Source organism: Paraglaciecola sp. T6c, from assembly GCF_000014225.1.
Classification (GTDB): Bacteria; Pseudomonadota; Gammaproteobacteria; order Enterobacterales; family Alteromonadaceae; genus Paraglaciecola; species Paraglaciecola atlantica_A.
Genome location: NC_008228.1, coordinates 2,422,200 through 2,479,870, shown reverse-complemented (window position 1 = coordinate 2,479,870; position 57,671 = coordinate 2,422,200). Strand labels below are relative to the sequence as shown.

Annotated in this window: 44 protein-coding genes and 2 pseudogenes (2 of these 46 cut by a window edge); 18 read left to right on the top strand and 28 right to left on the bottom strand. The window is 41.8% G+C overall.

The features are described from left to right. Together PATL_RS10395 and PATL_RS10390 are read right to left on the bottom strand one after the other, a co-directional pair. Positions 1–88, bottom strand: partial view of a thiamine pyrophosphate-dependent dehydrogenase E1 component subunit alpha gene (locus tag PATL_RS10395; protein ID WP_198136286.1) — the start only. It extends 1,106 nt beyond the left edge of the window; only the first 88 of its 1,194 coding nucleotides appear in the window; its start codon is at positions 86–88; the stop codon falls past the left edge of the window. Positions 89–551: 463 nt separating this feature from the next. Next, positions 552–1,346, bottom strand: a complete 795-nt coding sequence (locus PATL_RS10390) for a DUF2189 domain-containing protein (protein WP_011574844.1) — start codon at positions 1,344–1,346, stop codon at positions 552–554. Between the two features lie 325 nt (positions 1,347–1,671). On the opposite strand from PATL_RS10390, the gene PATL_RS10385 reads away from it, so the two are divergent. From PATL_RS10385 to yfbR (PATL_RS10375), 3 genes and pseudogenes are all read left to right on the top strand, one after another. Beyond that, on the top strand, positions 1,672–2,901 hold the full coding sequence (locus tag PATL_RS10385; protein ID WP_011574843.1) for a pyridoxal phosphate-dependent aminotransferase: 1,230 nt from the start codon (positions 1,672–1,674) through the stop codon (positions 2,899–2,901). Further along, positions 2,898–3,197, top strand: a pseudogene (gene yfbR / locus PATL_RS10380) (5'-deoxynucleotidase); the annotation flags it as partial. The gene PATL_RS10385 and the pseudogene yfbR (PATL_RS10380), both read left to right, overlap by 4 nt. Before the next feature lie 29 nt (positions 3,198–3,226). After that, the gene (yfbR, locus tag PATL_RS10375) at positions 3,227–3,820 is read left to right on the top strand and encodes a 5'-deoxynucleotidase (protein WP_011574841.1); all 594 of its coding nucleotides are present in this window, start codon (positions 3,227–3,229) and stop codon (positions 3,818–3,820) included. Positions 3,821–4,352: 532 nt separating this feature from the next. Here the strand turns inward: yfbR (PATL_RS10375) and PATL_RS10370 are convergent. From PATL_RS10370 to PATL_RS10340, 7 genes are all read right to left on the bottom strand, one after another. Beyond that, positions 4,353–7,466, bottom strand: coding sequence for an efflux RND transporter permease subunit (locus PATL_RS10370; protein ID WP_011574840.1), 3,114 nt, complete (start codon positions 7,464–7,466; stop codon positions 4,353–4,355). A 53-nt stretch (positions 7,467–7,519) separates the two neighbouring features. Further along, positions 7,520–8,458, bottom strand: a complete 939-nt coding sequence (locus PATL_RS10365; protein ID WP_011574839.1) for an efflux RND transporter periplasmic adaptor subunit — start codon at positions 8,456–8,458, stop codon at positions 7,520–7,522. Continuing rightward, a complete protein-coding gene (locus PATL_RS10360; protein ID WP_232283315.1) occupies positions 8,455–9,777 on the bottom strand; it encodes a TolC family protein in 1,323 nt (440 codons plus the stop codon). Before PATL_RS10360 ends, PATL_RS10365 begins: the two co-directional genes overlap by 4 nt. A 71-nt stretch (positions 9,778–9,848) precedes the next feature. Beyond that, complete coding sequence (locus tag PATL_RS22455; RefSeq protein ID WP_011574837.1) at positions 9,849–10,244, bottom strand: hypothetical protein; 396 nt, start codon at positions 10,242–10,244, stop codon at positions 9,849–9,851. Between the two features lie 87 nt (positions 10,245–10,331). Beyond that, entirely contained in the window at positions 10,332–11,216 is an 885-nt protein-coding gene (locus PATL_RS10350; RefSeq protein WP_006992258.1) for a cation diffusion facilitator family transporter, read from the bottom strand. Then, a complete protein-coding gene (locus PATL_RS10345) occupies positions 11,209–11,568 on the bottom strand; it encodes a DUF3703 domain-containing protein (RefSeq protein ID WP_011574836.1) in 360 nt (119 codons plus the stop codon). The genes PATL_RS10350 and PATL_RS10345 overlap by 8 nt, the downstream gene beginning before the upstream one ends. Further along, positions 11,565–12,200, bottom strand: coding sequence for a cation transporter (locus PATL_RS10340; protein WP_011574835.1), 636 nt, complete (start codon positions 12,198–12,200; stop codon positions 11,565–11,567). The genes PATL_RS10345 and PATL_RS10340 overlap by 4 nt, the downstream gene beginning before the upstream one ends. A gap of 81 nt (positions 12,201–12,281) precedes the next feature. Between PATL_RS10340 and PATL_RS10335 the strand changes: the two genes are divergently transcribed. From PATL_RS10335 to PATL_RS10310, 6 genes are all read left to right on the top strand, one after another. Further along, a complete protein-coding gene (locus PATL_RS10335) occupies positions 12,282–12,671 on the top strand; it encodes a Cd(II)/Pb(II)-responsive transcriptional regulator (protein ID WP_011574834.1) in 390 nt (129 codons plus the stop codon). Between the two features lie 864 nt (positions 12,672–13,535). Next, positions 13,536–15,365: a hypothetical protein gene (locus tag PATL_RS10330; protein WP_011574833.1), complete on the top strand. Its 1,830-nt coding sequence runs from the start codon at positions 13,536–13,538 to the stop codon at positions 15,363–15,365. Further along, entirely contained in the window at positions 15,365–17,317 is a 1,953-nt protein-coding gene (locus PATL_RS10325) for a site-specific integrase (RefSeq protein WP_011574832.1), read from the top strand. Before PATL_RS10330 ends, PATL_RS10325 begins: the two co-directional genes overlap by 1 nt. Beyond that, entirely contained in the window at positions 17,310–18,428 is a 1,119-nt protein-coding gene (locus tag PATL_RS10320; RefSeq protein WP_011574831.1) for a hypothetical protein, read from the top strand. Before PATL_RS10325 ends, PATL_RS10320 begins: the two co-directional genes overlap by 8 nt. A 2-nt stretch (positions 18,429–18,430) precedes the next feature. Beyond that, a complete protein-coding gene (locus PATL_RS10315; protein WP_011574830.1) occupies positions 18,431–19,684 on the top strand; it encodes a site-specific integrase in 1,254 nt (417 codons plus the stop codon). Positions 19,685–20,070: 386 nt separating this feature from the next. Further along, positions 20,071–20,904, top strand: coding sequence for an HD domain-containing protein (locus PATL_RS10310; protein ID WP_011574829.1), 834 nt, complete (start codon positions 20,071–20,073; stop codon positions 20,902–20,904). Between the two features lie 320 nt (positions 20,905–21,224). Here PATL_RS10310 and PATL_RS10305 read toward each other — a convergent pair whose 3' ends face one another. Further along, positions 21,225–21,461, bottom strand: a complete 237-nt coding sequence (locus tag PATL_RS10305) for a hypothetical protein (protein WP_041713677.1) — start codon at positions 21,459–21,461, stop codon at positions 21,225–21,227. A gap of 322 nt (positions 21,462–21,783) precedes the next feature. Here PATL_RS10305 and PATL_RS10300 point away from each other — a divergent pair, with 322 nt between their 5' ends. The 8 genes and pseudogenes from PATL_RS10300 to PATL_RS10265 all read left to right on the top strand — a co-directional run bounded on the left by PATL_RS10300 (position 21,784) and on the right by PATL_RS10265 (position 27,951). Beyond that, the gene (locus PATL_RS10300) at positions 21,784–22,035 is read left to right on the top strand and encodes a helix-turn-helix domain-containing protein (RefSeq protein WP_011574828.1); all 252 of its coding nucleotides are present in this window, start codon (positions 21,784–21,786) and stop codon (positions 22,033–22,035) included. 291 nt (positions 22,036–22,326) lie between these two features. After that, positions 22,327–22,701 (top strand): annotated as a pseudogene (gene yfbR, locus PATL_RS10295) (5'-deoxynucleotidase); the annotation flags it as partial. Positions 22,702–22,863: 162 nt separating this feature from the next. Continuing rightward, positions 22,864–23,658 (top strand): ThuA domain-containing protein, encoded by a 795-nt coding sequence (locus tag PATL_RS10290; RefSeq protein WP_041713675.1) that lies wholly within the window; start codon positions 22,864–22,866, stop codon positions 23,656–23,658. An 83-nt stretch (positions 23,659–23,741) separates the two neighbouring features. Beyond that, a complete protein-coding gene (locus tag PATL_RS10285; RefSeq protein WP_041714388.1) occupies positions 23,742–25,082 on the top strand; it encodes an anti-phage deoxyguanosine triphosphatase in 1,341 nt (446 codons plus the stop codon). Positions 25,083–25,169: 87 nt separating this feature from the next. Continuing rightward, a complete protein-coding gene (gene msrP / locus PATL_RS10280) occupies positions 25,170–26,168 on the top strand; it encodes a protein-methionine-sulfoxide reductase catalytic subunit MsrP (protein ID WP_011574824.1) in 999 nt (332 codons plus the stop codon). Continuing rightward, positions 26,168–26,815, top strand: coding sequence for a protein-methionine-sulfoxide reductase heme-binding subunit MsrQ (gene msrQ / locus PATL_RS10275; RefSeq protein WP_011574823.1), 648 nt, complete (start codon positions 26,168–26,170; stop codon positions 26,813–26,815). Before msrP ends, msrQ begins: the two co-directional genes overlap by 1 nt. A 67-nt stretch (positions 26,816–26,882) precedes the next feature. Continuing rightward, the gene (locus PATL_RS10270; protein WP_011574822.1) at positions 26,883–27,266 is read left to right on the top strand and encodes a hypothetical protein; all 384 of its coding nucleotides are present in this window, start codon (positions 26,883–26,885) and stop codon (positions 27,264–27,266) included. 208 nt (positions 27,267–27,474) lie between these two features. Continuing rightward, positions 27,475–27,951, top strand: a complete 477-nt coding sequence (locus PATL_RS10265) for a YchJ family protein (RefSeq protein WP_011574821.1) — start codon at positions 27,475–27,477, stop codon at positions 27,949–27,951. 297 nt (positions 27,952–28,248) lie between these two features. On the opposite strand, the gene PATL_RS10260 is transcribed toward PATL_RS10265, so the two are convergent. Continuing rightward, on the bottom strand, positions 28,249–28,500 hold the full coding sequence (locus tag PATL_RS10260; RefSeq protein WP_033187345.1) for a hypothetical protein: 252 nt from the start codon (positions 28,498–28,500) through the stop codon (positions 28,249–28,251). Positions 28,501–28,652: 152 nt separating this feature from the next. On the opposite strand from PATL_RS10260, the gene fabA reads away from it, so the two are divergent. Next, entirely contained in the window at positions 28,653–29,171 is a 519-nt protein-coding gene (fabA, locus tag PATL_RS10255; protein WP_006993975.1) for a 3-hydroxyacyl-[acyl-carrier-protein] dehydratase FabA, read from the top strand. Between the two features lie 106 nt (positions 29,172–29,277). Here fabA and rmf read toward each other — a convergent pair whose 3' ends face one another. The 17 genes from rmf to prc all read right to left on the bottom strand — a co-directional run. After that, positions 29,278–29,451, bottom strand: a complete 174-nt coding sequence (rmf, locus tag PATL_RS10250) for a ribosome modulation factor (RefSeq protein WP_011574819.1) — start codon at positions 29,449–29,451, stop codon at positions 29,278–29,280. 264 nt (positions 29,452–29,715) lie between these two features. Next, positions 29,716–31,413, bottom strand: a complete 1,698-nt coding sequence (locus PATL_RS10245; protein ID WP_011574818.1) for a DUF3466 family protein — start codon at positions 31,411–31,413, stop codon at positions 29,716–29,718. 30 nt (positions 31,414–31,443) lie between these two features. Continuing rightward, positions 31,444–33,348, bottom strand: a complete 1,905-nt coding sequence (locus PATL_RS10240; RefSeq protein WP_041713673.1) for an ATP-binding cassette ATPase Uup — start codon at positions 33,346–33,348, stop codon at positions 31,444–31,446. Then, positions 33,345–33,581, bottom strand: coding sequence for a glutaredoxin family protein (locus tag PATL_RS10235; protein WP_041713671.1), 237 nt, complete (start codon positions 33,579–33,581; stop codon positions 33,345–33,347). Before PATL_RS10235 ends, PATL_RS10240 begins: the two co-directional genes overlap by 4 nt. Beyond that, positions 33,574–35,679 (bottom strand): bifunctional 23S rRNA (guanine(2069)-N(7))-methyltransferase RlmK/23S rRNA (guanine(2445)-N(2))-methyltransferase RlmL, encoded by a 2,106-nt coding sequence (rlmKL, locus tag PATL_RS10230; RefSeq protein ID WP_011574816.1) that lies wholly within the window; start codon positions 35,677–35,679, stop codon positions 33,574–33,576. Before rlmKL ends, PATL_RS10235 begins: the two co-directional genes overlap by 8 nt. Before the next feature lie 135 nt (positions 35,680–35,814). Next, positions 35,815–36,351 (bottom strand): cell division protein ZapC domain-containing protein, encoded by a 537-nt coding sequence (locus PATL_RS10225; RefSeq protein WP_011574815.1) that lies wholly within the window; start codon positions 36,349–36,351, stop codon positions 35,815–35,817. Between the two features lie 115 nt (positions 36,352–36,466). Then, positions 36,467–37,474: a quinone-dependent dihydroorotate dehydrogenase gene (gene pyrD, locus PATL_RS10220; RefSeq protein WP_011574814.1), complete on the bottom strand. Its 1,008-nt coding sequence runs from the start codon at positions 37,472–37,474 to the stop codon at positions 36,467–36,469. A gap of 70 nt (positions 37,475–37,544) precedes the next feature. Beyond that, the gene (locus PATL_RS10215; protein ID WP_011574813.1) at positions 37,545–42,383 is read right to left on the bottom strand and encodes an NAD-glutamate dehydrogenase; all 4,839 of its coding nucleotides are present in this window, start codon (positions 42,381–42,383) and stop codon (positions 37,545–37,547) included. Positions 42,384–42,667: 284 nt separating this feature from the next. Next, positions 42,668–44,983 carry an efflux RND transporter permease subunit gene (locus PATL_RS10210; protein WP_011574812.1) on the bottom strand — a complete coding sequence of 772 codons (2,316 nt, stop codon included), beginning with the start codon at positions 44,981–44,983 and terminating at the stop codon, positions 42,668–42,670. Between the two features lie 6 nt (positions 44,984–44,989). Beyond that, positions 44,990–45,988: a YCF48-related protein gene (locus tag PATL_RS10205; protein ID WP_011574811.1), complete on the bottom strand. Its 999-nt coding sequence runs from the start codon at positions 45,986–45,988 to the stop codon at positions 44,990–44,992. A 58-nt stretch (positions 45,989–46,046) separates the two neighbouring features. Continuing rightward, positions 46,047–47,414: a DUF1329 domain-containing protein gene (locus PATL_RS10200; protein ID WP_011574810.1), complete on the bottom strand. Its 1,368-nt coding sequence runs from the start codon at positions 47,412–47,414 to the stop codon at positions 46,047–46,049. A gap of 10 nt (positions 47,415–47,424) precedes the next feature. Beyond that, positions 47,425–49,491: a DUF1302 domain-containing protein gene (locus PATL_RS10195; protein WP_011574809.1), complete on the bottom strand. Its 2,067-nt coding sequence runs from the start codon at positions 49,489–49,491 to the stop codon at positions 47,425–47,427. Positions 49,492–49,671: 180 nt separating this feature from the next. Then, entirely contained in the window at positions 49,672–49,893 is a 222-nt protein-coding gene (locus PATL_RS10190) for a DUF2835 family protein (protein WP_006993987.1), read from the bottom strand. Beyond that, entirely contained in the window at positions 49,893–52,517 is a 2,625-nt protein-coding gene (pepN, locus tag PATL_RS10185) for an aminopeptidase N (protein ID WP_011574808.1), read from the bottom strand. Before pepN ends, PATL_RS10190 begins: the two co-directional genes overlap by 1 nt. Positions 52,518–52,616: 99 nt before the next feature. Next, the gene (gene nhaC / locus PATL_RS10180; RefSeq protein WP_041713668.1) at positions 52,617–54,134 is read right to left on the bottom strand and encodes a Na+/H+ antiporter NhaC; all 1,518 of its coding nucleotides are present in this window, start codon (positions 54,132–54,134) and stop codon (positions 52,617–52,619) included. A gap of 2 nt (positions 54,135–54,136) precedes the next feature. Further along, a complete protein-coding gene (locus PATL_RS10175) occupies positions 54,137–55,483 on the bottom strand; it encodes a sodium-dependent transporter (protein WP_011574806.1) in 1,347 nt (448 codons plus the stop codon). Positions 55,484–55,684: 201 nt separating this feature from the next. Next, positions 55,685–57,671: the 3' portion of a carboxy terminal-processing peptidase gene (prc, locus tag PATL_RS10170; RefSeq protein ID WP_011574805.1), read on the bottom strand. The gene runs 53 nt beyond the window's last position; 1,987 of the gene's 2,040 nt are visible here — the last part of the coding sequence; its start codon lies beyond the right edge, outside the window; the stop codon is at positions 55,685–55,687.

Below are 57,671 nucleotides of genomic sequence, written 5' to 3'. Positions count from 1 at the left end.
GCAGCATAGGGATATCAACCGTGCCTTTATCAATAACATTAACCTTGTGACTGATCCCCACATCCGAGAGATGATTTCTTTCGTCCACCATAAACCCTCTTATATAACCAACACCGCCAAAATTGATGATGTTTATAAATTGTTATTTGAGTGTTAATGCTAGTGCAATTGCTAGGATGATTCGTTTCCAAATTCCAAGGGAAATTAACAAAAGAAGGAATAAGCATTCTAATTAATACGCCGAAACATGATGTTTATCCGCTTTTTAAATAGCAACACTACTATGGCCGTCAAAGTTGATTGGCGGTTAAGAAATAAGACGTCGAGATGAATAAAGGTTCCAATACACAATTAGCCGCTCAGGGAAAATTATGTATTGGAATTGGCTCAAGGAAATAGAAGGCACACAAAAACGTGTAAGACGTAGATAAACATCCTATGCAAAGAGCGATGCCTCTTTCTACCCTTACTAAATAGATAGAGGCGACGCATTCTGCTAAAACTGGATTAGTCACCTTTTGCAGCTCTTATTGCATTTGCCTGTAAGCCATTTAGGCATAAAGGCGTTTGCGTTTAACTTCAATGCAGTCGATATAGCCGTGCCACGTGGCATAGCCAATCAAGGGCATAAGAATGATAAAACCAAAGAACTGTGTGGCGAAACCAATCAAAACGCTTACAAAAATAATACTGGCCCAAAATAACATGGGAATTTTATTGCTCCACACTGCGTTCATACTTGTTAGTACCGCAGTGGCCAAATCGACTTTGCGCTCCATTAAAATAGGCTGAGTAAAAGCGCTTAAAAAGAACACCAGCAAGGTAAAGCCCGCTCCGATCACTCCTCCTAATGCAAGAAATGGAAATAGATTCGCGTAGTTTTCATCCAAATAAGGCGGGTAAAGTGCATGGATCAACGATGCAACACGTAACCAGAAGATCATTAACACCATTAATAAAATGCCCAATCCCCATTCGTTCACGGCGTTGCGTTTAACTGCTTTAATACTGTGCCACAACGAAGGCTTATGCCCCTTCTCAAGCTCCCAGGAAATGTCATAAAGACCGGCGGCCAGAAAGGGACCAATCAACATAAAACACACGATTGCCGGCATAATCACTAAATGCCAACCCGTTAGTTTGACTAAATATGTGATAAACCATGGAATTGCGGCAAAGAAAACACCAAAAATTAACGTTAATATGGGTGCTCGCATGGCATCTTGAAATGCGAGCTTAAGCCACGTGATGGGATCAGATATCGACAATTGGCGGCATGGTATAACGCGGGCAATACGACTATCTGTAATCGCATTTTGCGGGGCGTCTTTAAAAGACTGTGACATAGTGAGGTACTCCAAACAAAATAAAGAAATTTATCGTCTGTTTTGTTTTACAGCTCTTTTAGACTAATCCTATATACGGGACTTGTCAGGTAAAAAGATCTAACTCATAACATTTGTCGATTAATTGCAACATATTGATTGTATATTGGTTGTGTTGTATCGCCTGTTACAGGTTTAGTCGCAAAATTAACCTCCTCTTCCATTAGCTTTAAAATTTCATGTATCTCCTATGACGAAATAAACGCACAGAACATACATTTATGCTTAACATCCCCTAGTGCGCTGTATTACTCTTGGAGCCACCTACCGTTAGCTAACGTAATTCATGCGCACTTTCAATAAATCTAAAAAGCTCGATAATGTTTGTTATGACATTCGTGGTCCCATTCTAGAGCAAGCACAAAAAATGGAAGACGAAGGTCACCGTATTTTGAAGTTAAATATTGGCAATCCGGCACCTTTTGGCTTTGAAGCTCCCGATGACATTTTAAAAGACGTTATCCATCATTTACCTAAATCCCAAGGTTACTCTGATTCAAAGGGGATTTACCCTGCTAGGGTTGCGGTGATGCAGTACTACCAGCAACAACGCATTAAAAACATCTCAGTTAACGATATCTACATTGGTAACGGTGTGAGCGAGCTTATTGTCATGGCGATGCAGGCGTTATTAGATAATGGCGACGAAGTACTTCTCCCTAGTCCTGACTATCCGTTGTGGACGGCATCGGTCAGCCTGTCATCAGGTAAGCCTGTTCACTATCGCTGTGACGAAAATGCTGATTGGCAGCCTGATATAGAAGATATCAAGAGTAAGATCACCGAGAACACCAAAGCGATTGTATTGATCAATCCCAATAACCCGACAGGGGCGGTTTACAGTAAAGCATTGCTTTTACAGGTGATCGAAGTGGCGCGTGAGCACGGCTTAATGGTCTTCAGTGATGAAATTTACGACAAAATTTTGTACGACCAAGCTAAGCACCAGTGTATAGCTGCGCTGGCAGACGATATTTTCTTTATCACCTTAGGTGGCCTGTCCAAAAACTACAGAGTAGCCGGTTTTCGCGCTGGTTGGTTAGTAGTAAGCGGGCATAAAGCGTTAGCCAGCAATTATATTGATGGCTTAAATATGTTGTCTTCAATGCGCATGTGCGCCAATGTTCCAAGTCAACATGCGATACAAACGGCACTGGGTGGGTATCAAAGCATCAATGATTTAATTGTTGATGGCGGGCGCTTAAAGCAGCAGCGAGACCTTGCTACTTCGATGCTTAACCAAGTAGACGGCCTCGAATGCGTGGCACCTATGGGGGCTATGTACTGCTTTGTTAAGGTGGATGCTCAGAAGTTTAATATCACCAGTGATGAACAAATGATCATGGACTTACTGCGCAGCGAAAAAGTACTGCTTGTGCACGGCAACGCCTTTAATTTGACCCATGGCTGTTATTTCCGTTTAGTCTTCTTACCCCACGTTGATGTGCTGCGCCCTGCCATAGAGCGTATCGCCAATTTCTTTAAACACTATCGTCAGGCAGACCCGTTATTATGAGTACCCCACAAAAAAGCCATTTTTTCGCCCATTTAGCCCGCATGAAACTCATTAACCGCTGGCCGTTGATGCGTAACGTACGTACTGAAAATGTGCAAGAACACAGTTTACAAGTGGCCATGGTGGCGCATTCGTTAGCGTTAATCCGCAACAAGTATTTTAATGGCAGTGTTAACCCATACAAAATTGCCACTCAAGCAATGTTTCACGATGTATCGGAGGTTCTTACGGGCGATTATTTCGAATTCTTAAAAAGTGTAAACTTTGAGGTTATTTCGAATTTTTACACTCGTTTACACTCTCCCTCAAAGTTAGCAGGTTAATTATGGATCAAAGTAAATTTATGGCATGGATAACGCGAATGCCATTGTTAGAACGTTGGGCGTTAATGCACTGCTTTCAATCAGAAAATGTTTCTGAACATTGTCATCAAGTAGCGGTTATTGCTCATTTATTGACTGTCATCAAGAATAAACGTTTTGGTGGTAATTTGAACCCAGACAAAGCGGCTACTTTAGCTTTATACCACGAGGTATCGGAAACAAAGCTACAGGACATGAACTCTAATACAAAATACCATAATCCAGAATTTACGAAAGCATATAAGAAACTTGAAGAATTAGCAGAAAAGGAATGTTTAGCCTCACTCCCAGAAGATTTACAAAGTGAAATGGAGCCTTTAATTGTTCAATCAAAAGTAGATCCTGAATACAAAAGTATAGTTAAAGCAGCAGATATCATCCAAGCTTATGTGAAAACTCAAAATGAACTCCGTTTCAATAATGACGAATTCCAGCACGTAAAAGTTAAATTGGATAAGAAGCTTTTAGAACTTCAAGAAGACATGCCCGAAGTCAAATGTTTCATTGAAATATTTTTGGATAGTTGCACTTTGACTTTAGATAAGCTTTCTACATAAAGTTATTAGCACTTTAAAATTTAATAGTCATTTTTAATAATTCATCAAAAGAATGAACATTAGGTGTTAACAACATTAAGTGCAGTAGTGTGATTACCGAGGGAGACTATCAGTCTGACTACCGAGCGGCTTTGTAGCAACGACCTTAGCAGTTGGAGTTTATTTTGAGAGTCTGACAGTCTCAAATGAGCGAAAAGCGGTCATTGGCGAAACTTCGATAGTAGTCCGCTCAAGACAAGCAGGAGACGGTCAGGCTTGTGGCAATGGATTTTTTCCATGTGCCAATTGCAGCCGTTGAGAAGAAGTTCTCTGGAAGGCAGATGTGGACCTAAGCGGACAGGCGAGCGTTAAACCTGCCGAAGATGTTTTGTCATTCGCTGATCTTTATTCGACCTTGATTGAATTAGTGGCAATTGTAGCAGCCCGAACAATCAGTTCCTTAATGGTGAATACACTATCCAGTAATCATTTTCAATTATTTTGAATTTCCAGACGAAGAGCACCGTATCTTCTTAAATACGGTGCTTAACAATCACACTTTGTGTGATTTCGAATGCATTACCCGATACAAAATAGGCAAAACGACCAATGTTAGAATGGTCGATGAGATGATCCCGCCAATCACTACCGTTGCCAACGGTCTTTGCACTTCAGCTCCCGTTCCGACATTAAGTGCCATGGGAATAAAGCCTAAACTTGCTACCAGTGCCGTCATCAAAACCGGACGCAATCTTGTGGTAGCACCGTCAACGATTGAGTTAATTAAGTCACCTGTTTCTAGTACTCGCTGCTTAATAAATGACAACATCACTAAGCCGTTTAGTACCGCAATACCAGAAAGCGCAATAAACCCGACTCCGGCAGATATAGACAGTGGCATGTCACGCATCCAGAGCGCGAAAACACCTCCCGTTAAGGCTAAAGGCACGCCAGTGAATATTATCAAAGCATCACGAAATGAGCCAAACACGACTACCAGTAACACCAGTATCAGAATAAGCGTGGCAGGCACTACAATAGACAGCCGCTGACTAGCGCTTTCAAGCTGCTCAAACGTGCCGCCATAATCCAGCCAGTAGCCTGCGGGCAGTGCAACCTGTTCGGTTATTTTGATTTTTGCTTCGTCAACAAAACTCCCTAAGTCGCGTTCTCTGACATTGGCGGTAACCACGACTCTGCGCTTACCGTTTTCTCGACTGATTTGATTGGGAACAGACGAGTAACTCAGTGTAGCGACTTCTGATAACGGTACAAATTCCCCATCGGATGTAATAATAGGAGTGCTGCCAATGGCATCTAAATCGGTGCGAATACCTTCATCAAATCGCACAAGCAACTCGAATCGTCTATCTCCTTCAAAAATTAAGCCAGCGGTATTACCCCCGATGGCCGACGCCAACCACTCCTGCAAGTCGGCGACGTCCAACCCATAACGTGCCAAATCGACTGGCTTAGGATTGATAGTGAAGATAGGGATATCATCGACCTGCTCAAGTCGTGCATCCGCCACGCCGTCTATTGATTGCAAAACCGTTAAGATGTCGTTTGCAGAGGCAACAAGCGTGGTTAAATCATCTCCAAAGACTTTAATGCCAAGATCAGCTCTCACCCCACTGATCAATTCGTTAAAACGCATTTGGATCGGTTGAGTGAACTCATAGTTGTTGCCAGTTACCGCTTGCAGATCCTGCTCAAGGGTTTCAACAAAATCCGCTTTTGACAATGTTTGATCTGGCCACTGCGCACGTGGCTTAAGCATCACAAAAGTATCGGTCACATTGGGAGGCATTGCATCAGTAGCAACTTCCGCGGTGCCGGTTTTAGCAAATACGGTCAACACTTGTTCATATTCCATCAAGGTAGATTCAAGCGTCTTTTGCAGGGCGACGGCTTGTTCAATACCTGTGCCCGGTATTCGCATGGCGTGCAGTGCGATGTCTCCTTCGTCAAGTTGGGGAACAAACTCAGAGCCTAATCGCGTTGCCAACCATAAGCTGCCTACTACTAGCACTACTGAGCCGACAAGCACTATCCAGCGTAATTTCAGTGCAAGGTGAATGATGGGGCGATAGGCGAATTTGGCTGCAACAATAATGAAGCTTTCTTTTTCACTGACTTTTCCGCCCATAAACATCGCAACTGCCGCTGGTACAATGGTAATGGAGAACAGCATCGCTGCTATCAGCGCCATGATGACAGTTGCCGCCATTGGCTGAAACATCTTGCCCTCAACGCCTGTCAATGAGAACAGCGGGATATACACCACAGTAATAATCAATACACCGAACAAGCTAGGACGAATGACTTCGTTGGTCGCTTGAAAAACCAGTTCTAGCCGCTCTTTTAGTGGCAAGACTCCACCTGTGCGCTTCTGAGACTCGGATAACCGCCTGATACAGTTCTCTACGATGATCACCGCACCATCGACAATTAATCCAAAGTCCAAAGCCCCAAGGCTCATCAGATTGGCAGACACACCGGTATTAACCATCCCTGTGATGGTCGCCAACATCGCTAGCGGAATAACTGCCGCAGTGATGAGCGCGGCGCGAATATTGCCAAGCAATATGAACAATATCACTATGACTAATAACGCCCCTTCTACTAAATTCTTCTGAACCGTGTCGATAGCTTTATCGACTAGTAGGGTGCGGTCGTAGACTGGCTCAATGACAATACCATCAGGTAAGCTGGATTGAATGCCCTTCACCTTTTTGGCAACGGATTGGGCAACGGCTCGTGAGTTTTCGCCGACTAGCATCATTGCTGTACCTAAAACGGTCTCTACACCCTCCTGCGTTGCCGCACCCGTTCTCAGCTCCTTACCAATAGCTACACTGCCAATGTCTTTCACCGCAACGGGGACAGTATTAATGCGTTTAATCACCACACTTTCTATATCGTTAAGTGTCTGGAGTTGACCTTGTGAGCGCACTAGAATTTGTTGCCCATTTCGCTCAACAAACCCCGCTCCCTGATTCGCGTTATTGCGTGTCAGTGCGCTATGGACGTCACTCAAACTGACATCGAAATTAAGCATTTTTTGTGGATCAGGATTGACGTGGTATTGCTTCACATAACCACCAATGGCGTTGACTTCTGTGATCCCTTTAACGAGTGCAAGCTGAGGTTTTACTATCCAGTCATGAATTTCCCTAAGAGCCATTGCGTCATATGGCTCACCATTTTTTTGCACGGCACTTTGATCAGCTCGCAAGGTATACATATAGATTTCTCCCAATCCCGTAGCGATAGGACCCATTTCTGGCTCTAAACCTTCAGGTAGCTGACTTTTGATTGCTCCCAGTCGCGTATTGATGAGATTGCGCGCAAAATATAGATCAGTGCCTTCATCAAATACCGCTGTTACCTGAGATAGCCCGTAGCGGGATAAAGAGCGGGTGTAGGATAGTTCAGGCAATCCCGCCAATGCTGTTTCTACTACAAACGTGATCCGTTGCTCGGTTTCCAAGGGCGAATAACCCGGTGCTTGTGTATTGATTTGCACTTGCACGTTGGTGATATCAGGTACCGCATCAATAGGTAATTTTTGGTAACTGAATAGCCCCATTCCCAGCACAAGAAAAATCAGCATCAACATTAAACCTCGACGCTCAATAGACAAACGCAGTATTGACTCAATCATGTGTTTGCCTCCCAATATTTAGGGCGATAGACCAGACAGATAGTCTTGCGTGATTAATGATCATGACCAGCCTCCGACTTTTCTAAATCGGCTTTAAATAGATAACTATTCTGGCTGACAATGACATCTGCAATATGCAGGCCTGATAACACTTCGATATTGTTACTATCTTGTTGACCAAGCATAACGGGAACGGGATGGTATTCCTCACCTTCTTTAACAAATACTACAGATGTCCCTTCAAATTCTTGAATAGCAGCCTTAGGTACCATCATGGCCACATCTAAAGTATTTGTAACGACCAGACCTTTGATAGCCGCACCAACAGGCCACCTACCTGACGTGTTGGCAATTTTTGCGTAAGCCAAGACGTAAGGCTTTTCATCGGGTGATGGTAAAATATGCTGAATAGTTGTGTTTAACTTTGCCTCTGACAAACTAAGCTGAACGCTTTGTTGGTCAGCTATCTCTGAGAGTTGTTGTGGGAAAATCTTAAGCTGCGCCCACACATCCTCGTAGTTGGCAATTGAAAATAACACTTGTCCATTAGATAACTCCCCCTCATTCGCATGCCTAGCAATCACGCTACCTGAAAACGGAGCTGTAACGGGGTAGCTTTTCAAGCTTTCGTTGGATTCAACGATTGCCAGTGTCTGGCCTTTTTCAACTTTGTTACCTAAATTTACGTTAACCTTAGTCACCATGCCGTCGAACCGAGCACGGATATGACTCAGTGAAGCCGGGTCGGTCACCACATTTCCGTAAACGGTTGTGGTGATATTGAGTTGTCCCGCGATGACACTGTGAGTCATTACTCCCATTTTTTTCGCCATACTGTCAGAGATGAGTACAAATTCAGCACCATGGTAATCTTCCCCCCCATGTTCGCCTTCTGATGCGTATATTGGACGACTTATAAGCAATATGAACACACTGCATGTTATGAAAGTTCGCAGGGTGTTTTGTGTCTTGATTAATGTTTTGTTATTCATTGATTTTTACTCGAAGAAGATGTGACATTTGCATCAGCAAGCGGTTGCGCAGTGAGTGATTCAATATCCGCCCCCCGCTGATGTGCTTGTTTGGCAGACTGAATTAAGGCTTGCTTGGCATTAAGTAGTTCTTGACGGGTACTGACCCACTCAAAATAACTAAAACGCCCATTGATATAGGCTTGCTCTACCAATTCCAGCGCTTGAACTAACGGCGGGATAATCGAGTCTTGTAGTGTCTGTACATTGAGCAGCGCATTATTTCTCGCTACTAGCGCCATATTTAGTTGATGGTAAAGGTTTTGGGTTGCAGACTGTTTTTGTTGTTCCAATTGCCCTTGAACAGCCCGTTGCTTTTCATACTCACCAATATTTCGATTTCCCGCAAACAACGGCATGCTGACACCTGCTACGAAAGCGGTATCATCAATCCCATTAATACGTCTTATTCCTGCTGTCCAGCTTAAATCTGATTGATTAGCTGCTTGAGTAAGGCGGACTTGAGATGCCTGCAATCTCGATTCTTTCGTATAGACCTCAAGATTGGGACTGTCCAATAGTGTGTTGAAAAGCGAGGTTAATGAAGGAGATGATTGCAGTGTAAATAAGTCACCCTCAACACCAGTAAAAGTAGGATTTTTTTCCCCCCACATAATAGCCAGACTTTTTATCATAGCTTGCTTAGTCTGCTGTGCCGTCACCACATCCAGTCTAGCTCTTGCCAGTGCAGCTTCAGCACGTTGCTGTTCAAATACTGGAGATGCTCCCGCATCCACACGCTTTGTGACCGCTTGGTAGGTATATCGGGCAAGAGTTTCTGTCTCTTGTTGCGCGTCAATTAGCGCTTGTTGCGCTAAGACATCGATGTAGCGACGTGTCACTTCAGCTAAAACATCCAAGGTTTGCACTTGTTTTTGTGCTTCGACTAAGGTGGATTGCGCCTTAGTAAACTCCTTACGTGAGTTGAGTTTATTGCCCAATTCAATGACCGACGACAATGTGAGAGTCATCTCGGTGTCCTTAGTTCCTGAGACATCTCCTGTACCTAAGAAGTTTTCTAGTTCAATACCGGCTGTAACCTCAGGTTTGAGAGACGCCGTTTTAATTTCCCCCTCAACTGCTTGTTGCCTATATGTGAACTCATGCAATTCTGGCGAATTAGTTAATGTACGCTGTATGGCGCTTTGCAACGTCATTTCTCGATTGGTGGTACTGTTTGTTTGTGCTACTACCACGGTGTGTGTTGTCAAAAGGACAATCATCATGGAAACCACCCAAGCGTGCACACGCACAGGACTACTCAATGAAAATTTCATCATTGTTTTATTCCTAAATTATCAAAAATATATATCGCCAAGTTGTTGGCGAACGGTGTTTGATTAGTTCAGGGTTATGCTTTAGGTGGGCGTAACAATTGTGTGACGGGTCCTTCTATTATTTTCGTTAAGTAATAGAAACCGTGATGGGTGGTAACAGATTCGAGTTCGATGCCATTGCTGTTTCCAAGCCAGTGAGCATGGGTTCCGTGACAATGACCACAGTGGTGGCAATCAGCGGGATTATGAGAAATATCTACGGTGATTTTATCAGCATTGGATTGTTCGTTAGATTGCTGTTGAACAAGCGTTTTCGCAGAAACAGTGTTATCTCCCGCCTGATGTTCGTGTATTTCGCTTAGATGTTGCGAGTCGATAGAATGAAAATCCAAGGAATTGGCGACAGCCGAAAACGACTGAAACAAAATCAGCGAAATCAACAGGTAACTCGCCACCCTTACACTAAACATATCTATCTTCTCTCATCATGTTTATGTTAACAGCTTATCGAACTAAGACCAATCGACCAACCAAAACAAAGTATTTCAACCATTACATTATTTATCACGGCAATCTTCATTGGCAAATTCAATTTCAATGGTAGTGTGCACAAAGTCAAACTCACCAAGGTCGTGACGAAATTCGTCTTTGAGTGTTCTCAATTGAGAAATCGAAACATCTTGTTTCAACACCACATGTGCCGTCATGACGCTATGTTCACCGTCCAAAGACCAGATATGAAAATGATGTATATCCGCCACATCAGCGTTTGACATGAGCACTTTACGCACTTTTACCATCTGCGTCGTATCTGGCGTGCCTTGCAAAAATAACAATAAGGTTTCTTTTAGATTTCTGACGACATTGAATAAAATGAATAATGTAAAGCCAATAGATAAAATGGGATCCAAAATTGCCCATGGCTTGAACATCAGCACAATCGATACGATCAGTACTGCCACCCAACCCAATACATCTTCAAGTAAGTGCCAGTTTAAGATACGCTCGTTTAAGGAGTTCCCTTCGCTAAGTTTATACGCGGCAAAACCATTTACCGCGATACCAAATATCGAAAGCAATAGCATACCTTCCACTTGCGGCATTTCAGGTGCTGAAAGCCTAGGTATGGCCTCGAATAAAATCCATATTGAGCCTATAGTTAAAACAACTCCGTTGATCAAAGCGCCTAACAGCGAGAATCGTTTATAACCATATGAAAATGTGGTATTCGCGTCTTTATCGCTTAGCTTGTTCAAACCCCATGCAGTGCCAATAGATAAACTATCGCCCAAATCATGTACTGCGTCAGCCATTATGGCCGTGCTGTTTGTCAGCCATCCGCCTATAAATTCAATGATAGTGAATACGACATTCAAGAAAAATGCCCAGCCAATGCGTTTTGAAGCGCTGTTATTACTGTGACTGTGGTTATGATTATGCATGATTGATTTTTTCCAATATCGCTTGATTTTTAGTACTTACCGGTAGTCGTTTGAATGGACTGATATTAGTGCCACCTGTGTTCCCTTTGGGTACAAGGCCGATAGCGGTTTTGGTTGCAGCACCAATTATTCTTATAACTTGTCCAAAAACGGCTCTCCAATCTTTGTTTAGAAAACCATGTCGCAGCATTTTATAATGGATTAAACAATGATAATAAGTAGAGTGCTGACCAATTACATGCGCATCCTCCAGCGCTGCAAATGCCTGCCTCTCATTATTGTTAGACATTGCATCTAAGTAATCGGTTAATTTGGAATCAATATGCGGCTTAACGGCTTTATTGTATGTCATAGTGGATCACCCGCTTTACCTTTCTGTACTTCGTTATTAAGTGCTTCCTGCTTGGCGTCTTTCAGGATCATCCACGCTCCGCGTAGCACGACTATTGACACTATACAGCCGATAACCAGATCCGGTACTCTGCTATCAAGCCATACCACTAGAACACCGGCGATGATGACACCCATGTTGGCAATGACATCGTTAGCTGAAAAAATCCAGCTGGCTCGCATATGTACTTCGTCGTTTTTATGATTACGAATAATCACCAAGCAAGCGACGTTTGCAATGAGTGCAATGAACCCCATTCCTATCATTAATAATGAGATAGGCTCACTGCCCAAGAATAATCTTCTGGTAATATCAATGAGAATGATCACGCCCAGCAACAGCTGAAAGTAACCACTGATTTGCGCAGCTTTGGCTTTGTAAAGTATAGATTGACCCACAGCATAAATACCTATGCCGTACACAATTGCATCTGCCAGCATGTCCAGCGAGTCTGCTATCAAAGCGGTGGAATCAGCCAAAATACCTATAGTTATCTCAATAAGAAACATCGTCGCATTGATGCCTAGGAGCCAATACAAAATGCGCTTTTGTGACGAATTCTTGATTTCTACTTCGCAACCGCAACCACTCATTGTTTAACTCTTATTCCAAATACCGTAGCCACAGTGTAAAGTCTATACTAAGTATAGAGTCAACAGCACAAAGGCATGTTTATGAAAATAGGTGAACTATCAAAAAAGAGTGGGTGTACTATCCAGACGATCCGCTTTTATGAAAAACAGGATTTGTTGGAAGCTTGCAATCGCAGTGACGGCAACTACAGAATTTACGACGCCTCATCGTTAAGGACATTGCAATTCATTAAACAGTGCCGTTCCTTAGGATTGACTATAATTGAAATTAAGCAGTTATTGGATACAAAAAATAATCCCGATAAAAGTTGTTCTAGTGTGAACAATTTGATCCACCAACATATGATTGACGTCACTCATCGCATTGCAGAGCTTGAGGAGCTAAAACTTACACTATCTGAGATGGCTTCGGCATGCACCGATAATAGAAAAGTTAAAGAATGTGGGGTATTGCAGTTACTTGAAGAGTGACACTTACATCAACAAGTCTTGTAGTTTTACGTTTGTCTATTTTCGTAACACAGCCGATCGTCATAAATGACAAATTGATGACCCTCAATTCGCTCGCAGCTGACAATAGACAATGAAAAGATGCATCCGCTACTTCGGACATAGTGGCCAGACGACCCAGATCGTTTGAATGTCCGTTGATCGCTCAAAACTACCGTAGATTTGTTGTAGTATTTATGTCCGCTTTACGTACACAGCAGTCATTTAAATTTACTAAACTGAACGACCGCTATTGGCACAAATGCGACTGTCAGATTTGACTAAATCCTATTAATCTAACCTGACCTTCTATAATGTGTTTTGATTAATTAGACCATTACTGTTTGGGCTTTTTGCCATGTTTAAAACACTATCAATTAAAACGCATCTAGTAACAATTAGCTAGCCTCTCTATCTCTGGGTAAAATTCTTTCATTAAACCGTCCGTTCATTCAGCAACAAAATTATCATAATAAAAACACAACACATTGTTTTATATACTACATTATTACCAAAAAAATTAATTATAAGAACTATAGCGCAATCAATAAAAAAACAACCAACCACTTATAGAAATAGTAAAAAAATTGAACCGGAAACCCCCTCTTTAACCCCAATAAAGCCATTATAATGAAAAACGCAACACTTTGTTTTATATACTATATTGTTAGCAAAACCACTATTAACAAACAACTCAAACACAATTTACCAAAAGACTTCAATAAGATTAACTTTCATGCTAAAACTAAAAGAATGTAGTTCGGGGGAATGATAAATGAACAGATACAAACGGACATAAAAGAAGAACGAAAGATGGATGATAATAAAAGGTAATAGGTGTTAACTATGATTACGTTGAGACAATTTATATCAAAAGCAATTGAGCGATCATTACGCAAGTCTGATCGAGAGTATTTAGCTACTTTTGATGAGTACTGCTTTTATACATCAATATCAGATATGCCTTTGCATTATTTTGGTGATTTTGAGTTTTTGCAATTTCATGCTTATTTACAAACCTTCAAACCGTTGACAGCAATATACAACTGCATGACAGCTGTTCGTAGACTAATGACTTCAGAACACAATGAAGGATTCGAATTCAAAATACATCCTCGCTATTTCAGTTGCCCACCAAAGCCATCTCCAAGCCACTTCGAACCATTAGATGAGGAGAAGTTAGAAAAGTTAGAATCTTATCTAAAGCGAGAAATCGAAACTATTTATCAAAGAGAGACGACGTGTAAAGAGGCACTAAGGGATGGTCAGCCGATCCAAGAAACAGGTGAAACGTTTAAAAAAACACATATCAATAAATCACCACCTTCATTCTGGAAGTGGCAAAAAACATTGAATGACTGTGTATATCAAATTTATCTAGAGAACCCTAAATTCCCTAATGATGCATCAGAAGAACAATTCAAAGATGGTGGTGAATACGCTGTCATCAGACGCGTCGATTATGACTTACTTGACACTCCTTACAAGCTGATATTCAAGCGACTTGGAGTACAAAGGTTAAAAAATTCTGTTCCATTCTTGGCAGATGCATCTGATTTGAACTTTATAGACATATTTGGCTTGATCTATCCTAGAATTTTTGAAGTTTACATTATTACATGGGCGATATGTCTTGAAACCGGCTGGAGTCAGGACATGGTAGAACGTATAAATTATAACGATTATCTTTACTGTCCAATTCCTATAGACTCAGATTTTGCATTCATTAAAACTACTAAACAAAAAGGGGTCAATGGCAACAATGATATAAAGGAGGCAAAACAATTTATCCATCCCAGTTCAAAAACAAACCCCTTTAGTGCATATAATTTAATTCGACTTTTTGTTGAAAGATCTTCGCGACTTCGGACAGGTCGTAATTATGATAATTTAGTCATAGAAATTAACACTGAACCATTCTTCATTTATTACAATGAAAGTTCCGGCACACCAATTCTAGCTCGCCATCCTGATAGAGTTGCCATGAAAACGACCAATACCAGAAAGCGGTTCATGGAATCACAATTAGGTTTTTGTTTTGACGTCCGACAGCTACGCCCTACTTGCTTGTATTTACGAGAAAAAAATCAAAACTTACCGCTATTACTTCAAGTTGCATTATTTGGCCATTCATCATCTGCTATAACAGATGAATTTTATAAAGACTCGGCTCCTTTCCAACAAGTTAGAAAAGATAAGCTGGCAATTGAACTAAAAGGAATACAGGAGTCCATTGATGATGGCTCATTCAAAGGCACTTTAGCTCCGCTTAAACAAAAGAAGAAGATTAAAGATAAGATTATTACCATATTCACTGATCACTCAGGTGAGTCTCCCTTGGCTGTATGTAAGGATAACCGAAGCCCCGACTGGCCAGGGTTTGAGTTAGAACTAGGAACAAATGGCGTATGTCGTAGGTTCAACAAATGTTTACTTTGCTCTCGTTCAATAGTGTTCAGTGACAACATTCCATTCGTTGTTGACCGATATCTTTATTTAGATCAACAAAAAAGAAAATTAAGAGCGAACGCATTTGAATCTGTGTTTATGGACGAATACCTTGCTGCGAAAGAAGTAATCGATAGTTGGCCTTATCCTGAGGATATAGAAGAAGCAGAGGAAAGGACAATTCTAAACGACTTCCTACTTCCACCAATTATAAGTGAGTCGTTTTAATGAAATTAGTTAATTTTAGAATACATGATTTTAGTAAAAATTTTTTGGTTGTGGACGGAGTGATGTTCAATGATCTCAAGTGGCATATACAGTGGGCACAATCCGAGCACTTGTTGTTGGACTTTGGTCGAGTGAAGCTAGAAAGTTGTTCTTTAACCGATCATTCGGAACTATATCGATTTGCTAAAATGATAACTTACTACTGTTGTCCCAAGAAAGTAAATCTAAATATTTCAAGCTGGAACACCACACACAGTAGGTTTCTATCAATTATAAATTTTATTCAAGATTTTATTTGGCCGAATCAACTTTTGTCAGCAAAAATGCTTTCTTCCGTTACTGAAAAGCAATTAAAAGACCATCTAAATATCATTATGCAGCGACTTGAGCTTGGAGTGTCAGGAAGCACCCAAAGATATCGGTTTTTCGTTAATGCACTTCAAGATTGGTCTGATTTTACAAGACGAAAGCTACTTCCCAAAGAATACGGTTTGGATGTAAATATTGACAATATACTGACAAAAGATATTCGCTCAAAATGTAACTCGTTGATTGAAAATCAGAGTGACACTTGGCAACCATTGGCACCCGAAGTCATAGAGCTAATTTATAAAGATGGATGTCGCTATTTGTATGACTTTGCAGACACTATTATTGAGTGCCAAGAGTTAATCCGTAACAGGCCTTTAGTCGGAACTGCAAACCGTAAATACCGTGGGCAAATTAGAAGTGATGGTAAATCGAAAGAGTTATTCAAAACTTTACGCGACATGAAGGTACCGATGCTAGATACCGAAACGAAGCTTTTCAACTTCACTCCAGAAACCAAAAAAGTAAAGAGCGGCGGATACATTTGTGGTTGGCAACTAAGAACAACAATTAATATTTCAGAAGTAAGACCCGAAGTTATTAATTTAAAAAGAGCTTGTATTGTTTTGATTGCCTTATTTACAGGCATGAGGCGGCGGGAAATAGCTGAATTAAAGTCTACCCCTGCATTCAAAAAGAATGGCGATTGGTATCTAGCAATTACACGTTTTAAAACATCTGATGATGCCTCTGGAGCAGGTGAGCCAGATGAAATACCTGTGCCACAAATTGTATGCGATGCCGTCAATGTTCTAATCAGACTGTTTAAAGCAAATAGACAACAGATGACTAGTGATTACTTGTTAGTTGCTGATATTTTAACACACAAACAATATGAGAAGATTAAAATACAAACTGTAAGCAAGGATATTAGAAAATATATTTCTGACGTAACGGGCACTGACGGTCACTCACATCAGCTACGTAAAACACTAGCTTGGCTACTTATATCAAGAAGCGAACATAATATTGAATTGATTCGTCAACTTTTCGGTCATAAATCTTTCGGCATGACTTTACGTTATATATTAAGAAATGAACTGCTTGTGGGTAGTGTAATGGAACTGATTGAACACAACTATACAGAAGATCTCAATGATGCTTTTCAGTCAATTTCTGATGGTAAAGCAGCAGGCAATCTATTCAGTCAAATTAAACAAAGAATGGAGGAACAAAATTACAGGGGGCAAGTTTTGGCAGTTGACGTAGAAAGCTTTATTCACGAAGCAATACAAGCGGGCGTACCTATGTTTATTTCACGATTACCTATTGGTGCGTTTTGTATAAAAGCTGGTGAATCTGAGGTCGTACCTCCATGTATGAAACGAAGCGATGCGAAACTACCACAAATTGAATTTTGTGATTATAAAAAATGTTCACATGTTCTACACAATGACGAGTCTATGGCTAACATTAATTCACAAATTTCATACTATGAGCAAAAACAAAAATACTTACCTGTAGATGCAGATAAGCGTGTCGTGTCTTATTATAAAAATCAAGTCATTGAACATCAGCAGCTCCTTGATCGCCTTGGAAAAAGTCTAAGCAATCCAGTTAGTGAAAAGTATATTGATGGCTAATAAAGTCGACATTGACAATGAAAGTGTTATTGAAGCTATCGCTCAACTAAAAGCCTCGGATAACTATACAGTTAAAGCACTTGCAGAGTGTTTTGGCGTATCAAGAGCGTATTTATATAAGAACTTTAAGAAACTACTCGATAAACCGGGGTCTAATGCAACAGAAGAAAAAATCAAAAACGCTATAAAGATTCTACGTGAAAAAACGGGTCTTAAAGTACTGACAAAGAAAAGCGTTGCTGAGCAAGCAGGAATTAGTCGCACGCTATTATCAAGGGACTATAAACACCTTCATGTTTACATCAGTGGTGAACAAGATGTTGAATTGAAAAGTTTACCTTTGGAAGAAACCTGGAAGGAAAAAGTTAGAAGGCTTGAGGGCGATATTGAGAAATTTAAAGTACGGCATGAATTGGAGTTAAACAAACAAAAAGAAAGCATCTTAACTATGTTAATGGTAAAGGATTTAAAAACTTTCTCGGCACAAGAAACGGACCATTCATTAAACAAATTGCAAACACAAAATGACGAGTTAAAAACCTTAAATAGAAGGCAGCTTAATGAACTCGCCACATTGAGAGCAAACTTAAATGATCAGAAGCAACAATTATCAGGTGGCGTTTTGTCGAAGGTTAAAAGCCACTTTAAAGCTAAATATGACTCTATTAGCAACACGCTGACAGAAAAAGAAGTATTAAAGCTATTCATATCAGCTGAAAAAGAAAATCTTGATAAAGCAATTGACGCATGTATTTCATCACCACCAGATGCTGTTTTATTTCTCCAACCTTTCCTAAGTTGTAGTCATACCGAAGTACCGATGCATATTAAAGCAAAGACTATTGTTATAATCGAAAGTAACCTTTTCCTTCCTAAGTATTATAAAAATCTTACTGATAGTCTGCCCGTTACAGCAATACATGCTGTGGTAGCACAAAGTATTGACTTAGCTCGTGCCAGATTTTTCTGTCGAACAACATATGGACCGAATGTGTTCAATGATGAGTTTTTAAAAAATCTTTACGATAAAATATGCCACCCCTCACTTGATGATGGATTTGAATCTGTTTCTTATTTTTCTTTAAATAGTGCTTTGTTGGCAATTAAATAATCATGAATATAAAGCGAGAACTCATAGAATATCAGTATGAAAATAAAACTTATTCTCACCATATACTTCTTGCTGAAACTGACAATAAAACCTTATTGAGCCCAGTTAACATCTATTTAAAGTTACATGCCAGTCGAAGCCTAAAAACTAGCGAACGATACTCATCAGCCATAAAACGCTTTATAGATTACTTAATAACTCAAAAAAGCCAAGATTGCATAGATTACAACATTTGGCGCACAGCGAAGATGGAGGACATAAGAAAATGGCAAGGGAGACTGGTTTCTCAACGAGATTTAGAAGGTTTAAAAAAACCATCAGACAAGACTATTTTAGAATCGGCAAAGATTGTTTATCACTTTTACTGTTGGGCAAGTGACTCCGACTTCCCTGTAATAATCAACAATACTAGTAAAGAATGGAAATACAATTTTAAACATGAGAGTAAAATTGTTCAGATAAAGAGCATGATAAGTGGGACATCCCCCGACCACGCCAATATCGATTTGGGTGGAAAAACAACTAGAAACGCACCAAGTAGTAAGAAAACGTTAATAATGTCAGATGATGATATTAGCGCTTTGATGACGGAATACAAAGATCCAGTTTATTCTGCGCTATTGATGCTTGCTTTGGCAACAGGATTGCGCGAACAAGGGTGTGTTTCAATGCCTTTCATCGGTGTAGGCGTAAATAGCCACATACGACCTTACCCAGAAATAAAAAATGAACTGAAAAACGGCGAAACAGCAAAAACGTTTAATTTTACAGTAAAGGAAAAAGGCAACAAAGTACGAACCCTTCAAGTTAATATGGCAGCTTGGAAAACGATATGCAATTCGTACCTTCCACTGTTTTACGAACGTAAAAAACTGTTTAAAAAGCAATTTCCAGGTGAAAATAGTAACGCTCACTTTTTCTTAAAAAAGAATGGAGAGCCAGTTACAGCAAAAAATATAGCTGATCAAACATACCTAGCTAAACAAAACTTTGACGCATTTCCATGGTCTTTTCATAGCGCACGAGATTGGTATGCAACTAACTTTATCATCAGGCACTTAACCTTAAACCAAATCAACAATCTACATTATGATGCAGCTGTTGAGGAGCAATTAAGGCTTCAGCTTGGGCATAACGACATAAAGACAACGTACATGCATTACGTCAGACAAGCTTCCCTTATTCTGGCATTACAAAATGGTCAACTAGACTACACACTTGGTAAAGACGAAGGTTTCTTTAATAGCCTTATTTAAAAGCTAGAAACGGCATCCTCTAAAATTCAAAAATATCGGTAAGTTTAAAAAAGGACATTACTATGAATGAAACAATTAGGACTATTAAGCTTGATGAGCTGTTTCAGGTAATTGATTTACATTTGTTAATAGTTACCAGCAGCTAAATGGTTTAGTGAAGAGATATTCTTTGATATTTTGTCAATCATTTATTTTAAAAGCCCATTAAATTCAATTGGTTACGTTTATTTTTTCATTGACCGCTTATTTTTCATGAATTAAGATTCGACTAAGCAACGGTAATAATGATGATATGAACTCACATTGCTAATTCTCCTATTCATACATCAGTCTTGGCTGCTTGATTTGGATTCAGCGTATTAATAGAAAGCTAGACGGGAGAAATCATGGGGTACGATACAAGTCTTAAGGTAGCGTTAAAAAATATCAGCAACTGGATAGCAACTAAATCTCTTTATTACAGTCCAGAGCGCAAGAAATATTTATACGGATTCTATGCTGGCCTAGGGAATTTTGACGTATATGAGTTACCAGACGAATATCAATGCTTAATTTCAAATAGCAATCTTAAAGGTAGTGAGCTACATGCTGTTGTTTTATCGACACTCCCTATTGAGCATACAACTACAGATGAGATGAAAGCCTATGAGACTTCAATTCGCTGTGTATTCAGCGCTAAATTATACGGATATAAGCACTCCTGGTCTCTACAATCTGCGATTAAATTTGCCTCACTACATCATGCGAACCAAAAACGTAAGAGTACCGGCGAGCCATATGTAAACCACTTGATTGAAGTGGTGCAACTCATCCAGCGTTATGAATCAAGTAGCGATGAAAATACTATGATAGCCGCAGCTTTGCATGACATTTTAGAAGACACTGAGGTTACTAGTATTGGTCTAAAATACCTATTTGGGAGCGAAGTTTCAAAAATAGTACAAGAGCTGACGTGCAACTCAGCGAACAATTCTGATAATAAAAAAATAGCGTTATTAAATCAGATTGCCATAGGGAGTAAAGCAGCGCAATCAATCAAATTAGCTGACGTAATATCTAACGTATCTTCTATCCCTAGCCAGTGGTCGCTTGAACGGAAGTTAGCTTATATAGACTGGTGTAAAAAAGTAGCAAAGGTATGCTCATCTTCATCTAAACGACTATATGATCAATTTAATTTAAAAGTACAATTAGTAGAAACTGCGGTAAACGACGAATAACAAATAGTTTTAAAATTAAAACATAGGCTGACAGTCATAAGCCCGCCGCCAAATAGTACGAACCCGAAAATATTGGAACTTAGCTGCACAGCGAAAGTTGCTGTAGCGCGGGTGAATATTTATGATGCTTTAAAATTTATTAATACTATTTCACTTAGCGGTGTTGCTTAAGCTAAACAGTTCTTGAAAATCGGTCGCCTGCGGCCGAGATATTTATTCCCCTCTCTTCATCTTGGATTAGAAAGCAATATCCTTGGCTTGCGGCAGAGTCACCCATAATGCCACAACATCTATAACGTAAATCGCTATCGGTGTATGCTTCAACCCCGCTCTTCCTTCGACCTCATCTCAATCCAATTTTTCGTTAATTTATCAAAGTCCTCACCTGCGATTTCAATTGTCAATTGAGAAGTGGTTTCGCCTGAGTTAGATGTGTCAACTCTTATGGCCAAATCTGCTGGGTTTGAGATAGTAATATGCGCTGAATGCAGACCGTTATCGTCTAATGTTTTAAACATTGTATATTGGCTATTCTTATTTCTATCTTCATTGCTCATGAAAAATACCTCATGTTTATAGTTTAGATTCTAATTTAATGTCTTTTCTCAATAGTATTAGTGCCCTCGCGGTCAATAGACTCCCAAGTCCCCCAATCTCTTCTAAAGGTAAAGTAAATTCTAGATATTCATTATCATATTTTGCTGATAGACAAGTATTTCAAATAGGGCAGCTAACTTCTTCTATTCACTAGGCATACGAATTCTAATCTCATTATCATTTTGAAATAGGCCAGCTAAAATCTGACACAATACTTCAAATTTCCAATCCACTCGTCCCTAATTTCGGGACATCGTACCATGTCGTCATAATAGGGACAAGATGAAAAAGTCCACAAATGACCAAAGTTACACCCGATTGCTTTCTTGGCTTAAAAATGAGCGTATTAAGAAGGGCATGACTGTGCGTGAGTTAGGCTTACTATTGGACGAGCCTTTCCAAACAGTCAGTAAAATAGAAAAGGGACAGCGAAAACTTTTTATTTATGAATATGTGCAGTACTGCGAAGCGTTAGGCTTGGATCCAAAACATGGATTGAAACAACTTAAAAACAGATCGGAATCTGATAGGTGATCGTTTGATAGTAGGCTCAAAGGGACTGTAATGGTTATTTTTTTAAATCCTGTTCATACTCAGGCCAGCTTGCATTGACTCTCTCATCCAATTCCGCGAGCTGGATTAGAAGTGACACTTGTTTACACTAGCACTTTCTTGCTGTGACATTTGTTTACAGCTGGCATATTCGTGACACTGTTTACATTATTTAAGATAATTAACTAATCAAGATTAACTAAAGGTCTTATTTTGCTGGAAACACACCCTCCCCCCTACTCAAGTGACAAATATGCAATTCGAAATAGGTCGGACTTACCTACCCCGGTAAAGTATTACAATCCGGCCATTCAAACTGAATACAAGAAGATTGAAAAAATTGCTGAGCAAAAATTGATTGATATGGCACCTGCAGACTTTAAAGAAGATTATGCAGCGCTTGTTCAGCATGAGGGTCAAGACGAAAGCGAAGCATTCATCATTAAAGCCGCCGATGTAATCTGTGCGTATCTAAAAACACTAGAAGAACTTTCAGCCGGTAACCAAGAATTTGTATTGGCTAAAAAACGCTTAGACAAAATTCTAAAAGATTACCACTCAGAAGAGGTGGACTATTTTATGCGAGCTTATGTGCCAAGCTTTAGTTTGAGTTTGGATGAAATCACCCAAGAAGAGCATGAGTTGTAAACCAAGAATGGCCATATAAGCGACGCGTTAGCTAAACGTCGCTCGATAAGTGAATCAAACCTGAAAAAAACAAATAACAGAGGCCGAAAACCAATTAACTGAATACCCTAACAAACATTGGCGATTAATATGTTTGGTCACTTTAAGAAATGGACAGTATGTATGCGTCGTCTCTGTAAAATATTGATTAAAACCGTAACCCACTTATTTGCCGCCAGCATTGTTATTACCTACTCCTCGCTCGCTTATTCAAACCAATTTAACGTACTGCTATTTACTACAACAGCTGGCTGGCATCACAAATCGATTAATGGTGCGGTTCAAGCCATAGAGCAATTAGGAGAAAAGCATCACTTTGGGGTTGATTGGCAAGAAGATGCAAGCTTAATTCATGATGAAAATCTTCAGAAATACGATGCGATCGTTTTTCTTCTCACCACCGGTGACATTTTAAATACCCAACAAGAAGCAGCACTACAACGCTTCATTGCATCAGGAAAGGGGTTTGTGGGGATCCACAGTGCAACTGATACCGAAAAAGATTGGCCTTGGTACACTAAACTTGTGGGCCACGTATTTAAGATCCATCCAGAAATTCAAAGCGCCCAACTTAACGTCGAAACAAGAAACTTTCCCGGGCTCGAATATTTTCCGAACTCGGTGTTATGGACGGATGAATGGTACGAGTTTGGCCCCGCAACAGTTAATGATTTAACGTACTTACTTACGGTGGATGAGAGAACATTTAATCCCGAAGCTAAGTGGGGAGATAACATTGGCAAGGGTATGGGCGCACTTCATCCTATTGCCTGGTACCACGAGTATGCTGGTGGACGTGCTTTTTATACCGCCTTGGGGCACAAACCCATTACCTATCAAGATAATGCGTTTTTACAGCACATATATGGTGGGTTATATTGGGCAGCGACCGGTAAAGGAATAAGTGTTACTCCATAATTGATAAGGTGAACAGCGAGATGCAGCGAAAGGCGCAACACACTACCCAAAATGTAACGCAAGAAATAACGCAACTAAACACGATGTGGTCAGCCCGCCATTTTTCGCAGCATGTTCTACGCGACGGTGATCACCGTTCACCTTTTCAACGCGACAAAGCCCGAATTCTTCACTCCGCCGCATTTAGGCGTCTTCAAGCAAAAACACAGGTATTGGGTGTAGGCATGAGCGATTTTTACCGTACTCGCCTCACTCATTCGTTAGAAGCGTCACAAATTGGCCAAGGAATAGCAGCGCAACTTCGCCAGAAACACCCAGAGTTAACCGAAACCTTAGGGTTAAACGATACGTTGATTGAAGCGCTGTGCTTGGCACATGACATCGGACATCCTCCTTTTGGTCACGGTGGTGAAGTTGCTTTGCATTACATGATGCGTGATCACGGCGGTTTTGAAGGCAATGGCCAAACATTTCGAATAGTGACACAACTTGAGCCCTACACGCCTGAAAATGGGATGAACCTAAGTCGGCGAACATTGCTTGGGCTGGTTAAGTACCCTAATTTTATTCCCGCATTGGCTAATATCACACCTTCAGACATTGAGAGAACTGAGCGAGAACGGTCACATCGTAATGTAAAAGCAGCAGACTGGGTGCCACCCAAGGGATTATATGAGTGTGATAAAAATATGTTCGATTGGTTGGTGGCGCCGCTTTCACAAGAGGATCAGTCTTTGTTCGGCCAGATACTCAGCAGCCCATCTGAACAGAGACATCATAAAACCAAATATAAATCCTTCGATTGCTCGATTATGGAGCTCGCCGATGATATCGCTTATGGCATTCATGATTTAGAAGATGCCATAGTCATGGGTATTGTTAATTTACAGCAATTTGAAGCCCAGATCGTAGAGCCAATTGAGGCATTAAGTGACACTTGGTTGGCGGGACATATTTCAATGCTAGCCAAAAAACTGTTCAGCCAACACCACCATGAACGTAAAGACGCTATCGGTGCATTGGTCAATAGTTTCATCACGCACATTGATATCACCCTCACCGACCCTGCCTATCAAAATGACCTGTTAAAGTATAACGCGGTTTTTTTAACTGAATACGAGCAAGCTTTGGCTATTTTTAAACAATTCGTGTACAGGCAAGTGATACGTAAACCTGAGATACAGATGCTTGAATATAAAGGTCAACAAGTAGTGATGGGTTTATTTGAAGCGTTCGCCTCAGATCCCGAACGATTGCTACCGGAGAACACACGTCAGCGCTGGTTGAAAGCACACAGTCGCAATAACGGCATGCGCATAATCAGCGATTATATAGCCGGTATGACAGATGAATTTGCCTCTCGACTCTATGCCAACTTGTTTATTCCTAAGAGCGGGGCGAGTGCGGATAGTATTGGAATTTAACACCTAGATAAAAACAATTGAAATTTTTGGTCTTAATTCATTGTCTTAAGTAGTAATCAGTATGGTTTATGTTGAATTAAGGCCGATATGTTAATCAAAACCCCGAAAGCAAGTGTTATCCGTGAAAACCAGATAACAGACGAAAGCGTATACAACCAAAGACGCGACATTATTAAATCTATGGGCTTTATGGGCGCTTCAGCGCTGCTTACCAGCACACCCGCTCGTGCGAGCTTTTTCGGTGGTGACGATGCTGAAACGTTCAAAACTGAAAAACTTAGCTTTTCGGCCTCCCCTAAAAAAACCAGTACCACGTTAACGCCTGAAGAAAAAATCATTTCTCACAATAATTTTTACGAATTTGGTACCAGTAAGTCTGACCCCGTGGAAAATGCGCAGCAGTTTAAGGTTAATCCTTGGCGACTGAGTATCGAAGGGTTGGCCGAAACGCCCTTTACGTTAGATTATGATGATTTATTTAAGCGTTTTCCGTTAGAAGAACGGATATACCGTTTACGCTGCGTAGAAGCATGGTCAATGGTCGTGCCTTGGGTTGGTTTCTCTCTGGCTTCTTTGATAAAAAAAGCCAAACCCTTGAGCTCAGCAAAATACGTCGCATTTGAGACCTTATACGATCCTGAACAAATGCCTGGCCAAAGGAGTCGTTTTGCTGGAGGAGGAATAGACTACCCCTATATTGAAGGTTTACGGATAGACGAAGCGATGCACCCCCTCACCATACTCTCGGTAGGTCTTTACGGCAAAACACTGCCAGCCCAAAATGGCGCGCCAATTAGATTAGTCGTGCCATGGAAATACGGCTTCAAAAGTATTAAATCTATTACCCGGATCCGTCTAACGGATAAGCGCCCGCCTACAAGCTGGAACCGGTTAGCAGCTAACGAGTACGGCTTTTACGCAAATGTTAACCCTAATGTTGATCATCCCCGTTGGAGCCAAGCCAGCGAGAGACGCATTAGCGGTGCTGGTTTATTCTCCAGAAATAGAATTGATACTAAGATGTTTAATGGCTACGAAGAAGTCGCTGCTTTATATCAAGGCATGGATCTAAGAAAGCATTTTTAATGGCGCAACTACATTTTTTTAAACTTAAACCTGCACACCTGCCCTGGTTAAAGTTGATTATTCATTCGAGCGCGCTCGTTCCATTATTATTAACCTTTTTTCATGCCTTTAATGATGAATTAGGGGGGGATCCTGTCAGCGCATTACTGCATTTTACTGGCTTAGGTGCATTTAAATTACTGCTGCTTTCATTGCTAGTGACCCCTTTAGCGCGTTTTTTAAAACAAGGTCCATTAATGCATGTTCGTAGACTTCTGGGGTTATACAGCTTCACTTATGCGCTAGCCCATATCGCTAGTTACGTGTTGTTCGACTTACAACTTGACTGGCCCCTACTGGTAAGTGAAATAGTGAAGCGCCCATACATCACCCTAGGCTTTGCTGGTTGGCTTATTCTGCTAGCGTTAGCGCTCACATCCACTAAAAAAGCACAGCGAAGATTAGGTAAACACTGGCAAGGTCTGCATAACTGGGTGTATTTAGCAGCGATTCTAGTATCGATACATTTTTTATGGTCCGTTAAGTCAGCCATATTAGAGCCTACAATTTATATGGTATTGACCGCTTTTTTACTGGCCTATAGACAAGATAAGCTTAAGCGGTGGTTTAAAAAGCGAATAAAAAGCAACCAAATTAGAAAGAAATAACTTGCATGTATTTTTATACAGTACTATTGTTACCTCAACCACTGTATAAACAAACAGGCATAAACACATGGCGAGCGTACACGCAATATCAGTCTCTAAATCCAGTCACTTCGATAGCGTTTCGGTTTTCAATCAGCAACGGTTACAAGCCATACACAATAGTGCAGATAAGGCGAAGTGGTCTTATCTTATTGCAGATAAAATTGCATTCAAGCAAGCGGATGAGCATTGCATTAAACTCAACATGCCTAGCCCTGAGCAATTAGTCATGTGGCTAGAAAAATTAATTACTTGCGGCCAATGTGCCAATATATTCGTTGAGCATGTAGTGCTAGATGAGATGAGTCAGGCTCGCCTTAGCCAGCTTTGTGTTCTACACAATGTTAATCTAGTAAACGTCATGACCCATGCCCACGGCGACGTTGTAAGAGGACCTTGGCTGAATAGCTGAGCTCGTTTGTTGTTTCGTGTAACTGGGTAACGATTGGAGCAAGATAATCTTGCAAGCCGATACACCTATAGTGATTCGCTTGTGCTGGCTAGAATTTTTATAAGTTAAGGTCATGGGCTATTTTTAGTCTCTAACCGTGTATGATCAGCTCATATTGAAAATAACGCGTTAGAGGGATCAGCTCACTAGAGGCTGATAATTTAGATTAATGAATTTACATCTGTGTTTTTGTCATAGCGGTCTTCGCTATGAGCAGTGCTGCAAACCTTACCTACAAGGTTTGAGCTCTCCTGATACACCTGAACAACTCATGCGTTCGCGTTACAGTGCATACGCAACCAGCAACTACCAATACGTATTAGATACTTACACTGTCAATCAGCGTGAATCGTTGACACTTGAAGACCTGCAGCGAGGCGGAAATGAAACGCAGTGGTTACGACTTGATGTGCTGAACACGCAGACCCGTAAAGATGATCTCAGCGGGCAAGTTGAATTTGTCGCCTACTATCAAGTAAACGATACGAAATATAAATTGCACGAACGCTCGACTTTCTATCGGGAAAACAATCTGTGGCGCTACGACAATGGTACCTTGTTCGAAGATGGTGGTTTATATAAGCCACAACGCAACGATCTATGTTTGTGTGGCAGTGGTAAGAAATATAAAAAGTGTTGTCTTTAACACACCTAATATTAATGCCAATAAATAATGTTCCAGTGGTTAATTATTTACTGGCAGTGGTATACGAACAGCGTACAAAAGTGTGCTCCATAATCAGAGCACTCTTGGCATTGAGTCTCTAATCATGACGGGCCAATCACTAAAATGCTTATCTATTTGATTTCTTACACCACAATTCTTTGCTCGTTTGACCGGCGAGCCACACTCCAGGAATAAAAATAAGTAAAAGGCACCTAAAGCAGACTCGAGCAGCAAAACGAGAATTCTTACAGAGGTTATTTACACGGTATAGCGGGATTACTTATCGTTATCTTTGAGCCACTCATTTAAGAGCTTTATTTGCCCACACTTGTAGGCTGCATAGGTTATGCGTAACGCATTGGATAACAGCTCACTATCAGACCATCCAGTCTTAGCAGATAATTCTTTATAGCTTTCCATGCCTTGGGGGGAAACGTAGCCGCGAACTTGCTGTTTTCCCTGTTCTTTCTGTCTTTCTCTGAATCTGCGTTGCTTTTCTGCGTTGGCAACCATTTTAGGGTTTTTCATTTGGGTGTCATTTTTCACTATTAAAAGGAGGATAATTTCGTGGTTATCATCCTTTACTATGACAAAGATGTAAAATAATTCACTGTTCAGAGTTGTTTAGCGTACAACTGTTCGCTAAATTACGTCCTTTCAAATATTAAACTCGGAATACTATGACAATCAACCAAGACAGTTTTACAAAAGAAGAATTATTGGCCTGTAGTCGAGGTGAGTTATTTGGCCCAGGCAATAGCCAACTACCCGCCCCTAATATGTTAATGATGGATCGTATCGTCAAAATATCTGAAGAAGACGGAGAGCACGGAAAAGGGGTCATTATTGCTGAATTAGATATTACGCCAGATCTATGGTTCTTTGACTGTCACTTCCCCGGCGATCCTGTTATGCCTGGATGTCTAGGCCTGGACGCTATGTGGCAATTAGTTGGTTTCTTTTTAGGTTGGTGTGGCGGACCGGGCAAAGGCCGTGCGCTAGGTGTGGGTGAAGTAAAGTTCTCTGGTCAAATTCTGCCAACCGCTAAGAAAGTAACCTATAAAATCGATATGAAGCGTGTCATTAAACGTAAATTATTTATGGGTATCGGTGATGGTGAAGTGTCTGTAGATGGACGCGTTATCTATCAAGCGAAAGATCTAAAAGTAGGTTTGTTCCAAGATACCAGCAATTTCTAATTTCATTCTGGTGAACTAATCCTGTGCCTCTAAATTGCGCGTTTATATAACGCGCTTTTTTATTGCCTCGTTAAAATGATAAAGCCCCATTAGGGGCTAAAATTGACTAGAGTTTAAGGCCAAAGCTTCGGTCTCCCATCGCTTCGCGCCACCCTCCTAACCATTCTGAACGAGCTTCTGAAGCTTGAAATGGACATATTTCTTTAGATTTGCCGGATATGCCAGCGTGGTACCCTTTTGAATGCGCTCTGGAAAGTTTGTCTCTCTTTTGTCTCTTCATTTAATCGAGTTTCCTTTTTACGTAGCTATCTGAAATCGTACTTTAAATAAGCACGTGTATAGAGATAGTTGAACTGCCTTTTTGGTTCAATAGTGTTTGTTGATCTTAATACCTATTAATAGGTAACCAATTGAATTTTATTGAATATTTTCATTAAATCTATTTAGAATAGCAAAGGTACTGCTTATGATTTTTTGTAATAGTAATGTCATATAGGCATAAAAAAGCCCGCTAGATGCGGGCTTCACAGAGGTGTATTTTTCTCTACGCTTTAAAACGTCTGCGGATTGCCACAACCACTAAACCGAAAAGTGATAGCACACCAAAACCTGCACCTTTACGGTCTGAATCATTACCGTCACTAGGGTCTTCTCCAGGCTCAGTCACATCACAATCTTCAACGGTCCCACCCATTATTGGCTCAAGGCGAACACTGATGACTTTATCAACTATAACTTCGTCACCATTGCTGTCTAGTAATGTCTCCCCCAAAATATTTTTGGAAGGTACACGCGTTAAAGCTGATGCTGTCACCACACCATTATCATTGATGCCCGTTGCATTCACCAAAGTGTATGGTGAGTTACATTGAATTAAATCGTTCATGTTAACGAACTCTGATGTATTCGTATCATAACGAAATGCGTTGCTTCTACGTGCTGATACACCCGTTTCCACCTCACCTCGACCCACAACAATACCTGAGTTATTAATTGCGGTAGCAAAGCTTGAGGAGCCTAAGAAGAAGTCTTCTGGAAAAATGGTTTCATCGGTGTTGATATCATGCACAAAAAATTTACTGCGTGATATACCATTCACTTGCTTGACACCGGAGCCAACCACTAGACCATTATTGTTGATGTCTGTGGCCGTGCTTGAGGTAAAATCTTCATCATCAGTAATACCTTTAACGGTATCGCCTTCAAAAACCGCGGCAAATGTTCGTATAAAACCGCTGTCCCGATACTCATCCTGGGATTCACCGACTGCAACTCCATTGTCGTTAATAGCCAAAGCCTTACTTTCATAACTATTAGTGTCATCTTCCTCTGGGGTATACAACAAACCAAGCTCTTTGGTGCTGATGATCTGACCTTGATTATCTAACTGCCAAATAGTAGCGCGGCGCTGAAAGCTGAACTCTAATGCTTTCTCACCATTTGTTGAGGTAGCTAGGTTGATACGCCTTAGGCACACTTCAACCGGCTCATCAGCACGTATGTCATCATCGTTGCAGTTGTCCACAGACGTTTGCAAAGAGGTCGAATTTAACAACGAAGTGCTATAACCTGCGACTTGGTTATTGTTATTTACATCATAAGCAACACTCACCCCCCCAGCGGTATCGTCAATTGGCGGTAGTTCAACAGTGGTGTTGTTTACTGTGGCATATGCTCTGGTATAGAAATCATTAACAACATAAGTTAACTCGGTGCCATCTTCTAATGTGTAATCAAGGGGGTAGAAAACATCAAAACTACTGCCGACTGTTGTGCCTACATCATTTAAACCACGCACCGTTATATCATTACTGAAGGTATATTCGTTGCTATCTGTATCTAGGACATCAAAGCCAGGAATAAACATATCACTACCATCAGATTCTAGATAAGCATGTCGACTAGCAATTTGTTGCGTCGTCAACCCTTCACGGTTATCGGTAATCAAGGCATATAAAAGTATGTAATCTGCGTCGTTATAGTTACCCACTTTAGCCGCTTCGATATCGGTTAGGTTATCAATCAGCAATTGAGAGTCAAAATCAATCAACGTTTCATCAATCGGCGGATTATAAGGTGTAGAAACATTGACAGCGATTTGCCCGCTGGCGTTTATATCCGTTGGGAAGACATTCACACCTTTATCATTCGCTTCTAGCTCAACCACTGTATATTGAGCAGCGTTTGCCATGGACATCGTCAATGCAGAAAGTGTGAATACTGCCAGTCTTGTTTTATTCATTTAAAATCCTGATTTCTTTTATATTTAGTTTTATTCAGTTAATGCTTCAAGTTCGTCCCATCTAGCGTATGCCTCACTGAGGCTACTTTCAGCATCAGCAAGTTGTGCCAATGTTTTAGATGTAGAATCGTTATCTTGCTTGAAAAAATCTCCATCGCTAATGAGCGACTGTAACTGCGTTATCTCTCGCTCTAGTTTATCGATAGAAACCGGTAATTTTTCGAGTTCTAATTGCTGCTTATACGATAGCTTTTTACTAGGAACGGTTTTCGGCTTGGTTTTAGGACTCTCACTTTGCTTAGAAGTTTCAGCCTTATTTCCTTTTTTAGCGACCGCATTGGCGGCATACCATTGATAAATATCGGCATAACCACCAACAAACTCTTTGATCTTGCCCTCACCTTCGAAAAACAAACTAGAGGTCACTACATTGTCAACGAACTCTCTATCGTGGCTCACCAAAATAAGCGTGCCTTTATAGTTGCCTAAGATGTCTTCAAGTAACTCCAGTGTTTCCACGTCCAAGTCATTGGTGGGTTCATCGAGTATCAATAGGTTGTTCGGCTTTAACATGAGCTTAGCGAGCAACAAGCGGTTTTTTTCTCCCCCAGATAAAGAACTGACGGGTACATTAACTCTTTCAGGTGTAAACAAGTAATCTTGCAAATAGCTAATAACATGCTTGCTGTTACCGTTTATATCAACTTCACGCTTACCATCAGCAATGGCATCAATCACTTTTAGTGATACGTCTAGCTGTGAACGATGCTGATCGAAATAAGCCAAATCTATTTTAGTGCCACAGCGGACTGTGCCTGATGAAGGTTCTAGTTGCTCAAGCAGCAATTTTATAAGCGTACTTTTACCGCAACCATTGGGGCCAATAAGTGCAATTTTGTCACCACGAAACACGGTAAAATCTAGATGGTCGACAATATTCTTATCCTCAATTTTATAACTGAGGTTCTCTGCTTCGAATATAATTTTGCCTGAATTTTGCCCTTGTCCTAAGGTAACAACCGCTCTGCCTTGAACATCTCGCCTCTCGCTACGCTCATTGCGCAGAGCCTTCAGTGCACGAACGCGCCCTTCATTGCGAGTACGGCGTGCTTTCACACCTTGGCGGATCCATGCTTCTTCTTGGCTTAACTTCTTATCGAATAATGCATTCTGGGTTTCTTCGACTTCCAAATCGTGGGCTTTTTTATCTAGGTATTCTTGATAATTACCTGGATAACTGACCAACTGACCACGGTCTAAATCAACAATACGGGTGGCAACATTACGAATAAACGCTCTGTCATGGCTGACAAACACAACCGCACCTTGGTAATCCAGTACGGTGTTCTCTAACCACTTGATCATACTAATATCAAGGTGGTTGGTTGGTTCATCCAATAATAAAATGTCGGGTTGATTCGCTAAGGCACGGGCAAGTGCAGCCTTACGACGCCAGCCACCAGATAATGAAGATAACTGCTGATCAGGGTCTAGCTTTAACTGGGTTAACACCTGCATGATTTTTTGTTCAAACTGCCAGGCGTTGTGATGGTCTAATTGCTGCTGAAGCTTTTCCAACTTGTCCATTTGCGCTTCACTGTAATCTGTTGCAATAACATGCGTCTGATGGAAGTAGGCTTTAAGTAGCTCCCCTACCTCAGCCATGCCTTCAGCGACATAATCAAATAAGCTGCACTCTACACTTTGCGGTGGATCTTGCGGTAAACGCGAAATTTTAACTTGGTTGCCAACTAAGCGCTGGCCATCATCAAGTTTTAGCTCACCGGCAATAATTTTAAGCAAAGTAGACTTACCGCAACCATTACGGCCTACTAAACAGACTCTTTCACCAGGTTGAATGACAAGTTCGACACCACTTAATAAAGGTGGGTGACCGAAGATAATACTGGCATTTTTAAGTTGTAATAAACTCAAGACAAAAACTCTCTTAATTGTTGTTCGTCGAAAGGCCAACCGAGCTCTTGCTCTGAATCTTGGCGTTTCAGTACTGGGATCCGTGCGCCATATAAATGGTACAGCTCGGTAGATTCTCTGACGTCAAGTTTGACGCAATCTACATCTGGCGCAGCTCGATTTAATATCAATTGTGCGTCATCACACAGGCAACAATTCTTGCCTGTGTAAAAATATATATCAGGCCTACGCATTAAGTGTTAATACCCAGCAGCCATGAATTTTAGGGTTACGCTTAAAATCTTCCGGCAGTGTTTTTTGGGTTATATCTTGAATTGTTAAGCCTAATTGACTTACGCCCTCTTCATCTAACTTGAACTGGCGCAGGTTATTTGAAAACATGATCTCTCCACCTGGGCGCAAGCATTTAACCGCGTTACGTAAAAGCGCCACGTGGTCACGTTGTACATCCCACGTCGTATCCATACGCTTTGAGTTAGAAAACGACGGTGGATCTATAAAGATAAAATCATATTGATTGTTGTGGCGCTCAAGCCAGGTTAAACAGTCAGCTTGAATAAATTCATAAGGCCCTTTTAGCTTATTTAAAGCAAAGTTTTCTTTCGCCCAATCCACATAGGTATTTGACATATCTACCGTGGTAACTGACTTTGCCTTACCCAACGCTGCATGCACGGAAACGCTGCCTGTGTAGGCAAACAAATTTAGAACGTCCTTGTCTTTAACCCGTTGCTGCACAAGTTGACGTGTTACTCGGTGATCTAAAAACAAACCGGTATCAAGGTAATCGGTCAGATTCAGCTTGAATTTGGCACCATTTTCAAACACTTCCAGCATTTTTTGTTTTTGCGATACCTTTTCGTACTGACTCTTACCTTTTTGCTGCGCTCTTACCTTCATGACAATTTGTTCAGCTGGTACATCAACGACTTGCGGCAATGCCACAATCACTTCATGCAACCGGCGTTTCGCCTTGGCTTCAGGTACGTTTTTTGGTGCAGCATACTCTTGTACGACCAACCAATCACCATAGCGGTCAATAGCGACGTTGTATTCTGGCAAATCAGCATCATAAATACGGTAACAATTTGTATTCTCACTTTTGAGCCATTTGCTCAAACGTTTGATGTTCTTATTCAAACGATTCGCGAAATCATTATTACTCAGACTTGTTTCACGGGTAATACAGTTTTTTTCATCCAAAGCGAAATTGACTAACTGACACTCAAGTTTGCCATTCATTAACTTGTATTCTTTGTGAGCAAACATCTTCATGCTGCGTAACAAATCTCGATTAGACGTTAATAGAGATAAGTTCCAACCTTTAAAATGCTCTTTAAGACTTGTTCCCCACGCCTGAAATAACGGTAACAGCGCTGTTATTTCGCTCAAGCGCTCGCCATAAGGAGGGTTACTCACAATGTAACCTTTGGTGTGTCCTTTAGGTGGAATAACTTTGCAGGCATCTATGGTGTTAAATTTTATCCCAGAGAAAACCCCTGCTGCATCCGCATTTTCTTTCGCTATCGACACAACACCATGATCAATGTCACTGGCGCTAATCACACAGTTAGGGGTAATAATTTGAGCGTTTGCGTCGTCTAATAATGACTGCCACAACGTCGCATCGTGCTGTAACCAACGGGTAAAACCCCATCGTTCACGCTTAAGTGCAGGGGCAATATTGGCTGCCATTAACGCTGCTTCAATAGCAATAGTGCCCGCACCGCACATAGGGTCAACTAATGGCGCTTGCTGATCATTGGCCCATCCGCTGCGAACCAACATAGCGCACGCGATATGCTCTTTAACAGGGGCCAAACCAGTTTTGGTACGGTAATGGCGTTGGTGTAAACTTGAACCTGACAAGTCTAAATACACAGTCAACTTGTCGCTCCACATTCGCCCTTGAATACGAATATCGGGCTCTATTTTGCTCACTGAGGGCCGCGACTCAAATAATTCATTAAATTGGTCTACCACCGCATCTTTAATTTTCAACGCCCCGAACTGGCTATTGTTAATGCAATGACTCGCGCCGACGAAATCAACGACAAATGTACTATTCACGCTGAAGTGCGATGTCCAGTTTACGCTGCTAGTAATTTGATATACATCATCCGCGCTGTCTACATGGCCATCGGCTAATTTCAACATCACCCTGTTCGCAAGGCGTGACCACAAGCAAATTTTATATGCTTGTTCGATCTCACCGGTGAACAGCACTTGGCCAGGTTTGGTTTTTACAGACAGTTGTGGACACAACTTCGTTATTTCTTGGGCAAGCAGCTCATCGAGCCCTTTGGACGTGGTGACTAAAAATTCAAACATATACCAACTCAGTTAATTCTTCGGGCGCGATTATACGGCAAATAAATGCATGTCGCATGGCTAAATACGTAAAAATCAATTTGTTCTTGAAGAGATGAAACAGAAGCGTTGTGAGGGCTTTACAGTGATATGAGGCTAAGCGCGTTTGTATACAGGAATATCCACTAAGCAAGGGATAAGACGGTCATTCATTACCTTAATCATTTCAAACTTAGAGAACTTTTTGCTGCTATTTACTGCAAATTCGTTTGATATCAACATACACGTGGCACAGGCACCATCTTGCTCAATCACAATGACTTGGCCTAACTCAGGGTATGCAGTATCAGTAGGCTCAAGCAAGGCCAATTGATAATGTACACCACTGGTGCTTTGTGTTTTATACAACCAGCTTTTCATCCCTATAGGTTTATGAAACTTAAGGGCTGCAGTCGCATTCAATAGTATTTGAACCAACTCACCGTCTGATAACTCGAGTCCACTATTGTCTAGGCTTTCAGCTAGTGCCACGTAATGCTCAGTGTCTTCTAAACTGAACAATTGTTTATCGCTGGGAAGATTGACTAAGTTTTTTAATGCAAAGGGCGCAACAAAGGTCAGTGTGTCACCTAAGTCAAGACGCAATTCATTTTCATGTGTATACCAAAACCAGTTCGTGTTCGGAAGTAACATGATCCCCTAGCCTATTATTATTAAATCCTAATAAGAAACTAGCATAAATGACTTAGAAATCATGCACTTTCGTCATATCTATTTGTGATAAAGAAAGGCGATCACGCCTTGATCATTATAACGAGTCCACGATCTCTTTTATTAATTTTGGCCCCTGGTAGATCAGCGCAGAATACACTTGAATTAAAGGTGATCCCGCTTCGATCCGCGCCTTGGCTGCATGTGGTGAATCAATTCCCCCAACGCCTATCACAGGCACGTTACCAGCGAGCTTGGTGCATAACGAGCTAACGATCTGCTGACTTTTGTCAGTAAGTACTGACCCACTTAGACCACCAGCTTCCTCGGCGTGTTCTTGACCCTTTACCCTATCTCGATCGAGCGTAGTGTTCGTTGCGATCACGCCATCGATCCCGACGGTTAAAAATGAATCAACCATAGAATCTAATTCAGAATCCTCTAGATCGGGAGCGATCTTAATAAGGATAGGCACACGCTTATTGTGTTTTACTTCTAGGTTGGCCTGCTCTTCTTTTAAACCTTCCAATAATTGGGTTAAAGCGTCCCCGTATTGCAAGTTTCGTAAGCCAGGTGTGTTCGGAGATGAGATGTTAACGGTGACGTAACTCGCATGGGCGTACACTTTGCGTAAGCAGATCAAATAATCATTTAGCGCTTCATCTTCAGGCGTGGTTTTGTTTTTGCCTATATTGATCCCTAGGACACCCTTGTATTTAGCTTGCTTCACTTGCTCAACTAAATAATCAACCCCTTTGTTGTTAAAGCCCATACGATTAATGATCGCCTGCCCTGCTGGCAATCTAAACATTCTTGGTTTGTCATTACCTGCTTGCGCCTTCGGCGTGACCGTTCCTACTTCTATAAAACCAAATCCCATTGCGGCAAATGCATCAATGCACTCTGCGTTTTTATCTAGCCCTGCGGCTAGACCAACTGGGTTCTTGAACGTTATGCCAAGGAATTCCACAGGCTTGTCATCAATATGTTGTTTGTAAGCCACGTTCAAAAAATTATGTTGTGTTCGCTTGAGCCAGTTGATCGTGAAATCATGGCTCCACTCAGCGTCTTGGGTGAAAAGAAATTTCTGTAAAATGGCATACATGGTGTGTGTTTTCCTTAGACAAAAAAAAGCCCCGGTTATCACCAGGGCATTATAGACCGTACGTTTAATATTAAGCGTTAGCGTTAATGCTAAGCAACATTAATTCACGTAATGCGACCGAAAATTTCGCAAACTCATGAGTACTACTGGTTTTGAATTCCGACATCATACTATACCAGCGCTCTAATAGAGCCTGATTATGTTCCATCCATGTACCTAAAATAATTTCTGCATCATCACATTCAAGTGCACCATTTAGCAAAACTGTTGCCAACGCACGTTGTTGCCAGTCAAGTTCTTCACGATAAGATGCTCTAGCCAATGCTTGCCAATGATTCGACACTGTTTGATGGTTTATCTGCTCCAAGAACCAATGCAATTCTAAACGCGAACCTAATTTGAAATATAAATTGGCCACCAATTTAATACTGCGACCTTCTGCTTTAGCAATTTGTGCCAAATCTAAACATGGGAACAGATTACTTAAGCTTGATACTTTGTAAGCGATATCTTTAGGTACACCTTCCTTAGTCAATCGTGTACAGTTTTCTTCAAGTTCACTGTATTCGTCTTCAACCAAATAGTCTTTTAGATTTTTAAACAAGTCAGCAAACGTCGACTTGTAACTGTCGATGGCATCTTGAATACTCATGGATTTCACGCCGTGGCGTAAATACCAACGAGATGCTCTGCGCAAAGTACGGCGCATACTTTCAAGCATCGACAGCTGAGTATTGGCACTAATTTTATTATCTAACGCTTCCACGTCTTCCCATAAAGATTCCATACCAAAGATGCCTTTAACAACACAATAGGCATTGGCAATTTCATCTATCGTGGCGCCCGTTTCTTCTTGCATACGAAAAACGAAATTCATTCCCATGTCGTTGATCAAGTTATTGGTCAACTTGGTGGCGATAATTTCTCTACGCAATGGATGTTGTTCCATTTGAGCCGCATAACGTTTTTGCAAGACTTCAGGAAAGGCGCCTATCAACAATTTTTGATGATAAGGGTTCTCAGTGATCTCAGGTATGTTGAATCGTTCTTTCAACATCATTTTTCCATAGGCGATCAATACTGAAAGCTCAGGACGGGTCAAACCTTGAGATGCGGCTAAGCGATCGGATATTTCATCATCAGTGGGAATGAATTCAATCTCACGATTTAGATTGCCTTCTTTTTCTAAGTTATGGATAAAGCGAAGTTGCTCTTTTAACTGACTACCGCCGCTTAGTTGAGTAATGGAAATAGACTCAGTTTGACGATAGCAATCTTGGATCACCAATTCGCCCACGTCGTCTGTCATTTCAAACAACAAGTTATTGCGTTGTTTCAGGGTTAGGTCCCCTGCACTAACCAGAGCATTGAGTAAGATCTTGATATTAACTTCGTTATCAGAACAATCTACACCGCCTACGTTATCAATGAAGTCAGTATTAACGCGACCACCGTTGCGGGCAAATTCAATTCGCCCAAGTTGGGTCAAACCAAGATTACCGCCTTCCCCTATGATTTTCGCTCTCACCTGAGCGCCGTTAACGCGGGTATCATCATTGGCTCTATCGCCAACTTGTGAGTGACTCTCTTTGCTGCTTTTTACGTATGTACCAATGCCGCCGTTCCACAGCAAGTCGACTTCCATCTGCAATACATTATGAATAAGCTCGTTAGGGGTCATGGTTTGTTGTTTGGTCCCTAACCATTTTTTCATTTCAGCTGTTAGCTTGATAGATTTAGATGCGCGGCTAAATACATCGCCACCTGTCGAGATCAGCGACTTATCATAATCATCCCATCCCAAGGATGGGTTTTCGAACAAACGCTTACGCTCTGCATAACTAGTTTTAATATCAGGGTCGGGATCAAAGAAGATGTGTAAATGGTTGAATGCACATATTAATTTAGTGTGCTCTGACAACAACATGCCATTACCAAATACATCACCCGCCATATCACCAACGGCGACACAGGTGAAATCTGTGGTTTGACAATCAATATCCATTTCTCGGAAATGACGTTTAACAGACTCCCATCCACCGCGCGCGGTGATGCCCATTTTCTTATGGTCGTAGCCAATACTGCCACCGGATGCAAACGCATCACCCAACCAAAAATTAAATTCTTCTGAGATCCCGTTGGCAATATCTGAGAATGTCGCGGTCCCTTTATCTGCAGCAACAACCAAATAGGCATCGTCTTCATCTAAGCGCACAACTTCTTTAGGATGAACAATATTACCATCGACGATGTTATCGGTTATATCTAACAAGCTACGGATGAAAATTTTGTAACAGGCTTGGCCTTCTTTTTGAAACGCTTCGCGACCTTGATTTAGCGGCAGATTTTTACATACAAAACCCCCTTTAGCGCCCACAGGAACAATCACGGTATTTTTAACTTGCTGCGCTTTAACTAAACCTAATATTTCAGTACGGAAATCTTCTTGTCTATCAGACCAACGCAACCCACCACGCGCGACTTTTCCGCCACGAAGGTGTACACCTTCTATACGCGGTGAATATACAAATATCTCAAATTTCGGACGAGGTAGCGGCATATCAGGGATGAGCTCAGGTAACATTTTAAATGAGGCGTAAGATTTTTCATTGCCTTGGTCATCACTTTGATAAAAGTTGGTGCGTGTTGTGGCCAAGATCAAATCCAAGTAACGACGAATAATACGATCATCATCCAGATTCGAAACATTATCTAAGTGCTTTTTCACCTCGTTCAATAAAGTTTCTTCGCGTTTATTAGAACGACGCACTTTGGGGTTATAACGTTGGTTAAACAAAGACACCAAAATTTTGGCAATATCTGGGTAATGGGCCAATGTGTTAGCGATATAGTCTTTACTAAATGAACTGCCAATTTGACGCATGTATTTGGCATACGCACGCAGAATAGTCACGTTTCTACCAGGCAAACCAGCCCCTAACACTAAACGGTTAAACGCGTCATCTTCTAATTCATTCGACCAAACCTTAGCAAAGGCATTTTGGAAAAGTGTTTGAGCACGCTCTAAGTCCATGCGATTACTGGTACTGTGCAACATGGAAAATTCCATGATCCAGTTTACTTCCCCGTCACTGGATTTCACCCGATAAGGACTTTCATCAATTACTCGCAGGCCAAAGTTTTCCAGCATGGGTAATACAGCGGATAAATGTATTGGTTCATTCTTGTGAAATAGCTTTAACTTGACGACTTCGCTGTCGTTTGTCTCTTCTTGTGGACGATAGAACAACATGTCCAAGGTGTGCTCAGCACTGAGTAACTCGATTTTTTCTAAATCAACTAACGCGGCACTAGGAACATTATGCTCTTTGTAACTTGGGGGAAACGCATCGTCGTACTTTTGTTCAAGCACTTTGCCTGCGGCTTCACCGTAGGTAGAACGAATGGTGGCGGTTAACTTATCGTTCCAACTTTTTGTGAGCTCAATGATGTTCTTTTCAATTTCCTTCACATTATATTCCGAATTGTTGTCTTTCACTCTAACGATATATTGCGTTCTGGCATACACAGATTCTGAAAAGTAAGTGGTAAACTCCACTTCTTCTTGGCTGTTAAATGACTTTTGCAGCAAAACTTGGGTGTCTTTTCGCAATTGGGTGTTGTAACGCTCTCTTGGCACATAAACCATACAAGAAATAAAACGCCCGAACACATCTTTACGCACAAACAAACGCGAAATCCCCCTTTCCTGCATTTGGAAAATACCCAAGGCTATTTGTGCTAACTCATCTTCGCTGCCCTGCAATAGCTCATCTCGGGGATAGGTTTCAATAATGTTTAAGAATGCTTTATGACCATGAGAGTCTTTTTCAAAACCGGACTTTTGACAGATGTTATCAATTTTATTTTGTAGTACAGGTACTTGCGTAGCGCTACTGTTATAAAATGAAGCGGAATAAAGGCCAATGAAGCGGTCTTCTCCTACCACATTTCCTTGAGCATCGAAGCGTTTTATACCGATGTAATCCATATACGCTGGGCGATGCACACGGGAGCGACTGTTCGTTTTAGTCAACAGTAACGGGTGATTACTTAACGCTTCTTCTCGAGCTGAAGCTGGAATATTAGATAACACTCGCTCGCGCTCACTGGCTGAGTTTTTCATCAACCCTAAACTCGATTCGTTATCGGCTAACCAACGGTAGTCTCCTTTAACCGCTTTCGCACAGTATGAGCGATATCCCATGATGGTGAAATTATGATCATTTAACCATGTTAGAAATTTTATGGTTTGCTCTTTCTGTTCTTCTGATGCCGGCGACGGGCTAGTCGGAAACGCTTCAATAATCGCATTGAGCTTATCACTCATTGCATTCCAATCTTGCACCGCCAAGAAGACTTCATTCACCACAGACATTAACTCTGTAGCGAGGGCGTCTAGAGCTTTCTTGGTTGTCTGACGGTCTACCTCAATTAAGAAAATTGTTTCCTTTTTTGCATCTTTTACTGTCTTTTTGCCATCAACGAAACCACTAAACTTATGCTCCTTATCACGTTGTAATGTGATTGGGCTGTGCAACAACAAATGAGCGGTAACACCCATTCTGTTAAGCGCCATACGCACTGAGTCTACTAAAAACGGCATGTCCTGAACCAGAATTTCAACGATAGTATGGGTGGACTGCCATCCATGCTTACCAACTTCAGGGTTGAAGACACGAATAATTTGCTTACTGGCATCAAAGTTTAAAAACTTATTCCACAGACTCAATGTTGCACCGTAAAGATCGCTGTCATTGCGATTATCAAGATCTTCTGGGGAAATATTGTTGAACAAAATACGCGAGAAATTTTTTACAAGGTCAACTTGGGATTTATCGACTTTCTTCTCAATGAGTTTGACTACGTTTTCTAACAAAACTGAATGCTGGTGTGTTGCAACCGTCATGAATTTACCTATTCCTTACTTTTATGGAAGTAACAGTGGTATTTAATCGATGCATTAACAAATTGTTACAGTGTTAGTTCTATCGACGACAATTAATGAGACTAGACAATAGACTGAGATATATACAGTTTTTAGCCTTTATAACGCTATTCTCGCTAAAATTTTCGGCCTTGAAAAGCCCTAAATTTACGCCGTATTTACAACTAATATAGTTATTTGAATTTCGAACATAAAAAAAGGCCTTACGGCCTTTTTTATGCAAATTTTTAAATAATTATGCGGAATTATTTTTGTTTGCGCCAAAACACACTGGCTAACGCGGGTAATACAATAATTGCCCCCATCATATTCACGATAAACATGAACGTGAGTAAAATTCCCATATCCATTTGGAATTTAAGTGATGAGAATACCCAAGTACTTACGCCAACGGCTAAGGTTGCACCAGTAAACAATACGGCACTGCCCCGCTCTTTAAGTGCTTCAAAGTACGCTTGACGCACAGCCATACCCGCTTTTAATTTCGCATTCATAGTCGATAAGATATAAATACCATAATCAACACCGATACCCACGCCTAGCGCAATAACCGGCAATGTAGAAACCGTTAAACCAATCTGCAAATACGTCATTAACGCCTGGGCTAAAACCGATACCACATACAAAGGAATAACCACCGCAAGTGTTGCACGTAAAGACTTAAAGCTCAGCAAGCACAATAGAATAACGGCCCCGAACACGTATAACATCATAGGATCTTGAGATGCTTCAACCGCTTCATTTTGAGCGGCCATAACCCCAATTGGCCCAGAGGCTAATTTAAATTGCAATTCAGGTGTCTCAAAATCAACACGATAGGCTTTTACCGCATCAACCACACGATTAATGGTTTCTGCTTTGTGATCTTCCATAAACAGAATAATCGGCATCACAGAACAATCACCATTTAACAAACCAGATGAGGTATCAACCCGCGCGATATCCTGAACTAAAGTCTGTTGATTGCGCGGAAGTACGCGCCATTTCGCGTTTCCTTCGTTGTAGCCCGCATTAATAATTTTAGCCACCGAGGCTAAGCTAACTGCAGATTGCACACCCTCGATATTGCTCATGCGCCATTGTAGTTCGTCAATTGAATTCATCACGTCATATGAAGTACAAGCATCTTTGGTCGCTTCGACCAGAATCGACATGTAATCAGTGCTGATTTCATATTTGTCAGTAATCAAAAACGTGTCTTGATTGTAACGAGACGATGCATGAAGCGCAGGCGCACCAGCGTGCAAATCACCAATTTTCATTTTTTGGGCTTGCATCCAACCGAAACCAAATAAGACTGCAGTGACAACGAGTATAACAATCGCCACTTTCGGGCTAGAGCATGCTGCTATCCCATCCCAAAACTTATCTGCGCGATTTTCCTTACCTGCAAATTTTTGCTTATATTTTTCGCTAAATTTAACGAAAGACATCAGCACAGGCAGCAACAATAGGTTCGTTAAAATGATTACCGCCACACCCATACTTGCCGTGATAGCAAGCTCGCGAATGATACCAATATCAATAACCAATAATGTCATAAAGCCAATCGTGTCGGACAGTAGCGCCACGCCACCAGGTATTAACAAGGTGGTAAAGGCCAGCTTAGCGGCATCAAACGAGGAACTGCCTTTAGTGACCTCTTTACCGACAGAATTGATCATTTGTACACCATGACTAATCCCAATCGCAAAAACGAGGAAAGGCACTAATATCGACATGGGGTCAAGACCAAAACCCAGTAACGTGAGCAACCCCATTTGCCAAATCACCGCAATGATTGAACACAGCAGTGGTAATACGGTCAACATCAGCGATTTACAGAAGAAATAAACGAGCACTGCGGTAATCGCAATAGCGATGGCAAAAAACACCAATACGTCTTTAGCACCATTGGCCACATCACCAATCATCTTTGCAAAGCCAATAATATGTATAGAGATATCGTCGGTTTCAAACTGACCACGAAGCTGAGTTTCGAGCTCATCCGCTAAGGCCAGAGTGTCAAGCTTCTCACCCGTTTCTGGATCCAAATCCAATAATTTTGCGTTGACCATGGCACACTGATAATCATCAGACACCAAACTGCCGACAATACCTGCTTTTTCAATATTGGATGACACTTTATCTAAGCCACGTTGCTCAGAAGAATTGAAATCAGCAGGGATAACCGGACCACCTGCAAAACCACCCTCTACAATCTCAGTAAATCGCGTTGAGGATGAAAAGAGTGATTTAACCAAAGAGCGGTCAACACCATTAATGAAAAATAACTGATCGTGTACGTCTTTCAAAGTATCAAAAAAGTTTTGATTAAAGATGTCACCGTCTTTGTCACAAACAGAGACCAAAATACTATTCGCACCACCAAAATCATTGACATGCTTCATGTAGTTTTGCATGTAATCATGATTAAGGGGGATATTCTTGGTAAAGCCCGCATCTAGACGGAGTTGTGACGATTGGTATCCGAGAAAAATAGTCGCTACCAAAAAGAGCAACAGAACGGCGATACGGTTTTTGAAAATCAAGGATTCTAAAAATTTTATAATATTACTCATGAACGACTACCGTGCTTGCTGCAAATGTTTAATGCCGTCGATCGACACTGCGATAATTTGATTGTTGAACAACACACCATTGATAAGCGCTTGGCCATCGCTTTGTTGCTTATAGTCAACATCGTCGCCCTGCATAGTCACCACGGCGCCATTATTGCCAAGCAATACCGTACGAGACTCGTCCACAGAAACAATACCATTCATGGATGCCTTGCTACCTGAGTCAACAGCTTGCCACTTTTGCAATTCACTGTTGTAACTAAATACATTTCCGCGTAGACCTGTGGCAATCAGATCGCCAGACTCGGTTTTGGCGATGTTAAAAAAGGAGCCATGATAGTCAATATCCATTCTTTTCCACGTTTGGCCTTTGTCTGAACTCATCGCTAGCAGGCCTGCTTCACCAGCTAAATAAACTTCATTGCCAGAAACAGAAACACTGTTTAAGTGAGGTAAAATAGCGGCGAGTTCTTCCTGGTAAAACGCTTCATCTTCAAGGCGTAATTCATTTAGATACTCTTGGTCAGCTTGATTCACAAATTCGGCGTGTAATTCATTACGCCATGATTTACCGCCATCTTCAGTGCGCAAAAACGCGCCATAGGCGCCAATCGCAATGCCCTCATTTTCATTGAAAAAGACAACGTCCAACAATGGGCGTTCTTGTTCTGGAGCGAAATGTTGTATTTCCCAATCGAGGCCATTGTTTTGAGTGTGTAAAATGATGAAGTCATGACCGACTGCCCAGCCTTGTTGGCCAACAAAATAAACGCCAGTCAAAGTCGATGTTGACGGTACATCCATCTGTTGCCATGCCTGACCATCATTTGAACGAATAATGTGTCCGCGTTCACCTACGGCAATAAGTTGGTCACCGCTGTGGGCGATATCAAGTAATAAAGACTGGTCAACGAGAGGGGCTTGAAAACTACTCTGAGCGGCTTGGATAGACGCTAAAGGCGCAAGTAAAACGGCAATCACTGCACTTGCAAGGGATAATTTCATAGTAATTGGGTTCCATAAAAATGAAAACGGTTGGCAAAGGCCAACCGTTTTTTCTCGATTAGCGTCTACCGGCTCGGCGCATGGCCTCAGGGGTAAATTCGCGATCTTTTAAATCTACATTAAATTCATACATTTTCTCTTCATTATCTAATCCTAAAGCGAGATAACGACGAGAGTTCAAGTCATGATAAACATCTAATGTCGACCACTGAGTAGGAACTTCATAATAGTTAATACCATGAGATATGCCTACACGATACAACTCGTTACGATTATCGTACATGTCCGCAACTTGGATCTGCCAGCTGTCTTCATCAATAAAGAACACGCGTTTTTGATAAATATGACGAAACTCAGGTTTAAGTGTCGCTTCCACAACCCAGACGCGATGTTTCTCAAAGCGTGTTAAATCTGGATTGATATGACCTGGTTTAAGAATGTCTTCGTACTTCACTTTATCACTGTGTAGGTGGTAATTATTATAAGCAACGTACAATTCTTGCTTACCTTTCAACTCCCAGTTGTAACGATCTGGGGCACCATTGAACATATCAAAGTCATCGGATGTTCTTAAGCCATCTGACGCCGTACCTGGGGCATCATATGCAACGTTAGGAGCACGACGAACACGGCGTTGACCTGTGTTGTATGTCCATGCTTGACGCGGTTCACGAATTTGGTCCATGGTTTCATGTACCAATAAAGCAGTACCGGCTAAACGCGCGGGAGACGTAACACTTTGCTTAAATTTCGAAATGACGTTTTCTTCGAGCAGTTTCTCGCGTGTCGCGTCTTTTGCGGAGTATTTTTGAATCAACTCTTCGTCAAAACCGATCACGTTGTAATCGCCAGATGCAGTCGGCGCAGCCTGACCACCAAAACGTTTTACCGTTTCACCGCGATAGCGCAAAATATGGTTCCATATTGCTTCTACCCCATTTTGCGGAATAGGAAATGGAATACCAATTGCTGCATTTTTGACGCCGTTGCCACCTTGGATTAATTCGGCCATGACCGCATTTTTAGCTGTTTCATCATACACAAACTGAGGTAATGACGCTGAACGACGGCTTTCATAAACCGGCATCTTATATGTGTCAGGATATGCCTTAAAGAGTTCTTTTTGACCATCACTTAAAAACGCTGAGTATTCTTGGTAATTTTTAGCGGTAATAGTAAACAACACTTTATCATCAGCATATGGGTCAGGGTGAAAATCACCTTCTTTATAACCCGCTGGAACTTCGGTAATACCACCGGTCCACGCAGGAATACTGCCGTCAGCGTTGCCCGCTACAACAGCACCAACTGGCGACAATTCAGCGCCTAGTTTAGCGGCTTCAGTTTCAGATACCTTGGCTTGAATCAAGCCAGAATTAAATGTTAACGCCATTGCAGACGCGACGAGAGCAAATTTTCTAATCATAATATAGCTCCTAGATAGAATACTTGATGTTAAAAGAGACATAATCACGATCCGACAGCTGGTTGGTGGTGCCTTGACCGCCCCAGAACGTGTTATAAGAAGCCGTTGCTGACCATTTGCTTAAATAATCAAACGTTAATGACGCGCTAGCTGATTTTCTATCTTCGATAAATAAGAATAATGGATCAGGCGTAATACCATTTACATCATGTGCAAAGGTGCCACGTGCTTGCAGATTAATACCAGCGAAAACGTTGTTAAATGACGCATTAGCCAGTAAGCGGTATCCCCAAGCACTCGACGTTGGGAATGGGTTTGTTTCTGGGCCATCAGACAGACCAATATGCAAACCTTCTCGGGTGTTACCATCCGCTGTTGGCTCAAGCGAAGGCGTACGCACAGAACCAGGACCATTTAGTCGAATAACATTTGGATCCGGGAAGTCTTGAATGCTGACATACCCAACTTCGCCCAACACCACTAAATTATCCGTACCCAAAGCAGGGCCAAAAATATGTGTTGCTGTGACTTGCATTTGCAATGTATCAGACTCAATGTAGCCCGTTGCCGTTTCCCCAGGCCCCGTTGTAAATCCTTGATATCCGTCTAGTTGAGAAATACCCGCTAAATCAGGACGTAAACCCGCAATCGCTAATTGCTGTGGCATCGCAGCATACAACAGTTCAACGTCATCTATCTGCAGAGGTTCATCAACACGGTACGCGATTTCCCCCGCAAGAGCTGTTGTACCTACATTGGTGTTAAAACTAAAGCCATACAGTTTCAAGTCTTCAGGATAAACAAAGCCTGTTTTCGTGAAAGCTTTAAGGTCTGTTACATTGTCTTTAGTGATTTCAGTTGTGGCCAACATACCAAGATCAGCGGCAATACTTGCAGAAGTAAAATCAGACGTTAACCCAGAGATTAATGGGCGTTGGCTGTGGTAGTTAAGCATATAGAAATTGAACTCAGTTTCGTTCAAGTCTTCTGCGTAGTAACCAATTTTTATCCCATACTGACCTTGGTCGTCTGCATCTTCATGTGCGGAATCACTATAACCACGCACAGCCACTTTAGTTGGATAAGCTAAATAGGCCTGACCTATTTGAGCTGCATCAGCACCACTTCGTAGTAAATCTCCAAGCCCGTTCAAACTTGATAACAAGAAATCCAAATCGATATCAGGGTTACCACTAAAACCTAACTGGATATTCTGCGCTTGACCGCCTTCGCCAGCAAAGTCATTGGTAGCGAAGTAACTACCTGCTTGTGGTAATCGGCTACGCTCCCACTGATACTGGTAGTACATAGACAAGCTTAAATTTTCGGTCAAACCAAACTGAGCGAATACCATCCCCACTGGAATAAAGACTTCTTTAAGCTCAGCACCTGGTGCTTGAGCACGAGAGACATCCACAGGGTTGGTTGAGTTAATACCATGCTGAATGAACGTACTTTCACCCCAGCTCACCACTTGGTCACCCACTCGGAATGTGACCGGCATATCGCCGATATAGAAATCAGAGTAGAAGTAGGCGTCTAACAAACGTACATCTGAACATAGTTCATCATTAGCGGTAGACGAAGCACAAGGGTCTTGTGTTTTACCTGTAATCGGATTCTGCCAATCCCGCGAACTATCTTTCATTTCAAAGTCGTAGAAATACATTCCACGCATGAAAACGCCCATGTTTTTGTATTGGATATCAAGTTCATGCACGCCTTTGAACAGCGTCGAAAATGGGTTTCCTTTTTCGTAGTTCAGGGTGCTTAAGTCACCATTTGTCGAGTAACCACCTGTACCTAATGCCCACACGTCAGCTGAGCTGTAAATAGGATTGGTAGCAGGGTTATAACCTGTCCAATCAAACTGTACACCGTTACTATTACCCACGCGTGAGAAATCGCGCTCTTCAACACGAATGCTGGTACCCAAAGAAAAGTTCGAGTCAAAGGTAACTGACCAATCGCCATCACTCCAACTGGCGGCTTGCGCTGGCATCATTGCTGCGCCCATAAGCCCCATCACACCTAACGCTATAGGCGACTTTTTAAACCCGAAGAATTCACGACTCATCCATACCTCCCTATTAGTTAGCACTAGGTACTAACATGACATTCAATTAAACCACTCAAATTTAACAAAATGATTACACCAAATAGCCTCGATAGCAAGTACTAATCGTACCAGTATTTAGTCGTATATCCTGTTTGTTTTCAATGTGTTGCAGTATTCATTGTATAAAAAACAAACCGACTAGACTATTTTTTCTAAGCTACTTATCTTATTAGTGTCAGTGATAATTAAGCGAAATCGGCCGTGAATGCCATTATGCTGTATGAAAGGACGTAAATTTTTAGCCGGTAATTGCACTCTTTTCCCATTGTCGGCAAGCACAATTACGTTTTGTGTACTGGTTAAATACAGGGGTTCACAGCGCTCATAACTGAGCGCTAGTCGAAAGTATAGAGTTTGCATTAGTCTGTTGTGTAGTTAAGGCTCTTGCTGACTTTTTCGATTAAATCTTTACTCAGCTCTTTGCAATCTGCGATCCGAGCTAATTGATAACGCATTAACTCTTGTCGTTTAGGATCAAATTTTTGCCATTGAGTTAATGGCGTAATGATGCGCGCAGCAACTTGCGGATTTACGCTGTTAAGCTTCAGTAGATAATCCGCTAGAAACTTGTAACCGCTACCGTCGATAGCATGAAAACCCAGCACATTATAAAAAGCAAAACTCCCCAATACCGAACGCACTCTGTTGGGGTTGTCTAAGCTGAACTTTTCGTGGCTGAGCAATAAGGGTAAACGCGCGAGTATATCGCTACGTTCCATATTGGCATGCAACGCAAACCATTTATCAAGCACAAGGGGATCATGACGCCAGCGCTCTTCAAACTTAACCATTAACTGATCAAACTGTTCAAGATTGCCATATTGAGCTGCTTTCAGTGCCCCTAGGCTATCCGTCATGTTGTCCGCCTGAGTAAATTGCGCCTGTAGTAATTCACTTGCATTAGGGGCATCACCCTGTACTAGGTAACTCAAACTCACATTACGAAGACGCCGCTTATCGACATCGTCCGCTTTATACTGGTACGCGCCAACAGCCTGTTTATTATACAAGGCAAGCCATTTGTCAGATAACGCGGTCGCAATTAAATGGCGAACGCTGCGCTGGGCATGATATAGAGCTTCCACTTGAATTTCGTCCACTTGCTGGCTCAGAGTTTCAAAGCTCGGGATACTCATCATCGCTGCAGCCAAAGCTGGTTTAGCATCAGCTAATGCAAATACGCCGCCGATGGATTCAAGCATACTGTCAAATAACGCATTATCGGGGCTGTCGGGTGCAGTGGCTAAATTGTGGATGCAACGACTGTACAAGCTTTGACTCGCATCCCAACGGGCAAATTCATCACCCGAATACAAAATTATATTGCTTAGTTGCTGATGGGTGTACGCATAATCCACTTTCACTGGCGCACTAAAATTATGCAACAAAGACGGTGTCGGCTTGGCTTTCAAACCATTAACCGAGACTGAATGCACATCTTGTGTCAATTGAATCATCTTAGCTTTTAGTTCAGGTACGGAGTCATCGCTGATGACACCCCCCTGCTCGTCCAATAACTCGAACCGAAATGGAAAGTGCAGCGCTTGCTTGGTTTTTTGATCTGCCGTAGGCGGCGTCGTTTGACTAAAGGTTATCGTATAACGACCTGTTTTATCGTCAAACTCATCGCTCACTATCACCTTAGGGGTGCCAGATTGACTGTACCAAAGCGTAAACTGACTTAAATTAACGCCCGTTGCATCTTGCATGGCCTGAACAAAATCATCGCAAGTGACCGCTTGACCATCAAAACGAGCAAAGTAAAGATCCATGCCTTTTCTGAAGCCATCCGCCCCGAGAAGGGTGTGCATCATGCGGATCACTTCAGCGCCCTTGTCGTACACCGTTACCGTATAGAAGTTGTTCATTTCGATAACTTCTTCTGGACGTATAGGATGGGCCATAGCACTGGCATCTTCTGCAAACTGATGTTCACGAATTATCTGTACATTCTTAATGCGGTTGAACACGGGTGACGACATATCAGCACTGAACTGCTGATCACGAAATACCGTTAAGCCTTCTTTTAGACTTAACTGGAACCAATCTCGACAAGTAACGCGGTTGCCTGTCCAGTTATGAAAATACTCATGCCCGATGACGGCTTCAATATTGAAAAAATCATCATCAGTAGCGGACTCTGCATCAGCCAGCACAAATTTGCTGTTGAACACGTTCAGGCCTTTGTTTTCCATAGCCCCCATGTTGAAGAAGTCCACGGCGACCACCATGTAGATATCCAGATCGTATTCTAAGCCAAACACCTGCTCATCCCACGCCATGGCTTTTTTTAGAGATGCTAATGCGTGGTGACCTTTATTCAGTGCGCCTTTATCGACGTACAACTCTAACGCAACATTACGCCCGCTTTGGGTTATAAAATTGTCGGTCAGCAAGTCGAAATCACCCGCGACCAAGGCAAATAAATAACTGGGTTTATTGAAAGGGTCTTGCCATTTTACCCAATGGCGACCGTCTTCAAGTTGGCCTTGATCAATTTGATTACCGTTTGAAAGCAAATGAGGGTAACGCGCCTTATCGGCATAAATGGTGACATCATATTTTGCCAACACATCTGGGCGGTCTAGAAAATAGGTTATTTTTCGAAAACCTTCAGCCTCACACTGAGTGCAATATGCTCCGGCAGAAAAATACAGCCCTTCCAGGGTTTTATTTTCCTCAGGGTTAATGGCGGTTTCCACACACAAGGTGAATTCATCTTCCGTAGTGGGGATTGTCAGCTGTTCACTATTCACGTCGTAGTCGCTAACTAGGCTGTCGTTAAGGACGACTTTAATCAGAGTGATGCTTTCACCGTCTAACACTAACGGGCGATTGTGCTTGCCATTTCGGCTGAATTGGCAGGTAGTAATTACCCGTGTTTTTTGAATGTCGAGGTGAAAAACCATATCGACGTGGCGAATCAAAAAATCGGGCTTTTGATAATCACTGCGTTTTTTAGCAATAGGAGATGAAACCGTCATAGTATCCTCTTAATATGAGCTAGGAGCCTAATATACCGTTTGATGCTTGAGCACAAAGCTTTTGCCCCACCCTACCAAACGGCATCACTTAGTCTGCTATTAGATTTTTGTCTGGGTAGCTTGATGCACGGGCACTTGTTCGTCGCCAACTTCAACCGCTACTTCAGGAATGGGAATACGCAATATTTTCACCCCAAGATAGGCGTAAATAACTGCCAATACTGGGTTAATCAAATTAAAGAACGTATACATGAAATAATCAAAAGGATGCACAAGCAACACGCCTTGCATATAGGCACCACAGGTATTCCAAGGTATGAGTGGCGAGGTAATTGTGCCGCCATCCTCCAGACTGCGAGATAAATTTAACTGATGTAAACCACGTTTAGCATATTCTTCTTTATACATACGACCTGGCATCACAATAGAAATATACTGATCAGCAGTGATTACATTGGTGCCGATACAGGTCAAAATAGTACGACTAATCATACTGCCAGCAGATTTAGCACCACGTAAAAACAGCGCAACAACCGCTTTTAATAATCCAGTACGCTCGAGCACCGCACCAAAACTCATAGCGCAGATAATTAGCCAAATGGTATTTAGCATGCTTGACATACCACCGCGACTAAGTAGCGCATTTAGATTTTCATCGGCTGTGGTAAATGCAACGCCATCGAATAACGAAGTCCACACCACAGACGCTACACCCAAAACGCCCTGTTGGCTTTCATCAAACATACTCTGTATTACATCAGGTTGAAATATCACTGCCCACAAACCACCCAACAGAGCACCAATGGCGACCGCTGGAAAAGCTGGCATTTTTTTAATGGCTAAGGTCAATAGAACGACTAAAGGCACTAGCATCACCCAGCTGATATTAAACTCTTGAGCAAGCAAGGTTTGCATTTGTTCGATGTTGCTCGATGTGTCTGACTCAGCGCCAGAAAATCCAATTATCGTAAACAGAATTAAGGCTATGACAAAACTCGGGACAGTCGTCCACAGCATGTAGCGGATATGCTCGAATAGTTCAGTTCCAGCGACAGCTGGCGCAAGGTTGGTGGTCTCCGACAACGGCGATATCTTATCCCCAAAATAGGCGCCCGATATAACCGCACCTGCGGTTACCGCATCAGACATCCCCATTCCTGACGCTACGCCCATCAGAGCAACACCAACGGTTGCAGCTGTTGTCCAAGAACTGCCGATACTCATGGCGACAATGGCACATATCAAGCAAGTTGCGGCATAAAAGAATGAAGGATTTAACAGTTCTAAACCAAAATAAATAAGTGTAGGTACTGTGCCTGACAACATCCACGTCCCAATGAGTGCCCCCACGGCTAATAGGATCAGTATCGCCCCAAGGGACAATGAAATCCCTTTTACGATGCCTTGCTCAATTTCCGTCCAGGTATAGCCGTTTTTTAAACCAATAACAGCTGCGACACCCATAGAAAAAAGTAAGGCAATCTGATTCGGGCCAAACGATGAGTTATCAGAAAACAAAAATACCGATGTACTCAATAATGTCACTAGAACCAGTAATGGAATAAGGGCATCTAATAAACTAGGCTCTTTCTTTTGTTTTATTGTTGTATTTTCCATCATTAGAAATCCAAAATATTAAGTGAACGGATGAACATAAAAAGGATGATAACCGGACACACAAACTTCAGATACCAAGGCCAAATTTTCCAGAAAAAGCTATGCTCAGCTTGTTCATTACCATGCTTTATTTCGGCTAGGATCTGATCTCGCTTCCATACCCAGCCGACAAAAATACTCAGCGCTAATCCAAGCAGTGGCTGGCTATACTCAGTGGTAACAGATATCACCAGCCCAAATAGCGCACCAAAATTGAAAATAATTGTACTGCTCATAATGAAAATAATGGTGCCAAGCAGCCAAACCGCTTTTTTACGGGCGAGTCCTTTACTTTCAACGACATATGCAACGGGCACTTCGAGCATCGAAATGGACGACGTTAATGCAGCTATGACCATTAATGCAAAAAAAGCGAAAGCGACAAAGTAACCTACCACGCCCATCGTATTAAAGAGTGCTGGCAACACGGTGAAAATAAGACTATCACCGGCGATAAGCTCGCCATTTTCAGAAAATATTTGTACGCCATTATTTAGGGCTACGTACATTGCAGGAATAATCAACATGCCAGCCAAAATAGCAACACCAATATCGACTAACGCGACCGATGCACCAAGCACAGGTAAGTTTTCATTTTTACTCACATAAGAGCCGTAAACTAGCATGGTGCCCACACCCAGAGACATAGAAAAGAATGCTTGCCCCATGGCACTAATAAGCAATTCAGCATTTAAAATGGCACTAAAATCTGGCACTAAATAGGCCTTCCAGCCATCCATCGCCCCGTCCAAGGTGGCTACATAGCCGATTAACAGTAAGATAATCAAAATCAAGGTGGGCATTAATCTTACTGACCAGCGCTCGATACCATCGCTCACACCGCCGACGACAATAGAAGCGGTTAACGCAATAAATAAACCACAAAAAATTAAACTACGGGCAGTAGATGAGCCAGTAAGCCATTGAGACGCTTCGTCTAGGCCAATAATTTGCGTGAAGGACTCGAAGAAATAACTGATCATCCAACCGGCAACAATGGCATAAAAGGCGAGGATCATAGAAACCGTAACAAAGCCCCATACTCCCGTTGCACGGCCAATATTGCTGTTTGATATTTTGCCTAGAGCGTCCACCATATTGGCGCGCGTTGCACGACCAATAATAAGCTCGGCCATCAGGACCGGATAAGCCAACACAAACGCCAGTAAAATGTATACGAGTACAAACGCTGCACCGCCGTTACTGGCAACTTGAGTCGGAAACCCCCAAATATTACCTAAACCAACAGCTGACCCTGCCGCTGCTAGTACAAAACCTATACGAGACGAAAATTCTCCGCGTGCACTCATCAATCACCTTTATCATTATTGTAGTTTTTATGAGGTTTATTATTTCTATCAGAAGTGGCAAATCAGAACATCTACCTACCAAGCTGATATTGTTATTTTATTTGCCGTTAGTTTATCGGTTTGGTTGGTACCATGCTATTAGAAAAGCAACACAAACAAAAAAGGGGCTAGATTTACTAGCCCCTCGATATCGTTTTACACTTATTGTGCGTGAATGGCGTACTTGCCTGTGCCCAGCAAATCATAAGTAATGTTTGCCGCTTCATCTAAGAAAGGGTCAATCTCAGGTTGGTCCTCAGGTAAATCATCTAAACTTTTTACCGGCTCTAAACCTTGACGAACAAGACGCTCATTGGCGCGTTTTAGACGTTTTGCGTCACGCTCTTCACGCTCTTTGATACGCTCTGACTCTACCAAAGAAAGGGTTTTATCATCTTCTTTGCTTTTATACTGAGCGATATCTTCGAAAATATAAGCAAACTCAGGATCTGCTTTCACGCGTTTTTCATGCAATTCACTCAGTTGTTTAGCCGCTTGTGATGTATCGCCAAACGTAGAGTATGTTGCGCGTTTAATGCTGTCCCATGGTAATGCGTTTTCTTCTTGGCTTTCACCCCAATCTTTAGGATCAATCGCCGAGGGAAATAATACGTCAGGCACCACACCTTGATGCTGCGTACTACCGCCATCAATGCGGTAAAACTTTGCAATGGTAAATTGCACACTGCCTAAGGGGTTTTCATATAAATCATAAATACGCCCTAAGCCACGATGCTGTTGCACGGTGCCTTTACCGAACGTTTGTTCACCTAAAATCAAAGCGCGGCTGTAGTCTTGCATCGCCGCTGCGAAAATTTCAGAGGCAGACGCACTGTACCTATCAACCAATACGGTGAGCGGACCATCATAATAGGTTTTACCATCAACATCTTGTTCAACACGTATGCGCCCTGCACCGTCACGAATTTGTACCACAGGTCCTTTGTCGATAAACAAACCGGTCAACAACGTAGCCTCAGTTAAGGAGCCTCCGCCATTACCGCGCAAATCAACAATCACGCCTTCGACGTTCTGCTCTTTTAAGCTTTCAAGTTCTTTACGAACATCAACGCTCAGTTTGTTGTAGAAAGAGGGAATAGTGATAACACCGAGTTTTTCGCCTTTATGCGGGCCTGTTTCAGGCACATACACTTCAGACTTCGCGGCTCTGTCTTCTAGCTTAATTTTATCTCTGGTTAAACTCACCACTTCAGGAACCGTGCTTTCTGAATCGCCTTTCTCTATTTGAAGACGAACCACACTCCCCTTTGGCCCTTTAATCAGTTCAACTACTTCATCTAAGCGCCAACCGATAACATCAACAAAGTCTTCGTCATCTTGAGCGACGCCGACAATTTTATCTTCTGGCTTAATTTTTTTCGATAGATCTGCTGGACCACCAGGCACAACACTGCGGATAACGGTGAAATCGTCCTCACTTAGCAATACGGCACCAATGCCTTCAAATGACAAATTCATTTCCATTTGGAAACGCTCTGCATTACGTGGTGACAAATAACTGGTATGCGCTTCGATGCTGCGCGCAAACGAATTCATCAAGGTTTGAAACACATCTTCACTGGTCGTTTGCTTTAAGCGTTTAATAGCCCGCTCATAACGCTTAGTTAACAACTCTTGGATCTTTGGCCATTCTTTATCGGCTAACTTTAAGTTCAAGGCGTCATACTTCACGCGCTCGCGCCACAGCTCATCTAATTCAGCGGTGTTTTTTGGCCAAGCTGCTTCTTCTCTATCGAAAGTGAAGGTGTCACCCTTCTTTTCAAAATCGAATTCTTTATCAAGTAAGGTCAATGCATACTCATATCGTTCGATACGGCGCTGCATATTCAGTTGATAAATCTGATAGGCGATATCTAAGTCGCCCATCTCAATGGCTTCATCAAAATGATCTTGCTCTGCTTTGAATTTTTCAACATCAGCATTCAAAAACACGTTACGGTTGATATCAAGAGAACGCATGTAGCGATCGAATACTTTCTCTGACAGGGCATCATCTAATGTGATCGGCTTGTAGTGCGAACGCAAAAAATTAGATGAAATGCGTTTAACCGACACTGCATGTTGCGATTCCTGCTTAAGAACAGGAATTTCGTCGACACTTTCTGCGTGCGTGACCGCAAGGGCCACC

What these genes read in the sequence shown, in the direction of transcription:
- PATL_RS10215 (WP_011574813.1), bottom strand. Translation starts at nt 42,383, where the DNA reads ATGACGGTTGCAACACACCAGCATTCAGTTTTGTTAGAAAACGTAGTC.
- PATL_RS10305 (WP_041713677.1), bottom strand. Translation starts at nt 21,461, where the DNA reads ATGAGCAATGAAGATAGAAATAAGAATAGCCAATATACAATGTTTAAA.
- msrQ (WP_011574823.1), top strand. Translation starts at nt 26,168, where the DNA reads ATGGCGCAACTACATTTTTTTAAACTTAAACCTGCACACCTGCCCTGG.
- PATL_RS10340 (WP_011574835.1), bottom strand. Translation starts at nt 12,200, where the DNA reads ATGAGTGGTTGCGGTTGCGAAGTAGAAATCAAGAATTCGTCACAAAAG.
- PATL_RS10175 (WP_011574806.1), bottom strand. Translation starts at nt 55,483, where the DNA reads ATGAGTGCACGCGGAGAATTTTCGTCTCGTATAGGTTTTGTACTAGCA.
- PATL_RS10190 (WP_006993987.1), bottom strand. Translation starts at nt 49,893, where the DNA reads ATGCAAACTCTATACTTTCGACTAGCGCTCAGTTATGAGCGCTGTGAA.
- PATL_RS10385 (WP_011574843.1), top strand. Translation starts at nt 1,672, where the DNA reads ATGCGCACTTTCAATAAATCTAAAAAGCTCGATAATGTTTGTTATGAC.
- rlmKL (WP_011574816.1), bottom strand. Translation starts at nt 35,679, where the DNA reads ATGTTTGAATTTTTAGTCACCACGTCCAAAGGGCTCGATGAGCTGCTT.
- PATL_RS10345 (WP_011574836.1), bottom strand. Translation starts at nt 11,568, where the DNA reads ATGACATACAATAAAGCCGTTAAGCCGCATATTGATTCCAAATTAACC.
- pepN (WP_011574808.1), bottom strand. Translation starts at nt 52,517, where the DNA reads ATGACGGTTTCATCTCCTATTGCTAAAAAACGCAGTGATTATCAAAAG.
- yfbR (WP_011574841.1), top strand. Translation starts at nt 3,227, where the DNA reads ATGGATCAAAGTAAATTTATGGCATGGATAACGCGAATGCCATTGTTA.
- PATL_RS10285 (WP_041714388.1), top strand. Translation starts at nt 23,742, where the DNA reads ATGTGGTCAGCCCGCCATTTTTCGCAGCATGTTCTACGCGACGGTGAT.
- fabA (WP_006993975.1), top strand. Translation starts at nt 28,653, where the DNA reads ATGACAATCAACCAAGACAGTTTTACAAAAGAAGAATTATTGGCCTGT.
- PATL_RS10350 (WP_006992258.1), bottom strand. Translation starts at nt 11,216, where the DNA reads ATGCATAATCATAACCACAGTCACAGTAATAACAGCGCTTCAAAACGC.
- PATL_RS10290 (WP_041713675.1), top strand. Translation starts at nt 22,864, where the DNA reads ATGCGTCGTCTCTGTAAAATATTGATTAAAACCGTAACCCACTTATTT.
- PATL_RS10365 (WP_011574839.1), bottom strand. Translation starts at nt 8,458, where the DNA reads ATGAATAACAAAACATTAATCAAGACACAAAACACCCTGCGAACTTTC.
- PATL_RS10270 (WP_011574822.1), top strand. Translation starts at nt 26,883, where the DNA reads ATGGCGAGCGTACACGCAATATCAGTCTCTAAATCCAGTCACTTCGAT.
- PATL_RS10195 (WP_011574809.1), bottom strand. Translation starts at nt 49,491, where the DNA reads ATGAGTCGTGAATTCTTCGGGTTTAAAAAGTCGCCTATAGCGTTAGGT.
- PATL_RS10265 (WP_011574821.1), top strand. Translation starts at nt 27,475, where the DNA reads ATGAATTTACATCTGTGTTTTTGTCATAGCGGTCTTCGCTATGAGCAG.
- PATL_RS10315 (WP_011574830.1), top strand. Translation starts at nt 18,431, where the DNA reads ATGAATATAAAGCGAGAACTCATAGAATATCAGTATGAAAATAAAACT.
- PATL_RS10205 (WP_011574811.1), bottom strand. Translation starts at nt 45,988, where the DNA reads ATGAAATTATCCCTTGCAAGTGCAGTGATTGCCGTTTTACTTGCGCCT.
- PATL_RS10390 (WP_011574844.1), bottom strand. Translation starts at nt 1,346, where the DNA reads ATGTCACAGTCTTTTAAAGACGCCCCGCAAAATGCGATTACAGATAGT.
- rmf (WP_011574819.1), bottom strand. Translation starts at nt 29,451, where the DNA reads ATGAAGAGACAAAAGAGAGACAAACTTTCCAGAGCGCATTCAAAAGGG.
- PATL_RS10370 (WP_011574840.1), bottom strand. Translation starts at nt 7,466, where the DNA reads ATGATTGAGTCAATACTGCGTTTGTCTATTGAGCGTCGAGGTTTAATG.
- PATL_RS10335 (WP_011574834.1), top strand. Translation starts at nt 12,282, where the DNA reads ATGAAAATAGGTGAACTATCAAAAAAGAGTGGGTGTACTATCCAGACG.
- PATL_RS10360 (WP_232283315.1), bottom strand. Translation starts at nt 9,777, where the DNA reads ATGATGAAATTTTCATTGAGTAGTCCTGTGCGTGTGCACGCTTGGGTG.
- PATL_RS10300 (WP_011574828.1), top strand. Translation starts at nt 21,784, where the DNA reads ATGAAAAAGTCCACAAATGACCAAAGTTACACCCGATTGCTTTCTTGG.
- nhaC (WP_041713668.1), bottom strand. Translation starts at nt 54,134, where the DNA reads ATGGAAAATACAACAATAAAACAAAAGAAAGAGCCTAGTTTATTAGAT.
- PATL_RS10260 (WP_033187345.1), bottom strand. Translation starts at nt 28,500, where the DNA reads ATGAAAAACCCTAAAATGGTTGCCAACGCAGAAAAGCAACGCAGATTC.
- PATL_RS10320 (WP_011574831.1), top strand. Translation starts at nt 17,310, where the DNA reads ATGGCTAATAAAGTCGACATTGACAATGAAAGTGTTATTGAAGCTATC.
- PATL_RS10245 (WP_011574818.1), bottom strand. Translation starts at nt 31,413, where the DNA reads ATGAATAAAACAAGACTGGCAGTATTCACACTTTCTGCATTGACGATG.
- PATL_RS10200 (WP_011574810.1), bottom strand. Translation starts at nt 47,414, where the DNA reads ATGATTAGAAAATTTGCTCTCGTCGCGTCTGCAATGGCGTTAACATTT.
- PATL_RS10325 (WP_011574832.1), top strand. Translation starts at nt 15,365, where the DNA reads ATGAAATTAGTTAATTTTAGAATACATGATTTTAGTAAAAATTTTTTG.
- PATL_RS10210 (WP_011574812.1), bottom strand. Translation starts at nt 44,983, where the DNA reads ATGAGTAATATTATAAAATTTTTAGAATCCTTGATTTTCAAAAACCGT.
- PATL_RS10225 (WP_011574815.1), bottom strand. Translation starts at nt 36,351, where the DNA reads ATGTTACTTCCGAACACGAACTGGTTTTGGTATACACATGAAAATGAA.
- PATL_RS10235 (WP_041713671.1), bottom strand. Translation starts at nt 33,581, where the DNA reads ATGCGTAGGCCTGATATATATTTTTACACAGGCAAGAATTGTTGCCTG.
- PATL_RS22455 (WP_011574837.1), bottom strand. Translation starts at nt 10,244, where the DNA reads ATGTTTAGTGTAAGGGTGGCGAGTTACCTGTTGATTTCGCTGATTTTG.
- PATL_RS10330 (WP_011574833.1), top strand. Translation starts at nt 13,536, where the DNA reads ATGATTACGTTGAGACAATTTATATCAAAAGCAATTGAGCGATCATTA.
- pyrD (WP_011574814.1), bottom strand. Translation starts at nt 37,474, where the DNA reads ATGTATGCCATTTTACAGAAATTTCTTTTCACCCAAGACGCTGAGTGG.
- PATL_RS10310 (WP_011574829.1), top strand. Translation starts at nt 20,071, where the DNA reads ATGGGGTACGATACAAGTCTTAAGGTAGCGTTAAAAAATATCAGCAAC.
- msrP (WP_011574824.1), top strand. Translation starts at nt 25,170, where the DNA reads ATGTTAATCAAAACCCCGAAAGCAAGTGTTATCCGTGAAAACCAGATA.